Annotated in this window: 44 protein-coding genes and 1 pseudogene; 15 read left to right on the top strand and 30 right to left on the bottom strand. The window is 38.9% G+C overall.

Going from position 1 to position 49,107, the window contains the following annotated elements:
* Together F777_RS18400 and F777_RS0110105 are read right to left on the bottom strand one after the other, a co-directional pair.
* Window positions 1-317, bottom strand: a pseudogene (locus F777_RS18400) (diacylglyceryl transferase); the annotation flags it as partial.
* Window positions 318-429: 112 nt separating this feature from the next.
* Complete coding sequence (locus tag F777_RS0110105) at window positions 430-846, bottom strand: BrxA/BrxB family bacilliredoxin (RefSeq protein WP_026751933.1); 417 nt, start codon at window positions 844-846, stop codon at window positions 430-432.
* A 210-nt stretch (window positions 847-1,056) separates the two neighbouring features.
* Here F777_RS0110105 and F777_RS0110110 point away from each other — a divergent pair, with 210 nt between their 5' ends.
* The gene (locus F777_RS0110110; RefSeq protein WP_026751934.1) at window positions 1,057-1,476 is read left to right on the top strand and encodes an Hsp20/alpha crystallin family protein; all 420 of its coding nucleotides are present in this window, start codon (window positions 1,057-1,059) and stop codon (window positions 1,474-1,476) included.
* Between the two features lie 78 nt (window positions 1,477-1,554).
* Here F777_RS0110110 and F777_RS0110115 read toward each other — a convergent pair whose 3' ends face one another.
* Entirely contained in the window at window positions 1,555-1,761 is a 207-nt protein-coding gene (locus F777_RS0110115; RefSeq protein WP_026751935.1) for a YgaP family membrane protein, read from the bottom strand.
* A gap of 92 nt (window positions 1,762-1,853) precedes the next feature.
* Between F777_RS0110115 and F777_RS0110120 the strand changes: the two genes are divergently transcribed.
* The 3 genes from F777_RS0110120 to F777_RS0110130 are packed head-to-tail and all read left to right on the top strand — an operon-like array spanning window position 1,854 to window position 3,856.
* Window positions 1,854-2,705: a TraB/GumN family protein gene (locus F777_RS0110120; protein WP_026751936.1), complete on the top strand. Its 852-nt coding sequence runs from the start codon at window positions 1,854-1,856 to the stop codon at window positions 2,703-2,705.
* A gap of 4 nt (window positions 2,706-2,709) precedes the next feature.
* Entirely contained in the window at window positions 2,710-3,213 is a 504-nt protein-coding gene (locus F777_RS0110125; protein ID WP_026751937.1) for an RNA polymerase sigma factor, read from the top strand.
* Between the two features lie 10 nt (window positions 3,214-3,223).
* Window positions 3,224-3,856, top strand: coding sequence for a hypothetical protein (locus F777_RS0110130; RefSeq protein WP_026751938.1), 633 nt, complete (start codon window positions 3,224-3,226; stop codon window positions 3,854-3,856).
* 6 nt (window positions 3,857-3,862) lie between these two features.
* On the opposite strand, the gene F777_RS0110135 is transcribed toward F777_RS0110130, so the two are convergent.
* From F777_RS0110135 to thrS, 6 genes are all read right to left on the bottom strand, one after another.
* On the bottom strand, window positions 3,863-4,318 hold the full coding sequence (locus tag F777_RS0110135) for a hypothetical protein (protein WP_026751939.1): 456 nt from the start codon (window positions 4,316-4,318) through the stop codon (window positions 3,863-3,865).
* A gap of 41 nt (window positions 4,319-4,359) precedes the next feature.
* Window positions 4,360-5,793: a type III PLP-dependent enzyme domain-containing protein gene (locus tag F777_RS0110140; protein ID WP_026751940.1), complete on the bottom strand. Its 1,434-nt coding sequence runs from the start codon at window positions 5,791-5,793 to the stop codon at window positions 4,360-4,362.
* 111 nt (window positions 5,794-5,904) lie between these two features.
* Window positions 5,905-6,249 (bottom strand): 50S ribosomal protein L20, encoded by a 345-nt coding sequence (rplT, locus tag F777_RS0110145; RefSeq protein ID WP_026751941.1) that lies wholly within the window; start codon window positions 6,247-6,249, stop codon window positions 5,905-5,907.
* A gap of 62 nt (window positions 6,250-6,311) precedes the next feature.
* Complete coding sequence (rpmI, locus tag F777_RS0110150; protein WP_026751942.1) at window positions 6,312-6,512, bottom strand: 50S ribosomal protein L35; 201 nt, start codon at window positions 6,510-6,512, stop codon at window positions 6,312-6,314.
* 121 nt (window positions 6,513-6,633) lie between these two features.
* On the bottom strand, window positions 6,634-7,200 hold the full coding sequence (gene infC / locus F777_RS0110155) for a translation initiation factor IF-3 (protein ID WP_026751943.1): 567 nt from the start codon (window positions 7,198-7,200) through the stop codon (window positions 6,634-6,636).
* Between the two features lie 50 nt (window positions 7,201-7,250).
* Window positions 7,251-9,188, bottom strand: a complete 1,938-nt coding sequence (gene thrS / locus F777_RS0110160) for a threonine--tRNA ligase (RefSeq protein ID WP_026751944.1) — start codon at window positions 9,186-9,188, stop codon at window positions 7,251-7,253.
* Window positions 9,189-9,295: 107 nt separating this feature from the next.
* On the opposite strand from thrS, the gene F777_RS0110165 reads away from it, so the two are divergent.
* Window positions 9,296-10,531: a hypothetical protein gene (locus F777_RS0110165; RefSeq protein WP_026751945.1), complete on the top strand. Its 1,236-nt coding sequence runs from the start codon at window positions 9,296-9,298 to the stop codon at window positions 10,529-10,531.
* On the opposite strand, the gene F777_RS0110170 is transcribed toward F777_RS0110165, so the two are convergent.
* The gene (locus tag F777_RS0110170) at window positions 10,528-12,795 is read right to left on the bottom strand and encodes a TonB-dependent receptor (RefSeq protein WP_026751946.1); all 2,268 of its coding nucleotides are present in this window, start codon (window positions 12,793-12,795) and stop codon (window positions 10,528-10,530) included. The genes F777_RS0110165 and F777_RS0110170 overlap by 4 nt on opposite strands.
* 70 nt (window positions 12,796-12,865) lie before the next feature.
* The gene (locus tag F777_RS17325; RefSeq protein ID WP_026751947.1) at window positions 12,866-13,438 is read right to left on the bottom strand and encodes a DUF3347 domain-containing protein; all 573 of its coding nucleotides are present in this window, start codon (window positions 13,436-13,438) and stop codon (window positions 12,866-12,868) included.
* Between the two features lie 82 nt (window positions 13,439-13,520).
* Here F777_RS17325 and abc-f point away from each other — a divergent pair, with 82 nt between their 5' ends.
* The gene (gene abc-f / locus F777_RS0110180) at window positions 13,521-15,461 is read left to right on the top strand and encodes a ribosomal protection-like ABC-F family protein (RefSeq protein WP_026751948.1); all 1,941 of its coding nucleotides are present in this window, start codon (window positions 13,521-13,523) and stop codon (window positions 15,459-15,461) included.
* 91 nt (window positions 15,462-15,552) lie between these two features.
* On the opposite strand, the gene F777_RS17330 is transcribed toward abc-f, so the two are convergent.
* The 6 genes from F777_RS17330 to rpsO all read right to left on the bottom strand — a co-directional run bounded on the left by F777_RS17330 (window position 15,553) and on the right by rpsO (window position 21,311).
* Window positions 15,553-16,215 carry a YdeI/OmpD-associated family protein gene (locus tag F777_RS17330; RefSeq protein ID WP_051408550.1) on the bottom strand — a complete coding sequence of 221 codons (663 nt, stop codon included), beginning with the start codon at window positions 16,213-16,215 and terminating at the stop codon, window positions 15,553-15,555.
* A gap of 47 nt (window positions 16,216-16,262) precedes the next feature.
* Window positions 16,263-17,072 (bottom strand): M48 family metallopeptidase, encoded by an 810-nt coding sequence (locus tag F777_RS0110190; RefSeq protein ID WP_026751949.1) that lies wholly within the window; start codon window positions 17,070-17,072, stop codon window positions 16,263-16,265.
* Between the two features lie 22 nt (window positions 17,073-17,094).
* On the bottom strand, window positions 17,095-17,739 hold the full coding sequence (gene plsY / locus F777_RS0110195; protein WP_026751950.1) for a glycerol-3-phosphate 1-O-acyltransferase PlsY: 645 nt from the start codon (window positions 17,737-17,739) through the stop codon (window positions 17,095-17,097).
* Window positions 17,740-17,812: 73 nt separating this feature from the next.
* Window positions 17,813-18,640, bottom strand: coding sequence for a 50S ribosomal protein L11 methyltransferase (gene prmA / locus F777_RS0110200; RefSeq protein ID WP_026751951.1), 828 nt, complete (start codon window positions 18,638-18,640; stop codon window positions 17,813-17,815).
* 99 nt (window positions 18,641-18,739) lie between these two features.
* Window positions 18,740-20,896 (bottom strand): polyribonucleotide nucleotidyltransferase, encoded by a 2,157-nt coding sequence (gene pnp, locus F777_RS0110205; RefSeq protein WP_026751952.1) that lies wholly within the window; start codon window positions 20,894-20,896, stop codon window positions 18,740-18,742.
* Between the two features lie 142 nt (window positions 20,897-21,038).
* On the bottom strand, window positions 21,039-21,311 hold the full coding sequence (gene rpsO, locus F777_RS0110210; protein WP_026751953.1) for a 30S ribosomal protein S15: 273 nt from the start codon (window positions 21,309-21,311) through the stop codon (window positions 21,039-21,041).
* A gap of 330 nt (window positions 21,312-21,641) precedes the next feature.
* Here rpsO and F777_RS16455 point away from each other — a divergent pair, with 330 nt between their 5' ends.
* The 4 genes from F777_RS16455 to F777_RS16460 are packed head-to-tail and all read left to right on the top strand — an operon-like array spanning window position 21,642 to window position 25,381.
* On the top strand, window positions 21,642-22,445 hold the full coding sequence (locus tag F777_RS16455; protein ID WP_235785933.1) for a ribonuclease Z: 804 nt from the start codon (window positions 21,642-21,644) through the stop codon (window positions 22,443-22,445).
* Window positions 22,442-23,812 (top strand): tetratricopeptide repeat protein, encoded by a 1,371-nt coding sequence (locus F777_RS0110220; RefSeq protein ID WP_026751954.1) that lies wholly within the window; start codon window positions 22,442-22,444, stop codon window positions 23,810-23,812. Before F777_RS16455 ends, F777_RS0110220 begins: the two co-directional genes overlap by 4 nt.
* Window positions 23,813-23,829: 17 nt before the next feature.
* The gene (locus tag F777_RS0110225; protein ID WP_026751955.1) at window positions 23,830-24,753 is read left to right on the top strand and encodes a sensor histidine kinase; all 924 of its coding nucleotides are present in this window, start codon (window positions 23,830-23,832) and stop codon (window positions 24,751-24,753) included.
* A complete protein-coding gene (locus F777_RS16460) occupies window positions 24,746-25,381 on the top strand; it encodes a response regulator transcription factor (RefSeq protein ID WP_051408551.1) in 636 nt (211 codons plus the stop codon). Before F777_RS0110225 ends, F777_RS16460 begins: the two co-directional genes overlap by 8 nt.
* Here the strand turns inward: F777_RS16460 and F777_RS0110235 are convergent.
* From F777_RS0110235 to F777_RS0110270, 8 genes are all read right to left on the bottom strand, one after another.
* Window positions 25,378-26,712 (bottom strand): alpha-L-fucosidase, encoded by a 1,335-nt coding sequence (locus F777_RS0110235; protein WP_026751956.1) that lies wholly within the window; start codon window positions 26,710-26,712, stop codon window positions 25,378-25,380. The two genes, F777_RS16460 and F777_RS0110235, sit on opposite strands and share 4 nt — an antisense overlap.
* Complete coding sequence (locus tag F777_RS16465) at window positions 26,709-27,845, bottom strand: alpha/beta hydrolase (RefSeq protein WP_051408552.1); 1,137 nt, start codon at window positions 27,843-27,845, stop codon at window positions 26,709-26,711. The genes F777_RS0110235 and F777_RS16465 overlap by 4 nt, the downstream gene beginning before the upstream one ends.
* A 106-nt stretch (window positions 27,846-27,951) precedes the next feature.
* The gene (locus F777_RS0110245) at window positions 27,952-28,581 is read right to left on the bottom strand and encodes an outer membrane lipoprotein periplasmic chaperone LolA1 (protein ID WP_026751957.1); all 630 of its coding nucleotides are present in this window, start codon (window positions 28,579-28,581) and stop codon (window positions 27,952-27,954) included.
* A 96-nt stretch (window positions 28,582-28,677) separates the two neighbouring features.
* Complete coding sequence (locus F777_RS0110250) at window positions 28,678-31,311, bottom strand: FtsK/SpoIIIE family DNA translocase (protein WP_026751958.1); 2,634 nt, start codon at window positions 31,309-31,311, stop codon at window positions 28,678-28,680.
* Between the two features lie 84 nt (window positions 31,312-31,395).
* Window positions 31,396-31,788: a DUF423 domain-containing protein gene (locus F777_RS0110255; protein WP_026751959.1), complete on the bottom strand. Its 393-nt coding sequence runs from the start codon at window positions 31,786-31,788 to the stop codon at window positions 31,396-31,398.
* Window positions 31,781-32,287 carry a shikimate kinase gene (locus F777_RS0110260; protein WP_026751960.1) on the bottom strand — a complete coding sequence of 169 codons (507 nt, stop codon included), beginning with the start codon at window positions 32,285-32,287 and terminating at the stop codon, window positions 31,781-31,783. Before F777_RS0110260 ends, F777_RS0110255 begins: the two co-directional genes overlap by 8 nt.
* Window positions 32,287-33,471 carry an acyl-CoA dehydrogenase family protein gene (locus F777_RS0110265; protein ID WP_026751961.1) on the bottom strand — a complete coding sequence of 395 codons (1,185 nt, stop codon included), beginning with the start codon at window positions 33,469-33,471 and terminating at the stop codon, window positions 32,287-32,289. The genes F777_RS0110260 and F777_RS0110265 overlap by 1 nt, the downstream gene beginning before the upstream one ends.
* A gap of 155 nt (window positions 33,472-33,626) precedes the next feature.
* Window positions 33,627-36,125 (bottom strand): S9 family peptidase, encoded by a 2,499-nt coding sequence (locus F777_RS0110270; RefSeq protein ID WP_026751962.1) that lies wholly within the window; start codon window positions 36,123-36,125, stop codon window positions 33,627-33,629.
* Between the two features lie 107 nt (window positions 36,126-36,232).
* Between F777_RS0110270 and kynU the strand changes: the two genes are divergently transcribed.
* Together kynU and F777_RS0110280 are read left to right on the top strand one after the other, a co-directional pair.
* Window positions 36,233-37,498: a kynureninase gene (gene kynU / locus F777_RS0110275; RefSeq protein WP_026751963.1), complete on the top strand. Its 1,266-nt coding sequence runs from the start codon at window positions 36,233-36,235 to the stop codon at window positions 37,496-37,498.
* Window positions 37,498-38,112: an SGNH/GDSL hydrolase family protein gene (locus F777_RS0110280; protein ID WP_026751964.1), complete on the top strand. Its 615-nt coding sequence runs from the start codon at window positions 37,498-37,500 to the stop codon at window positions 38,110-38,112. The genes kynU and F777_RS0110280 overlap by 1 nt, the downstream gene beginning before the upstream one ends.
* Here the strand turns inward: F777_RS0110280 and pyrF are convergent.
* Window positions 38,109-38,969 carry an orotidine-5'-phosphate decarboxylase gene (pyrF, locus tag F777_RS0110285; RefSeq protein WP_026751965.1) on the bottom strand — a complete coding sequence of 287 codons (861 nt, stop codon included), beginning with the start codon at window positions 38,967-38,969 and terminating at the stop codon, window positions 38,109-38,111. The two genes, F777_RS0110280 and pyrF, sit on opposite strands and share 4 nt — an antisense overlap.
* 67 nt (window positions 38,970-39,036) lie before the next feature.
* Between pyrF and F777_RS0110290 the strand changes: the two genes are divergently transcribed.
* The gene (locus F777_RS0110290) at window positions 39,037-40,113 is read left to right on the top strand and encodes a tryptophan 2,3-dioxygenase family protein (protein WP_026751966.1); all 1,077 of its coding nucleotides are present in this window, start codon (window positions 39,037-39,039) and stop codon (window positions 40,111-40,113) included.
* 4 nt (window positions 40,114-40,117) lie between these two features.
* Here the strand turns inward: F777_RS0110290 and F777_RS0110295 are convergent, their stop codons facing one another.
* Window positions 40,118-40,864 (bottom strand): class I SAM-dependent methyltransferase, encoded by a 747-nt coding sequence (locus F777_RS0110295; protein WP_026751967.1) that lies wholly within the window; start codon window positions 40,862-40,864, stop codon window positions 40,118-40,120.
* A gap of 83 nt (window positions 40,865-40,947) precedes the next feature.
* Between F777_RS0110295 and glmM the strand changes: the two genes are divergently transcribed.
* Both glmM and F777_RS0110305 read left to right on the top strand, forming a co-directional pair.
* Window positions 40,948-42,336: a phosphoglucosamine mutase gene (glmM, locus tag F777_RS0110300; protein ID WP_026751968.1), complete on the top strand. Its 1,389-nt coding sequence runs from the start codon at window positions 40,948-40,950 to the stop codon at window positions 42,334-42,336.
* A gap of 11 nt (window positions 42,337-42,347) precedes the next feature.
* The gene (locus F777_RS0110305) at window positions 42,348-43,475 is read left to right on the top strand and encodes a cysteine desulfurase family protein (protein WP_026751969.1); all 1,128 of its coding nucleotides are present in this window, start codon (window positions 42,348-42,350) and stop codon (window positions 43,473-43,475) included.
* Here F777_RS0110305 and F777_RS0110310 read toward each other — a convergent pair.
* From F777_RS0110310 to F777_RS18215, 3 genes are all read right to left on the bottom strand, one after another.
* Complete coding sequence (locus tag F777_RS0110310; RefSeq protein ID WP_026751970.1) at window positions 43,472-45,019, bottom strand: sigma 54-interacting transcriptional regulator; 1,548 nt, start codon at window positions 45,017-45,019, stop codon at window positions 43,472-43,474. The genes F777_RS0110305 and F777_RS0110310 overlap by 4 nt on opposite strands.
* A complete protein-coding gene (locus F777_RS0110315; RefSeq protein ID WP_026751971.1) occupies window positions 45,020-46,117 on the bottom strand; it encodes a vWA domain-containing protein in 1,098 nt (365 codons plus the stop codon).
* A gap of 90 nt (window positions 46,118-46,207) precedes the next feature.
* The coding region (locus F777_RS18215) for a glycosyltransferase family 117 protein (protein WP_081720506.1) at window positions 46,208-49,107 on the bottom strand (2,900 nt) is incomplete at its 5' end.

A 49,107-nucleotide genomic window follows, 5' to 3' on the forward strand; every position in this document is an offset into this window, starting at 1 on the left:
CCCCGATAAATAAAAGCCTGAGGATCGAGCAAAGCATCTTTAATAGTGAAAGCACCAATGATTTTATACCCGAATAAAAAACCCATGATACCATTGGTAATTAATTCAGTTAGGCTGACCGGTTCTCCAATTTTTATTTTCTCTTCTGTAAACTGGAATAATCCCTGTTGTTGTTTTCTCCTCAACTCCATGGATAGAATCCAGGCTGAGAAAATAAACGAAAGCGCAACAAAAAAACCGAAACTATTGATGAGTTTAAGACCATTGATTTCAATACCAAATAAATCCTTGAATGCGTAGTATAAATTGGGATACATAGTGCAGTGCTATAAGATGTAGTGCAATGTTAATCAGAAATTAGCAAAAAAAGCAAGGCCTCACAAAAGTGAGGCCCATACTTACTAACCCATCTAAAAACAAATTACGAAATTAATTGCAATGTGCATCAAATGCAGCAATTAAATGTTGAGCAATGGCTTGCGCTGGTCTTCCTTCAATCTGGTGTCTTTCAACCATGGTCACCAACTCTCCATTCTTAAATAAGGCGATAGCTGGTGAAGAAGGAGGATGTGGCAATAAATGCTCACGAATTTTATTTACGGCTTCCACATCAAAACCTGCGAAGCTGGTCATTAAACGATCCGGGCGTTTGGTTGCATTTTGAACAGCCATTAAAACACCTGGTCTGCAAGCACCTGCTGCACAACCACAAACAGAATTAATTACTACCAAAGTAGTCCCTTCCTGTTGTAAGGTTTGGTCTACTTCTGATGCAGTTAGTAATTCACCAAACCCTTCATCTGTTAATTCTGCCTTCATTGGCAATACTATTTCTGCTGGATACATAATTTCAATTTTGGATGTCAAATCTACGACAAAGCATTAAATATACCAATGAGAAATCAAAATTACAGCCATAATGTCATGTTAAAATTATATTTACGTCTTTATGGCATTTAACGTATCTTAATTGGTGCCAAATTGTTGGATTTTCCGGGGTGGAATAAGCTTTGATGGTATAACAGAAAATTCGTAAACCATTAAAAAATTATAATTATGGCAATTTTAAAACAAACCAACACCCGTTTATTTGATGAATTATTCAATTCCTTTCCTTCTGGTTTCGCAAATCCGGTAAACAACGGATATCCGGTTGCGGCAGTAAATATTCATGAAACCGACGATGCATTTCACCTGGAATTAAATGCGCCCGGTAGAAACAAGGAAGACTTTTCCATCCAGGTGGATAAAGGATTATTAACCATTACTTACGAAAAGAAAGATGAGTTGGAAGAAAAAAACTACAAAACCATTCGCAGAGAGTTCATTTACAAGAGCTTTAAAAGAAGTTTTTCAGTAGATGATAAAATAAATACGGAAGCCATTCAGGCCAGTTATGAAAATGGTGTTTTAAAACTATTACTTCCAAAAAAAGAAGAAGTAAAAAATTCTCCACGCTTAATTTCAATTAATTAAGCTTAGATAATATCCAATATCGAAAAGGCTCCGAAACAACAATCGGAGCCTTTTTTATTACATAACAATATTCTACAACTAAGATTCCTTAGGACAGGTATTGATGCCAAACAAAGTGTAAAGCGGACAGAAACTAATCAGACTGGTCAATACAAATACACCTGCCAGCACCAATAAAACAATTCCCAGTGTGCCTGAAATAATATCTTTATAATACAATCCTGCAACTATTGCCGCAATAAGGATGCGAATTGTTTTATCAGCAGAACCCATATTCTTTTTCATATACTATGTTTTTATTGAATTTACATATAATTTTAAATTTAGCACTGTAATATTTGTAAGTTTTTGCTGTCTCATATTTAAATTTTTGCTCAATGAAATGGATGATTGGGATTTTGATTGGATTGTTCAGCATGAATGCTGCCGCACAGTCTTCGGGCAGCAGTTTATTATGGGAAATCAGCGGGAATGGACTTGCAAGACCCTCTTATCTATACGGCACATTTCATATGCTTTGTGCCAATGACTATACCATAAGTGAAGTCATCAAACAAAAACTGCTCGGCACCAGGAAATTGTATCTTGAAGTAGATATTACAAAGCCAGGAATACAACAGGAACTCATGATGCAAATGAAGCTAACTGAAACTACACTGGACAAGGAACTGGGAGCTGATTTTCAACAGGTAGATCAGGCATTTCAGAAAATTACCGGCATTTCGTTGAATATGTTTAAGCAATTCAAACCATTTGTAAGCACCAGCATGCTTACTTTGCAAACCCTGGATTGTCCGGACAAGATTCAAACGGAAACTATTTTATCCGGAATAGCTAAAAATGCAAAAATAGGTATTGAGGGATTGGAAACTGTTGCGGATCAGGTAGCCGCTATTAACGCACAGCCCTTAGACAGTCAACTCCATGCGTTTAAAAAAATGGTACTGGAGTTTGATTTTTCAAAAAAAGAAATGAGAGAACTCGTTAGGGTTTACCAATTGAATCATACCGACAGCATTTATGCTTACATGAAAAATCAATCCATGTCGAATGATTTTGAGCAACATATGCTTATCAGGAGAAACAGGAACTGGATTCCAAAAATGATAGCTGCCATTCATGACGCCCCTGCTTTTTTTGCTGTAGGAGCCGGACATCTGGGTGGGCAAGAAGGCGTATTGTCCTTGCTTAGAGACAAAGGATACCAACTTAAACCACTAGCACTTTGATCTCATGAGCGAATCAGAAAAGGAATTCCTGCATCAATTAAATGAACATCAGAAAATCATACACAAAGTGTGCAATTTATACATGCAGTTCCCGGAAGATAAGGAAGACTTGTTTCAGGAAGTAACCTTACAAGCATGGAAAGCATATCATAAATTCAGAGGGGATTCAAAATTCTCAACCTGGTTGTATCGTGTGGCCTTAAATACAGCTATCACTTTTTTCAGAAAAGAAAAGCAGCAATCATTTATTGATTCCGTTTCAGAAATACCCGATAAACAGGTTTATTCTGATAAAGAACATATTGAGGAACAAACAAGGGCCATGTACCTGGCCATTGGAGAACTATCCAAAATTGACAAAGCCATTGTGATGCTCTACCTGGAAGATTACAGTTACGCAGAAATAAGCGATATTATTGGAATCACTGCAAACAATATTGCTGTTAAGATGAATAGAATCAAAGGCAAACTAAGAGAAGCTACATTAAAAAAAATTGAAACCGCTTAAATGAAAAATCATGGAACTAGATGAACTGAAAGGACAATTGAATCAGCAGCTGCTCAGTGGTTTCTCAAATAAACCTGAAAACAAACTGGCAGAATTGTTGAAGGGCAAAGCCTGTTCCTTATTGTGTAAAATAAAGAAAAGTATCCTCTTTGAAATAGCCTGTTGCATTATTGGCATTATTGCTTTTGCATCTATTTCAATTATTTACCACGAAACAGCCATTCGTGTATATTTTGGTGTTTTTGGAGTAATTTTTATTCCTTTCATATGGGTGCTATGGTATTTATTTAAAAAAATTGTTGCTTTTGAAAATCTGGTGCTGCCAGTTAAAAACAATCTGAAAGAGCTAATTGACTTGCTTAGTCTTTTTGCCAAGCGCTATTTCCAATTCAATATGGCATTACTTCCTGTTTGTTTTTTTCTGGCAATGGCACTTGGATACCAACAAAAAGAGCCCATTGAAGGATTGGAGCAAATGTTCCTGAAGTTAAAGGGATTAACACATTTCTATTCGGGTATCATCATTGCTTATATAGCTGTTACCCTGATTGCATTGGTTTATTTTACCAAATGGTATATTAAAAAGCTATACGGCAATTATATAAATCAACTGCAACAGCTGTTGGCGGAATTAAAAGAGTAAAGGAAACTATTCTACACAGCCAGTTTTTCTGCGTGTATCAATAATGTACTGGATTCTCCATTTGTCAGTAGTGCGCACCAGTTGAAATGAGTTTACCCCGCAATGACTAAAATCTGCTCTTCGGTAAAATTTATAAGGCGTCCATACCGTTGCAAGAGGGCCATCAATTTTTACCATTTCAAAAACAATTCTTTCATCTGCTAATCCTTTTGGCATATTAGCGACCTGCTTAATGAATCCAGTTACTGAATCTGTTCTTACGATCAGCTTGCCTTCTTTATTGGTAGTAATGGTTTGCATAATTGCATTATCGGTAAAACAGTCCTGCAACATAGCACCGTCTGACTCAATCATGGCAAAAAACATTTTGCGGATCGTAGCCTTAACGGAATCCTCAGCAGATTGCGCATTGGTATTTAATGACGCTGCTGCCATCACGATAAATAAGAAGTATTTTTTCATATCACTGTTTTAAAGCCAAAAAAGAATAGAATAAATGCTTTCTAAAGGTACCCAAGAATTTTTAACATGCTTTGCGCTGTCTGTTCTTTTGCATACACCCAATCAATCAGCTTTCCATTTTTGTCATATTCCACAATTACATGCTTAGGAGATGGAATAAGGCAATGCTTGATTCCACCATAGCCACTAATTTGATCCTGATAAGCCCCAGTATGGAAAAATCCTACATATAAAGGTTCTTTGTTGGATTCTTCTTCTTTCTTGTCTGTAGTGGTCAGCTTTGGAAGAAACACTTCATTAATATGTTCTTCTGAATCGTAATAGTCATGACTGTCACAAGTGATACCTCCTAATACAACACGATGATATTCATTGTCCCATTTATTTACAGGCAACATGAGGAATTTCTCTCCAATTCCCCACGTATCGGGCAAAGTAGTAATAAAGGACGAGTCGATCATGTACCAGCATTCCCGGTCGTTCTGAATTTTCTGACCAATTACACTATAAATATGAGCCATGCTCTCTCCTACTGTATAACTACCAAACTCTGTATATAAATTTGGCATTGGCACTTTGGCCTTTTTGCAGGCTTTTTTAATATTGCCAACAATCTCATTGATCATGAATTGATAATCGTATTCAAACCCAAGTGAGTGTTTAATTGGGAAACCTCCACCAATATTAATTGAATCCAACTCAGGACAAATCTTTTTTAACTGACAATAAAGATTGATGATTTTATTCAACTCACTCCAGTAATAGATATCATCCTTAATGCCCTTATTTAAAAAGATATGAAGCATTTTCAACTGAAACTTGTCTTCGTATCCTTCAATTTCATCTACATAAAATTCAAGAATATCTTTTGCCCTGATTCCCAGGCGGGATGTATAAAAAGGAAAATTGGGCTCCTCTTCAGCAGCTACTCTGATTCCTAAAGAAAATGGTGTACTGCTTTTGACACTTCGTTTATAAGCCTGTAGCTCCTCTTTATTATCCAATATTGGAACTACATTTTTAAAACCGGAATTAATTAGTTTAGCAATCCGGGAAGTATATTGTTTTTGCTTATACCCATTGCAAATAATAAAGGTTTCCTTATTAATCTTTCTGCGCTGATATAAGCGGTTGATAATTTCAATATCGTAAGCATAGGAAGTTTCCAGGTGAATATTATGCTTAAGTGCTTCTTCTACAATAAAGGAAAAATGCGAACTCTTGGTACAGTAACAATAAAAATATTGCCCCTCATATTTGTGCTTTTTAAAAGCATTGGCAAACATATTTTTTGCCTTATTAATTTGCATACCTATTTTAGGCAAATACGTTAGTTTCAACGGTGTTCCGTGTTTATCAATCAATTTCTTGATATCTACTCCATTGAATTCTAAATAACCATTGTCACTTACTTCAAAGCCATCTTGGGGGAAGTGGAATGTCTGGTTAACCAGAGACGTATAGGTATTGTTCATCAGCCGTAATTTCCTTTAAATGAGAATGTAAAAATAGTCCTTGTTGCGGAGATTGAAAATAAAAAAAGCCGGATGCAGTTGCAACCGGCTTTAATCTTTTTATTTGCTCTATTATTTAACTGAAGCAATCAAAGCTTTAAAAGAAGCTGGTTCGTTCATAGCTAAATCAGCCAATACTTTACGGTTCAAATCGATGCCCTTAACAGACAACTTATTGATGAACTGACTGTAAGTCATTCCTTCTTCTCTTACAGCCGCATTGATACGTGCAATCCACAACTGGCGGTATTCACGCTTTTTCAACTTACGACCTACATAGCTGTAAGTAAGACCTTTTTCTACAATATTTTTGGCAACGGTATAAACGTTTTTACGTTTACCGTAATATCCTTTGGCTTGGTCAAGAATTTTCTTTCTCCTTGCTCTTGATGCAACTGCATTTTTTGAACGTGGCATACTAAATGTTTTGAAGTTAGCGGAGCTAACGGTTAATAATCGGTTTTGTTAAGCGGGGCTGATTAGCCTTTCAAGCGTAATAAACGTAAAACGAAATCCTTGTTGGTAGATCCAACAATACCTTTTTGTCTTAATGCGCGCTTACGCTTTTTAGACTTTTTGGTTAGGATGTGACGCTTGAACGCCTTCTGGAAACTGATTTCTCCGGTACCGGTCACTTTAAAACGCTTCTTAGCGCTGGAGTTTGTTTTAACTTTTGGCATATAATAATCTCTAAAAGATTACTCCCTGCTGGCGTTCCACCACCGGGTGGAAACTTGTTTTGGCCTTACGGGAAAATTTTGGATTGCAAAAGTATCATTTTTGCATGAAAACACCAAAATATTACTTCTTTTTACCTGTTTTAGGGGTAAAAATGGCAAACATGCGCTTTCCTTCCAGTTTGGGCATACTTTCCAATGCCCCAACTTCTGCCAGTCTTTCTGCAAATTTCAACAGCAATAACTGGCCACGGTCCTGGAACATAATAGCTCTACCCTTAAACTGTACATAGGCTTTTACTTTATTGCCGTCTTTCAGAAAACCTTCTGCATGTTTGGCTTTAAAGTTGAAATCATGGTCATCCGTACTTGGGGTAAAACGGATTTCTTTGATTTCACTCTGTTTGGAGTTGGCTTTCATTTCCTTCTCCTTTTTCTTCTTCTCGTATAAGAATTTCTTGTAGTCTATAATTTTACAAACGGGAGGATCTGCAGTAGGGGAAATTTCTACCAGATCCAGTTCCTGCTCCTGGGCAATTTTCAATGCTTCCTGAACAGAGTAAATTCCAACGGTAACGTTGTCTCCTACCAATCTGATTTGTTGTGCACGAATTCTTTCGTTGATGCGATGCTCAGGCTCTGGTTGCCTGTTGAACCTAGGATTGAATCTTCCTTTGGGTGGTAATGCCATTAAAACTTGTTTGGTTTAAAATTTTAGGTAAAGATATACGATATTATGAACTATTCGCCCGATTTACGCTGATGTATTTCTTCTTTAATGTTTTCAATGAAAGACTGGAGCGAAACGGTTCCCATGTCTCCCTTCCCCTGTCTTCTTACCGATAACTGCTGCTCATTCATTTCTTTTTCACCAATAACCAGCATATAAGGCACTTTCATCAGCTCAGTATCACGGATCTTTTTACCAATTTTTTCACTTCTGTCGTCTACTTCAACTCTTACACCCGCTTTACGCAGCTCTTGTTTTACCGCAAGTGCGTAATCCATGAATTTGTCACTGATAGGCAACACTTTCACTTGAAGCGGCGCCAACCATACCGGGAACTTCCCTGCATAATGCTCTAATAGGAATCCAATGAAACGTTCATGGGTTCCCAACGGTGCACGGTGAATAATCAATGGAATTTCTGATTCATTGTGCTGGTTGGTATATTCCAACTGGAATTTTCTACCTGAATTAAAGTCTACCTGGTTAGTAGCCAGTGTGAATTCTCTTCCAATTGCACTCCAAATCTGTACATCAATTTTTGGACCGTAAAATGCTGCTTCATCCTGAACTTCTACAAATGGGGTTCCGGTTTCTATCAGCACTTTTCGCACCATATCTTCGGTCTCTTTCCAAAGCTCTGGTTCGTTTACGTACTTCTGACCCAGTTTTGCAGGATCATGAAGACTTAAACGCATTACATATTTGTCAACGCCAAAAATTTTGAAATACTTAAGATACATTTCATTCACTGCCTTGAATTCCTGTGCGAACTGTTCTCTGTTGCAGTAAATATGTGCATCATTCATATGCAAGCATCTTACACGCATTAACCCGAATAGTTCTCCGCTTTGCTCATAACGGTAACAGGTACCATATTCGGCAATTCTGTAGGGCAGATCCTTATAACTTTTGGGTTCAGCACCGAAAATTTTGTGGTGGTGCGGACAGTTCATGGCCTTCAGATAGTACTTGGTACCATCCAATTCCATCGGCGGGAACATACTGTCGGCATAATAAGGAAGGTGACCACTGGTTAAATACATGCTTTCTTTAGCAATATGTGGGGTAACCACACGCTTGTAACCAGCAGCCTCTTCAGTTTCTTTTGCCAATTTTTCAAGCTCTTCAATGATAATAGTCCCATTGGGCATCCACAAAGGAAGTCCCGGGCCTACATCATCATCCATTGTAAAAATACTGAGTTCCCTGCCCAATTTACGGTGATCCCTTTTCTTGGCTTCCTCTAACATAAGCAGGTATTCATCCATCTCTTTTTGAGTAGGAAAAGTTACTCCGTAAATACGGGTAAGCATTTTGTTTTTCTCATCTCCTTTCCAGTAGGCACCCGCAATGCTTGTTAATTTGATTGACTTAATTAAGCCGGTATGCGGAATATGAGGTCCACGACACAAATCGGTGAAAGCACCTTGCGTATAAAAACTAATTTCGCCGTCTACCAGATTAGAAAGTAGATCTAATTTGTATTCATCCCCTTTTTCACTGAAGTAAGCAATGGCATCTGCTTTAGCTTTTTGTTCTCGGATATACTGACTGTTCTTTTTTGCCAGTTCATTCATTTTCTTCTCAATGGCCAATAAATCATCTTCCGAGATTTTTTTATCGCCCAGATCCATATCATAATAAAAACCTTTATCCAAAGCCGGCCCAACCCAGAACTTTACGCCAGGGAAAAGTGCTTCTACTGCTTCTGCCATTAAGTGAGCAGAGGAATGCCAAAAAGTATTCTTTCCATCTGCATCATCCCAGGTTAAAAATTGAATTGTTGCATCTTCCGTTATCGTGGTGGCTGCATCCACTACCTTGTTATTCACCCTGGCCACTAATACTTTTCTGGCCAACCCCTCGCTGATTGATTTAGCCACTTCCATTGCGGTTGTACCTGCTGGGTACTGTCTGCTTGCTCCATCCGGAAAACGAATACTAATCATAATTTTCTCTAATCTTTAAAAAACTGACTGCAAAGGTAGCATTTAGCCAGCCGTATAATGCAAAACCTTAACGGTTTTTTATCAGGGGAGGACTGTATTTTTGCAAAATGCGCCTGGTTTTTACATTTGTCTCCTGTCTATTCTTTTTGCCGAATACATATGGCCAATCCATAACTGGCATCTGGAGAGGATATTTCAGCTCAAGCAACGGCCTTTACAGGGAAGGCATTCAAGAAGAAATGTACAAGTATGAAATACAAATTGATCAACAACCCAATAATGGAATAAAGGGGGTAACCTACTCTTACAAAACCACGGTATTCTATGGGAAAGCAACTTTTCAGGGCATTTACAATATAAAGTCCAAAACAATTATTTTAAAAGAGACTGGATTAGTAGATTTAAAAATCGGAGATAAAAGCGAACCCTGTTTAATGACTTGCTATCTGGATTATTCTAAGATGGGTAAACTGGAAGTTTTGCAGGGGACATTTATTTCTATCAATATAAAAGACAAAGGCGATTGCGGAAACGGTAAAGTGTATCTTGAAAGGGTACCCGATTCTGACTTTGAAAAAGAAGATTTTTTAAAGAAGAGTCCTACTGCCAAATCAAAGAAAGGCAATCAGGAATTGGAAAAGAAAGAAATCCCCAAATTAAACAAACCCAAAGATGCGATTACCGGTAAAAGCAGCGCATCTGGTAACAATCTACCGAAAACAAGCAGCAAGTCCGCTGAAATTTCCGGCAATACCGGATCAGGTAAATCAATTAATTCAGGAAAATTAAATAATCCTGGTAATGCAAATAATTCGCCTTTAAAGAAATCCCCACCGCCGGTAAGTGCATTACCTGTAACTCCTGCAGAACCACCTGCTATGCAAACAATGCCTCAAAGAAGAGCAGAGGAAAGCAACTCATCAACTGTTAAACGGGAGCAAACAGAAACAGAAGCCAGAGAAAAGAAACAGACAATTTTGCCAAAAGTACTGGTAGAAAGAGAAAATAAACTGGTAAAAACCATTCAGGTTGAAGAAGAAAATATTCAAATAGACCTTTTTGACAATGGTACTATCGACAACGATACCATCAGTGTTTTTCATAATAATAAGTTAGTCATTAAACACGGACGTCTTGCTTTTAATCCTATCTCCCTCAAAATTAAATGCAGCCCTGAAGACAAGTTGCACGAGCTGGTGGTAGTAGCTGAAAACCTAGGTGAAATTCCACCCAATACCGCTTTAATGGTTATTACTGCGGGTAAAAAAAGGTACGAGGTTTTCCTAAGCTCCAACGAAAGCCGAAATGCAAAAGTAATTATTGAATTTGTACCCAGAAATTAGAGTTTAATATTCCAGGTAACAGATGGTAAAACAGGAAATAAAGATACCTGTTTACCTGACACTTTTAACGTTCCATCGGCCGCAGAACCCTCCTGATCAAAATACAGGAAATATGGATTAGCCCTGCTGTAAATATTGTATAAACTAAATACCCAGTTGCTGGAATACTTTCTTTGTTTTTTGGGTTTAGGGGTGTAGGTGGCTGCAATGTCCATCCGATGATAGGCATTCATTCTGTATCCATTAATGGTTCCGTATTGCTGCGACAGCACACCTCCAATAAAATAGAACCTCTCTGGAACGGAAACTGCATTTCCTGTACCATAAACAAATACCCCGGATAGTTTCCATTTTTCACTTAAATTATAGTTGGCCACAACCGATAAATCATGTCTTCGGTCGAATCGGCTGGGATATTTCAATCCCTGATTCAAATCCGGAAATTTTCGCCAGGTCCATCCCAATGTATACCCAATCCAACCCGTAAGTCTACCTTTTACTTTATTAATAAACATTTCAGCACCATAGCTCCATCCCTTTCCAAACACAAACTCTTCTTCTGGATCCTTTAAAGATGGTGTATAGCCTTCCCTGTATTCAATTTGGTTTTGCATGGTTTTATAGTACAATTCAAAAGAAGTCTCGAACATTCCGTTGTTGAAATTTTTAAAGTACCCCGCTGCATATTGCCAGCTTAACTGTGGTTTTACCCTTGTTGTACTCGGCACCCATAAATCGGTAGGTAGAGTGGTACCGGCATTTGTTACCAAATGAATATATTGTAGGTTTCTGGTTACCCCCCATTTAATGGAACTGGTTTCATCCAATGTATAACGGAAAGTTGCTCTGGGCTCTATTCCGCTGTACGGTCCGAATGAACTATAACGCAAACCTATATTGAGTTTTAATTGATTACTTAAATCCCAGTCATCCTGAACATATAATGCAGCTTCATTGGCCATTTTAGGAGGTGTGTTGTTGGGAGCAAATACAACACTGTCCTGATTACCTGCCAATAAATTGGGAAGAAATCGATGCCTCGTAAACAGGGCCCCGAATTTTAACTTGTGTGAAGGACTGATATACCAGTCGAAATCTGTTTTAGCAGTCAGGTCCTTGATTCCCGAAGATAGCCTGATATTGAAGTCGTTCTGACTCCCATTTAAATTAAAATGGTAATCATTGTACACCAATGTTGTATTGGAAAACAATTTTTTATTGAATACATGATTCCAGCGTACGGTTGCAGTGGCATTGCCCCAGTCAATTAAGGTTTTAAACGATCGGGCAGCATTGTTAAAAGTAAATTTATCTCTACCAAAGTACCCACTGATATACAAATGGTCTTTCTCTGATAGCTGAAAATTCATTTTGGCATTGATATCATAGAAATAATAACCAGACCCGTAAAAGTCACTTGTACGGGAAATCAGGGGCTTGGTTATAGCGTCTACATAAGTTCTTCTGGCAGAAAATATATACGAGGATTTTTTCTTTTTAATGGGTCCCTGAATAGAAAAACGGGAAGCGATTAACCCAATGCCTGCGTCTATCTGTGTATTGTTCTGGTTTCCCTCTTTCATGGCAATATCCACTACAGAGGAAAGCCTTCCTCCATATTGTGCTGGCATCCCCCCTTTGATTAGGCTTACGTTTTTTATAGCGTCTGAATTAAAAACAGAAAAGAATCCGAATAAATGCCCTGTATTATAAACAACTGCATCGTCCAGTAAAATCAGATTTTGATCGGGTCCTCCTCCTCTTACATAAAACCCCGCATTTCCTTCCCCTGCATTTCGAACACCAGGCATCAGTTGCAAGGTTTTCAGAATATCTACCTCACCCATAAAAGCTGGCAAAGCTTTGGCAGTGGAAACGGATAAATCCAGTTTGCCCATCTGTGCCGTTTTTACATTGTTATCCCTTTTCCTTGCCGTTACGGTAACATCTTGTAAAACCACCCCTGTTCCGGGTTGCAAAACCAGATTTAATTCCCTGTTTTCTGTAAGCCGAACTCTTGTTTCCCGGGTTTGATAACCAATGAAATTGATAACCAGTTGATAACTGCCCTTGGGAAGAGTAATGGAATAAAAACCATAACTATTGGTAGTAACAGATTTACCCAATTCCCGGAAGCTAAGTGTAGCCCCAATCAGGGTTTCTCCGGAAAGACTGTCTTTTACATATCCATTCAGGGTATATTTTTCCTGTGCACGAGCATCTAACCCTAACACCAACAAAATACAGAGCAGGAATTTTCTCATGGCTATAATACAAACTGGTAGAACAATAGTTCAGGCGAACAACTGGCTTCTGTAAGCCCTTTACCTATTATTAACGGGGTTTATTGATGGTATCTTTTACTTCTCCGCACTCCAGCATGGTGGCTGGCAGATATGGATTTCTAATTTCACTGCTGGCACTTAACCAGGCTGCCCCATTATCGTCCATAGCCATAGGGCAAAATTGATAGTATATGATTTCCTTATTGTATTGAACTTTTTTAATCAGTGTAGTCATTTGCTCTGTCAATAACTGAAAAGCTTTTCTTTTCTCTTCCAGTAAAGTCTCGCCTTTTAACCCTATTAATTCCGACTGCAGGGATTCAGATAATATTCCTGCAGCAGCTTTAACACTATCAACAACAATTTCATCAAATGGAATGGCCGCAATGGTTTTAGATAATAAAACAGCAGCCGTATCAACTTTTTTGATATTTTCTTCAATGAACGCATCTTTTAATGCATAATACGCCGTTAATGATGCTTTGAATGAATTATTAAAAGTATCTGAATAAATAGATACAGCATTTGTTTGTTCAGGAGCCGGCTTACTTTCGGAATTCTTCTCAGTTTCTCCGCAGGCAATAAACAAAAGGGAAACCCATAAGGAAAGTAAATATTTCATATTGAGGACTTTAGAAAACAAATCTACAGCAATTTCATTTTGGAGCTCATTCCAATTACCTTTGCACGCAAAATAAGGGTAAATGCTAATTGGATTTCAAAATGTAACATTTGAGTTTGGGGCCAGAACTATTGTTTCTGATGCTACCTGGCATATTCAGCCAGGAGATAGAATTGGATTAGTAGGTTACAATGGAACCGGAAAGTCTACCCTATTGAAAGTATTGGTGGGAGAATACACACCTTCGAAAGGGACTGTTGAAAAGAGTAAGGAAACCACCATTGGTTATTTGCACCAGGATTTATTGAGTTTCGACACCAGCGACTCTATCACTGAAGTAGCATTGGGGGCATTTGAAAGAGTGAGACAATTGGAAAAAGAAATTGAACAGCTGGGGATTGAACTGGAAAAAAATCATGAAGACGAATCATTGCTTTTAAAGTATACAGACTGTTTACACGAAATGGATGTGTTGGATGGATACAATATTCATCACAAAGCAGAAGAAGTATTGCATGGTTTGGGATTCTCTAATGAAGATTTGGGAAAGCCTTATCAACAATTCAGCGGAGGATGGAGAATGCGTGTTTTACTGGCTAAAATGATTCTTCAACAACCAGATGTATTACTGCTGGATGAACCTACCAACCACCTGGATCTTCCTTCTATTGAATGGTTAGAAAAATACCTTATTCATTATAAAGGAAGCGTTGTAATAGTGAGCCACGATAAATTCTTCTTAAACAGGATGGTTAATAAGATTGTTGAATTGTATCAGCAACAACTTCATATATATTCTGGCAATTATGAGTTTTACGAAACAGAGAAAGCCATTAGAATTGAAATGCAGCAAAAGGCTTTTGAGAATCAGCAGGATTACATTCGTCAACAGGAAAGGTTCATAGAACGTTTCAAGGCCAAAGCCAGTAAGGCCGCTCAGGCACAGAGCGTGCAAAAGCGTTTGGACAAGCTAGATAAAATTGAAGACGTGCAATTGGAAAGACCCAATATGCGCATCAATTTTCAATTGGAAAAAGTGCCCGGTAAAATACTGGTTACGCTGAAAGATGTTACCAAAAAATTTGGAGACCTCACCATCGTAGAACATGGTGTAGCAGAAATTGAAAGAGGTGACAAGATAGCCCTTATTGGAGCGAACGGAAAAGGTAAATCAACCCTACTACGAATGATTGCTGGCACAGAAACGTTTAGCGGCGAAAGAATCTGGGGGCATAATGTGGAAGAAAGTTTTTATGCGCAGCACCAGTTAGAAGCTTTAACCTTATCGAATACCATTCTTGAGGAACTTCAACAATGTGGAAGTAAAAAAACAGATGTTGAACTAAGAAGTTTACTAGGCTCTTTCTTATTTAGCGGAGACGATGTTGATAAAAAAATCAGGGTATTGAGCGGAGGCGAAAAAGCAAGGGTTGCATTGGCAAAAACCATTGTTAGCAGAGGTAACTTCTTAATTCTGGATGAGCCCACCAACCACCTGGACATGCATTCAGTTGAATTACTGGCTGAAGCATTGAACAAGTACGAAGGCTCTTATATTCTGGTAAGCCACGACCGTTTTTTTATTTCGATGACTGCGAATAAAATCTGGGAAATTGTTGATCATCAGATAAAGGAATTCAAAGGAACTTACCAGGAATGGGTAGATTGGAACGAAAGAATGGAGAAACAGAAAAAAGCACAATCCACTCCTGTAAAAGAAGCTCCTAAGCAAGTTGTGGAAGTACCGATGAGTAAACCCACCCAGCCGATTAACAAGGAAATACAAAAAGAATTACAAAAGAATCAGCGAAAGCTGGCTCAGGTTGAATCTGATTTAAACAAAGCACAGGAAGAACAGAAACAAATTGAATTAGACCTTGCCAATCCGGACACTTATACCAATGCCGCAAAGTTTGCAGAACTGGAAGTAGCATACAAGTCTGTTAAGAACAGAATTGCTGAACTTAATCAGAACTACGAAACTTTGTTCGAGACGGTTATGGAGCTGGAAAACAAAGTTTAGTTTGTAATGAGAAATGCACATAAAAAACTGAAAGCCCTTCCAATGGAAAGGCTTTCAGTTTAAAATCGTTTTATAAATAAGTGGGGCTTACTTATTTTTCTGTTGGGTTTCTTTTACCGGCCAGTAATTTTTCTAAAGCTGTTTCCAGTCTTCTTTTACGGGTTTCTTCTTTCTTTGCCCCCTCAATCCAGGTAACATATTCCTTTTGATTGGTGAAAGAAAGAGAAGTGAAGAACTCTTTGGCTTCTTCATGGGTAGTGAACAAACGGTCTAATTCTACTGGCGCTTTTACCAGTCTTTTTTCAAAATCAACTCCGTTTACCGCTAATTTGGCTTCTGAAAAATTCCTGTCTTTATTAGGTATCTGATCGGTCTTTTTAAAACGCATGGCACTCCATACATGGTCCATTGCAACCTGACGAACACACTCATAGTTTTGCTTGGTTAAGCAATCCCAACTGCAGTCTCTGTTTAAATCAGAAGCTATTTTACTGGTTTTTTTGGGATAAGCTACCCATAATTTACTATCATTATGCAAGGCAGGTAAAACTTCTTTTAGTACATTTTTCAATTGTTGTTCGCTTAAAGCAAAAACCAATGCAAAATCTACTTTCTTGCTTTTTAATAAGGGAGTAACATTCTTGGCATAAGTGAGCTTCGCAAACTGCTTTTCGATAGAAGAAGGCAAACCTTGGATTAAGAGATTCTTCTCGTCTTTAAGCTGAAGTTTTTCGAGTAGCGTTTGATTCGACATGCTTTGAAGAATTTTGTTACAATAAAGATTGCAAAGTTAAAAAAATGTTACGACTTTTTATAGTAATTCTGAACAGTACTTGCCATGATTTTCTCAAGCGCAGCAATCCTTTCAGCGTCACTAGGGTGCGTACTTAACAAGGATGGTGTACTTCCACCACCCGTGGCAGCGGACATTCTATTCCAAAAAGCTATAGCTTCTCTGGGGTCATATCCCGCAAGGGCTGAAAACATCAGACCAAAACGATCAGCTTCCAGCTCATTGCTTCTACTAAATGCAGGCATGATGGTTCCTGAAGCAATACCATATGAGGTATTGAAGATTTCCTGTGTTAGTTGGGGTTTACTGGACAAAGCAATTGACAAACCTGCCCCCAAACCCTGCTGTAATAATCCCTGGCTCATCCTTTCACTCCCGTGTCTAGCCAAAGCATGGGCAATTTCATGACCCATTACTACTGCTAAACCCGCTTCATTCTTGGTTACCGGTAATATTCCCGAATACACTACGATTCTGCCACCAGGCATACACCAGGCATTCATTTGCTTATCATTCACCAGATTAATTTCCCAGCTATATCCCGCTAGTTCTTTACTAAGCCCTTTTTGTTCGTAATAGTTTTTGATAGCCTTAACGATATTCTCCCCCACACGCTTTACCATCAACGCATCCGGTGTTCCGGTTACCAGTTTATTGGTTTGCAAAAAGGATTTGTATTGGGTTGCTGCCAAAGACTGAGCTTCAGATTCAGGCACCAGACTCAATTGCTTTCTTCCGGTTATCGCATTTCGCTGACAACCTGTTATGCTAGTCAATAACATTGTTATTGCTGCAATGCTCCAAACATATTTTTTCATGAATTCCTCCTTAAGTACTCAATTACTTTCCTCCGCGATGCTTATCCCTAGATTTGAATAAGGGAATTTTACTCTCGGTACCTTTTAATATTCTACCTATATTTTTCTGGTGGGTTAGTATGACCATTAATGCTACCAGTACAGCAAAAATTCTATATAAAGTCTCTTTCTCATTGAAAATGAATAAGATAAATACCATGAAAGAAACCCCTGCCAAAATAGAACTAAGGGATACAAATCTGGTTAAATACAAAACAATCAAAAATACCACAACACAGCACAAAGCTACCAATGGTTGAATGGCAACAGCCATCCCTAGCAATGTAGCCACCCCCTTTCCGCCTCTGAAACCAGCCCAGATGGGGAAAATATGTCCAAGAACTGCAGCCAGCCCCAATCCAATCATAAAATTAGTTCTATCCCATTCGTCCGTTAAATAATAAGGCAGTAAAATATAAAGTGAAGTAGCAATGATTCCTTTCAAAACATCCACTGCCATTACAATAGTCCCCCATTTGGAACCTAAAACCCTAAAAGTATTGGTGGCACCTGCATTACCGCTGCCATAGTCCCTGATATCTATTTTGAAAAAATACTTACTAATCCAAATGGCTGTTGGCACAGAACCAATTAAATAAGCCAACAAAATCAATAAAACTTCGTTCATGTACGTATAATTGGGGAAACAAAGATAATCTAATTTTCTAAGTTAATGATTTCTTAACACATAAACGAACTAATCAGGCTAAAAATTGTATGGCCACCCAACCGTCTTTTTGTTCAGTTTTCTGATATTGAAACCCTTTTTCATTAAATAATTTAACCATATCTTCTTCATCTGAACATAATAATCCACTGATGAGTAAGGTTCCTCCCCTCATTGTAATAGACTTTAATGCTACTACATTCTGTTCTAAAATATGCCGGTTAATATTAGCAATAACAATATCATACAGTAAATCAGTTTTTAACTGATCGGCCAATTCAACCTTAATACGTTTACATTGATTCACCTGAATATTCTCCTCTGTATTTTCTATGCACCATGGATCATTGTCAATTGCCATTATTTCAGTTGCTCCTAGTTTTTCAGCAAGTATGGCCAGAATACCCGTTCCTGTTCCAAAATCAAAAACAGATTTATTAGTAAAGTCAATCGACTGCATCAGCTTCATAACAGAGTAAGTGGTTCCATGATGGCCCGTTCCAAAACTCATTTTAGGCGTTATTACCAATTCGTATTCCACTCCAATAAACGGCGGATGAAATCCAGCCCTGACCCCTACAAAATTCTCTACCTGCATAGGGCTAAAATTAGATTCCCATAGTATATTCCAGTTTTGCTTTTCAATGATGGAGATGGAAAAAACAAATGAATGCAATTCCCCCAATTTTTTCAGTGCTTCTTCATCAAAATTGTCCGCAGATATATACGCTTTTAGTGAATCCGACTCCTCCAGAAATCCATCATAACCCATCCCTGCCAGTTCTGCAATGTAAAGATCTGATTGATTTTCCTGCAACCCTTGTAGTAAAATTACCACTTCAATGTACTTGCTGTCTGTCATAAATTCCTTGTTATTCCTTTAAATCTTATTATCAGTAAATATGAACGAATTAAAACAACAATGGCCCTTACGGGCCATTGCATTATAACAATTAATCGATTAAGCTTCCTTATTCGGATTGTTTTCTTTTGGTTTCTGTTCTGGGCGAGGCATTAGGGCCTTACGGCTTAACTTGAACTTACCGGTCTTTGGATCCAGACCTACCAGCTTAACTTTTACCATATCACCTTCCTTGAACAATCCATCCATTGACTCCAATCTGCTCCAGCTGATTTCGCTGATATGCAACAATCCTTGCTTGCCTGGCATGAATTCAACAAATGCACCAAACTCTTTAATTCCTTTCACAGGTCCTTCGTACACATCACCTACTTCAGGAATAGCAGTGATACCTTTGATCCATCTTACTGCATGATCCAGGCTATCTTTAGAAGCAGAGAAAATACTTACTTCACCCATATTGCCTACTTCTTCAATATTTACGGTCGCACCGGTTTCACGCTGGATTTCCTGAATTACCTTACCACCTGGTCCAATTACCGCACCTATGAATTCCTTATCAATGATTAACTTGACCATTCTTGGAGCATGAGGCTTCACTTCTGGTCTGTGTGCAGGAATACATTCATACATGGCATCTAGAATATGCAGACGACCTTTCTTGGCTTGGGCCAATGCTTCACGCATTACTTCCATGCTTAATCCATCAACTTTAATATCCATCTGAACACCACAGATGCCATCACGGGTTCCGGTTACTTTGAAGTCCATATCTCCTAAATGATCTTCATCACCCAGAATATCGGTTAGAATGGCATACTTGCCATCTTCACGGGTAATCAATCCCATTGCCACACCACTTACGTGCTTAGGCATAGGAACTCCCGCATCCATCAATGCCAGTGAACCTGCACATACTGTTGCCATTGAAGAAGAACCGTTACTTTCAAGGATATCACTTACGATACGAACAGTATAAGGGAAATCCAATGAAGACGGCATCATTTGCTTTAAAGAACGTTGTGCCAGGTTACCGTGTCCTACTTCTCTTCTGCCCACACCACGCATCATTTTCACTTCACCAGTAGAGAATGGAGGGAAATTATAGTGTAGGAAAAACTTGGAGTATTCAGACTTGGCAGCGGTTTCAGCCAACAACTCATCTAATTTGGTACCGAAGGTAACGGTAGTCAATGATTGAGTTTCACCTCTGGTAAACAAGGCAGATCCATGTGGAGTGGGTAGTGGTTCTACTTCCATTGCCAATGGTCTTACCTGATCCAGTTGACGACCGTCCAAACGGATACGATCTTCAAGAATCATATTTCTTACCACTTCCCACTTAAGGTCTTCGTAGTATTTCTTAGCTAATTTCTTTTGTAAATCAGTTGCATCTTCAGGTAAAGAAGCCATTACTTCATCCTTCAATGCGGCATAAGCATCTGTACGTTCATGTTTAGCTGATCCGTTTCTGGAGATTTGATACACACGCTCTTTGGCAAAGCTGTAAACAAGGTCTTTAATTTGCTCATCCTGCTCTGGCTTTTTATAATCGCGTTTACCGGTAACGCCTTTTTTAGCTCTTAAATCGGCCTGAGCCTTGATTTGTACACGAATGGCTTCATGAGCAATTTCAAGCACTTTTACCAATTCTTCTTCAGAACATTCCTTGGCTTCTCCTTCTACCATCATCAGATTCTTCTCTGTTGCAGCAATCACAAATTCATAATCCGCATTGGTTAGTTCTGAACGGGTTGGATTTACTTCAATTACACCGTTTACTTTTGCAATTCTTACCTCAGAAATGATTTCCTTAACAGGAATATCGGAAACAGCCAAGGCTGCTGATGCAGCTAAACAAGCCAGAGAATCAGGCATGATTTCCGCATCACTTGAAATTAAAGTAACCAAGACCTGCACATCACAGAAATAATCTTCAGGAAATAAAGGTCTTAATGCTCTGTCTATTAAACGGCTCGTTAATATTTCATAATCGTTTAAACGGGCTTCTCTTTTGAAAAAAGATCCTGGAACACGACCTGCAGAAGCAAATTTTTCCTGATAATCAACACTCAATGGAAAAAAGTCCTGTCCCTCTTTGGGGTCTTTATTGGCAACAACGGTTGCCATTATAATGCAGTCTCCCTGCTGAACAGTTACTGCTCCGTCTGCCTGACGTGCCAGCTTACCTGTTCCAATGGTTACCTGACGCTTCTCGTCCAGGTTAAATTGAACACTTATTGGTTGTGATAACATACGCTTTAAAATGTAGTTGATAGGGCATTCATTAGTGCCCATCATCTCTTTGATTGGTAAAATGTAAGATACAGGATAAAACAACTATTCCCAACTACAAAAAATTGTGAGTTGGGAATGGCTTTATAACATGTCTGCAGAATTATTTTCTCAGACCTAATTTTTCGATTAATTCACGGTATCCTGTAAGGTTATGCTTCTGCATGTAAGACAATAAACGCTTACGCTGACCTACCATCATCATCAGACCACGCTGAGTTGAATGATCGTTCTTATTAGCTTGCAAGTGCTTTGAAATATGCGAAATACGCTCTGTTAACAAAGCAATCTGCGCTTCAATAGAACCTGTGTTAGTAGCTTTTCCACCAAATTCAGCAAAAATGCTGGCTTTCTTTTCTGTAGTTAAATAAGGCATCTCTAAATTTTTAAATAGACTCCGGAATTAGACTCTTTCTTTTTTTTCGCTGCAAAAGTACCATTTTTCCTGAAAACAGACAAATTATATGATTTTTTTTAAAACCCTTCGGGAGATGGGGACTGGTGCGGGAGCTTTTGCGCCAAACAGTCATAAATTAATGCAGTTATGCAGGGTAAAAAATAATAATTTGTGTATCTTCCCACTTTATTACCTCTACTAACCCGTTTATGTTCGCAGTAACTATTTTAGGAAACAATTCTGCCTTACCCGCCTATGACAGGCATCCGAGTGCTCAAATTGTTACCATTTACGACCAATTATTGTTAATTGACTGCGGAGAGGGAACCCAAATGCAGCTATCAAGATATAAGATCAGGAGGGGAAAAACTCAATCATATTTTTATCTCTCATTTACACGGAGATCATTATTTTGGATTGATTGGATTAATCAGCAGCATGGCTCTTTTAAATAGAGAGCAACCCCTTCATTTATTTGCACCGGCTGGCTTAGAAGAAATTATTCAGCTCCAACTTAAAGTGGCTTCCACAACCCTGCCCTTTCCATTAATTTTCCACCCACTTGAAAAGGAAGGATTGATTCTGGAGGATTCAAAATTCACCGTAGAAACTTTTCATACCCAGCATCGAATACCTTGCTGGGGATTTCTTATCAGAGAAAAAAAGGATCCCAGAAAAGTGGATAAGGAAAAAGCAGTACAACATCATATTCCTTCTGCGTATTATCAATCATTAAAAGCAGGATATGATTATACATCGAAAGATGGATCGGTCATTTACAATGACCAGGTTACAATTCCGAATAGTCCTGCCAGAAGTTATGCCTATTGCGCCGATACGCTATATGATGAGCGTTTGGCAACCATTGCAAAGGATGTTACGATGATTTACCATGAAGCTACTTATCTGAATGGTATGGAAGAAAGAGCAACGGCCAGATTTCACAGTACAACTTCTCAGGCCGCTACCATCGCCCTAAAAGCAAATGCAGGTGGATTGTTGTTGGGGCATTTCAGTAGTAAGTTTGAAGAATTGCACGATTATTTAAAGGAAGCACTGGAAGTATTTCCCAACACCCAACTTGCCATAGAAGGAGTAACTTTTAAAATATGAAAAAGCAACTAACCCCTGTTTGTTTTTTTATAGTCTGTACCCTATTTTCATTTGATTCAAATGCCCAATATCAAAAAGAAATCGATAGTTTAAAAGCAGTTATTCCATCTGTTATAAAAGACACGGGGCAATTAACAAAGCTTGCACAACTTTCATTTTACCAATCCTTTACTGATTCAGCCGGTACTTTTAAAAACACACAGCAGTTACAGCAATTATCCGCTAAATGGAATTATAAACCTGGTTTGGCTGCAGCACTAAGAGCCAATGCCAATTATTTTATAGTTAAGCGAGTGCCTCAAAAAGCTTTGCCGTATTTAATACAGGAGTATCAGATCTGGCAACAGATCAAGAGACCCGTTGAAGTGGCTGCAAATCATGCTATGTTGGGTCAGGCTTATACTTTGTCTGCTGATTATTCCTTGGCAACAGAACATTATAATAAAGCAGAACTGCTTTACAAACAATTAAATGACCAAAAATCCCTGAGTGCTTTGTACCATAATGCCGGAGCTATGCTAACGGAGAAAACCGAACCAAAGCTGGCTTTGATATACCTGATTAAATCACTTGAAATTCAGGAGCAGCTGAATGATACAAAAACAATTGGTTTAACGCAGAATAATATTGGCAGACTTTTTTATCAAACCAAGAATTACCCTAAAGCCATTGAATACTTCCAGAAAGCTATTGTTTCGAACAACTTGTCTAAGGATTGGAGGAATCTAGGTATTGCACATGTTAATCTGGCGAATGTTTATGTGGATATGAACGACTACTCTACCGCTATGAGTGAATTAAACAAAAGCATTGAAAATTTTATAAAAGTAGATTTTAAACGAGGACTTCAGGTGGTATATAATAATCTGGGGGCCATGAATATTCGCCAGAAAAACTATGAAGCGGCAATTCCTCTATTGCAAAAAGGACTAGAACTAGCAAAAATAAATCAAACCACTGCAGGGGTGGCATTAATTGAACAGAATATTGCGTATTCTCATTTTTTATCGGATCAATATGAGAAAGCTTTGGAATGGTTTATAAAAGCTGAGAAAACAGCCATTGATTCAAAGTCTGATGAGTACACGTTTGGTGAAATCTATAATCACCGTGCTTCTTTGGATTCAGCGATGGGAAATTATAAGTCAGGACTGGAATATAGAACAAAGTTCCTTGCCATTAACGAAAAATTTATGGGCAATAAAGTCATAAAAGAAGTAAACGAATTACAAACCAAATATGAAACTCAGAAAAAAGAATATACCATTTCGCTGTTGAACAAATCAGATTCTATTAAATCATTAACAATTACCAATCAACAGCTTGCCATTAACCGGAATCTATATAAAATTGCGGATCAAAATTAAAACTTTCAGAAGCTCAATTGCAAATTATTTCTGATAGTTTATTACTAAGTGAGCAAAATAAAAAAATCTTACAGGCTCAGCTCGACTCAAGTATTAGTGAAGAGAAAATAAATCGTTTAAGTGAGCAAAACAAAATTAAAGCGCTTGAAGTAAACAGGAAAAACAATCAGATCATCATTGTTGTTATCAGCATGGGATTAATTTCACTATTTGTTTATTACCTGTATAAAAGAAAACAAAATATACAGAGAAGTACTCATCAGAAAGAATTATTGATTCAGCAAAAAAACGCAACGATAGAAATAATTAATGCTGAAGAAAAAGAAAGAAAAAGAATTGCAAGCGATTTGCATGATGGAGTTGGGCAGATGATGTCTGCCGCTTATATGAACCTGCAGGCTTTGAAAGACCAATTGAAAACCATATCCCCTGACGACGCTGAATTATTCAGCAAATCTTTGAGTTTGGTTAAAGAAAGCTGTGATGAAGTAAGACAGGTAAGTCACAATATGATGCCCAATGCATTGCTGGTGAAAGGGCTGGCAAAAGCTGTACAGGAATTCATTGGTCAGATTAATCAGCGAAACTTAAAAATTAATTTATCAACTGAAGGGATTTTTCAATCCCTGCCTACTCATGTGGAAGGGGTTCTTTACAGGGTAATTCAGGAAAGTGTAAACAATGTAATAAAACATGCCGGAGCTTCCCTTTTGGATATTTCCATTAATCAATCTGAAGATGGTATTGATGTGATGATTGAAGACAATGGAAAAGGCTTTGAAATAGGACGAATTCACAAAGAAGGAATCGGATTATCCAATATTAAATCAAGGATTCATTATCTCGGAGGTACTGTTGAATGGAATACCAGTCCGGGAAATGGCACACTTGTAGCCATTTATATACCATTAACACAAAAAGTGAATAAAAGCAATGATTAAGATTGGAATTGTTGACGACCATCAGATTGTTATTGACGGGCTTATAGCATTGTTGAAAAACGAAGACAGTATTGAAATTTCATTAACTGCCAATACGGGAAAAGAAATGCTGGATTTATTGTGTACTCAAAAGGTAGATGTATTATTAACTGATGTAATGATGCCGGAAATGAATGGGCTTGAATTTGCAGAGATGGTTAGTATACTTTATCCGGGTATAAAGATTCTTGCATTAAGCATGAACGGAGAAGGAACTGTAATTGACCAACTGGTTCAGAAAGCCTCTATAAGTGGTTATCTTTTAAAGCAAACAAATGCCAGAGAACTGGTACATGCCATTCAGAAAATTGCCAGTGGAGGACAATACTTTCCGGAAGAAATTCTGGATGCCCTGGATGCTGTGGCACAAAGCAAAGGTGAAGTAAAAGCCGCTCACTTAACGCAACGTGAAATTGAAGTCATCTGTTTAATGGAAAAAGATATGTCTAACAAACAGATAGCAGACCAAATGCATATTGCCGTTAGAACAGTTGAAACCCATCGCAAAAATATTTTTCGCAAAACCGGAACTAACAATATTCTGTCTCTGGTCAAGTGGGCTTATGAGCACAAATTAATTCCTTCTTAAAATGCTTTTGCTTTTTTTAGCAGAGGCATTCCCTTAGATTCATTTACCACAATGGTTACTTCCGTTACTTGCATAGGCTTTGGTAACTTAATAATACGTTGACTGCCCACCGTAGTAATTTTTTCCTGATGCACAAGCTCTCCATGTAATGAAAAACTAATAGTAGCAGCAGCAATTTTCTGACCGTATTTCAGTTGCTCATTTAAAATAATGCCATTAAAACTAACCGGGGATTTCAGCAAATAAAACCAGGTATATTTTTTCTGTGAATTATTTTTATCTGGTCCAGCTTCATTTAAAATCGCAGGCTTTAACAAATCAGTCTGGTACAAGGCATCTATTTTTTGTTTCATTCCAGACAATGCTTTCTGATCATTTTCATGGATAAGCCCCCTTGTATCAGGAGGAACATTCAATAATAAGTTAGCTCCTCTCCCAACGGATTTCATATAAATTTCAAATAACTGATCAGCTGACTTTACCTTATCATTTTCTGTATCTCTGTAAAACCAACCTGGTCTGATACTCACGTCTACTTCTGCTGGAATGTATTGAGCGCCTTTGTAATTACCGGACTCCAATGTATCCTGACTGGGTGCACCGTGCCCTCTTTTGAATCCGGCAGTATCCAGTAAATTCCAATTGGTAACCCCTGCATACCCACTTTCATTTCCAACCCATCTGATATCTGGTCCGATATCACTGAATATTACTGTCTGGGGCGAAATCTTCCTTACAAAATTCTCATATCGCCTCCAGTCGTATTGTTGTACTTTACCATTGGGTCCCTCTCCATTAGCACCATCCCACCAAAGTTCCCAGATAGGTCCGTAATTCTGAAAAATTTCTTGCAGCATATTTACAAATACATCATTGTATTTCTCGGTTCCATAGTCAGGATGATTTCGGTCCCAGGGTGACAAATAAACACCAAAGAGCAATCCTGCTTTTTTGCAGGAAGCCGACAACATTGACAGAATATCCTTTTTAAAAGCACTTTCTCGAACCGTATGTGTGGAGTATTTACTAGGCCACAAACAAAATCCATCATGATGTTTGGCAGTAATGATTATCCCTTTTGCTCCGGATTCTTTGGCAATTTTACACCATTGATCTGTATCTAGTTGTGATGGGTTGAAAATAGAAGTTTTTTCCTTACCGTCACCCCATTCTTTTCCCGTAAATGTATTAGGGCCAAAATGCATAAAGAAATAATAATTATTCTCATGCCATTTTAACTGTGCATTACTGGGTAGCGGATTTCTACTCTGCGTGCTGGCGGTACTTAACCAAACAAAAAAACATACAACAAAACCTATAAACTGCTTCATTCTTTCCAATTATTACTCATCCAAATATAGAAAGAAGCAAATTCCTGTCGCCAGTATTTTTCATTATGTTGAGCCAGAGGATTAACAACTGTTCTGATTTGTGCATTTTTCTTTTTTTGCATGATACCGGCAATCTTGTTTAAATCGTTAACCGCATTAGCCTCTTCTTTCCCCCCAGTATAAAAATACATTCTTAGCATATCCATTCCATCCCATTGCTGTGCATCAACAGCAATCTGAGGAGAAATCCAGAAAGAAGGAGAAAATATAGCACCTCCGCCAAATACAGAAGCATACTTCAGCTGGCCATACCAACTGATTAATCCACCCATGCTGCTGCCTGCTATATAGGTATAATCACGCCCTTTCAGTGTTCTATACTTACTGTCTATGTATGGCTTAAGTGTTTCTGCTATAAACTGAAGATATTCATTCCCCATTCCCTTTCCATATTGAAAATGATCATAAGGATTATATTCATTGATTCTTTTTGTGCCACCATGATCAATTCCTACTACAATACATTCTTTAAACCCTTTACCCTGTAAGCTATCCAGACATTCATCTACTCCCCACTCTTCTGCAAATGCTGTTTTTTCATTGAAGAGATTCTGTCCGTCCTGCATATACAATACCGGATATTTTTTATCGCTGCCCGCATAGGATTTAGGCAGATAAATCCAGATTCTTCTTTTAGCATTCAACTGTGGCATGGCAAAAGCTGTATCCATTAGTTTTACCTGAGGACTGGCAGTAAATGCTTTTGGCTTTTCAGGATAATCATCCTTCCATCCCTCAATGACGAATTCGTTGGAAACATCCCCGTTTATTTCAATTATTCGCTCAGCTATATCTCTACCATCAGCAGTTGATTCTTGTTTATTCTGACCTCTCGAGAATTTAAATGCATAAGTGCCCGGAGCCATATTAATCAATACAATACTTTTTCTTCCCCCGCTAAAGGGCTTTAGTTTATACTGAGGGTCCTGTGGATTCCAGTTATTAAAAGTACCGGAGAGATAAATATCTTCATTCCCGCGGGTAGCCACATTGGTCACCACAAATCTTGCACTATACTGTGCCATTAGTGAAGAACTGCATGCAATCATCAGAAACAATAAAAACTTTCTCATGTATTAAAATTAATAAAAATTAAAGCCCCATGGTTAACAGGGGGCTTTAAAAAATGTGATAATTAAGATTGGTTTTTACCCAATTAGAAAGAAAATATTGTTTTAATTAATCAAGAATTTCAGCATCTTTTGGGTAATTAGAACGGTTAAATACAAAAATCGCATCAGCCAGCTTTGCATTCAGGTTTATATTGTTTACACCTAACTCAGTTACGTTATTGCTTTTATCCACGATGCTGGCTTTAGCAAGCAGGCTGTTTTTTTTATTAAAATACAGCGTGACTTTCTGGAAATTCTTACGCTTATCCAATGGCACCATTTCTATTTCATTAAAGTTACCATTGCTGTTTACCAACTTATAAGAAAAATCTTTATCATAAGATCCTGCCAACAACTTTTGAGGACTAAGGGTCTGGCTACTTTCTTCTACTGCAGATTTAGTAATGGTTTTGGCTCCATCGAAATTGTATACATTCTTCCCGTCACAGATGATTTCGGTTTTGCCTTGTTTCAAAACATATTTTTCACCACGCATCGAAAGTGAAAGCGCTTTGGTTCCATTGGCCTTACCCTTACTGGTGAAAGATTTCAGGGAAAAACTAGCCGTAATTCCTTTGGAAGCTTTTACTTTCGATCCAAAAGCATCAATAACTTTTTTTGCATTCGGATCATTTTGGGCCTGGGTAAAGAAAAATGTACAGAAACTGAATAAGGTAGCTATGTATAATTTATGCATGTAAATCAATTAGGCTGCAAATATACAGTTTCGACCGGTTTAGGTGGATTTGAGGTATTAAAGTTTCGGTAAAATGGCTCCAATTTTAGATAAACCCTAACTCATTGTATCAAGAAAAGACTGTAATTCTGAATCTGTTTTAAACAATACTTCTCTTGCTTTACTGCCTTGATTGGGTCCAACTATACCAGCAGCTTCCAATTGGTCCATTAATCTTCCTGCACGGTTGTATCCCAGTTTCATTCTTCTTTGAATCAGTGAAGTTGACCCCATCTGACTGCTCACAATCAATCTGGCTGCGTCTTCAAAGAGCGGATCACGATCATTTGCATCAAAATCCCGGCCTTCCATATCTTTCTCATCTGTATACTCCGGCAATAAAAATGCCTGAGGATATCCTTTTTGGTTGCCAATAAAATCACAAACAGCATCTACTTCGGGGGTATCTACAAAGGCACACTGCAAACGGGTTATTTCTCCATTATAACTAACAAGCATATCCCCTTTCCCGATTAATTGTTCTGCCCCGCCAGCATCCAGAATAGTACGGCTATCAATTTTACTGGAAACCTTGAATGCAATTCTTGCAGGGAAATTGGCTTTAATGGTACCCGTAATTATATTTACAGAAGGACGCTGTGTAGCAATAATTAAATGTATTCCTATTGCTCTGGCCAGCTGTGCCAGTCGCGCAATAGGCATTTCTACTTCCTTTCCTGCTGTCATAATCAAATCGGCAAACTCATCTACCACCAGTACAATAAACGGCAGATACTGGTGCCCTTTTTCCGGGTTCAGTTTTCTGGCTGTGAATTTTTCGTTGTATTCCTTGATATTTCTACAACCTGCTTCTTTTAGCAAATCGTAACGGTTATCCATTTCAATACAAAGCGCATTTAACGTATACACCACTTTTTTGGTATCCGTTATTATAGACTCTTCTTCGCCGGGCAATTTGGCTAAAAAATGTTTTTCAATAACACGATATAAGCTCAACTCCACTTTCTTTGGATCTACCAGTACAAACTTTAACTGTGATGGATGCTTTTTATAGAGTAATGAAACCAGAATGGCATTAAGCCCAACTGACTTACCCTGACCTGTGGCACCAGCCATCAGTAAGTGTGGCATGGTAGCCAGATCAACAATGAAATTATCGTTGTCGATTTTTTTACCAATTGCAATAGGCAAAGAAAAATTGCTGTTCTGAAATTTCTCACTGGCAAGCAAGGTTTTCATACTTACCACTGTTTTTCTAACATTGGGAACTTCTATTCCAATGGTTCCTTTTCCAGGTATAGGAGCAATAATTCGTATTCCCAATGCCGCCAGACTCAGAGCAATATCATCTTCGAGATTTTTAATACGGCTTATTCGTACTCCCGGAGCAGGAACAATTTCATATAATGTAACGGTAGGGCCTACTGTTGCAGCAATTCGCTGAATAGCGATATCATAGTTTTTAAGGGTGGCTATGATTTGATTTTTATTGGTCTCCAACTCGGCAGGATCATGTACGATTTTTTCACTGCCATGTGTTTCCAGTAAATCCAGTCCCGGATATTTATAATTTTTTAAATCGAGGGTAACGTCGTATTTAGTAGACAGGCTTCCGACGGTGGCTGCTATACTTTCTGCTTCAGCTTCTGTTACAAGTTCCGGCTGATCCTTTATTTCCAGTTCCAGATTGTCAGACTCTTCTTCCTCTTCTTCTTCCTCTTCCTCATCATCCAACCACTCTTCCTGTTCTTCAGTTAATTCATCGTTTACTTCTGCTGCGTTTTCCTCTTCGCTTAAATCAGTTGGCTCCAGGCTCAGATTCATTGAATCGTCATCAGAATCTGGCTCTTTTTCAACCATATCAAACCGATGCATTGGATTACCTGGTTGCTCGGCCGCAGGCATTATTACCGAAATAGTACTGGCTTCATTTTTCAGTTTATTCTTACTGACTAATGCATCCTCTTCATCCGGATTATTATCATGAGATTCATTGGTAAATGACGAATCATTTTCTTCCGTATGATCTAAAGCAACTTCAGGCAATTCATCATCAGCCGCTAAATTCCTTACCATCGTATCATCCGGAGCAGCATGGCTGTTCCATTTCCATTCTGGCAATGAAAATACCGGATTAAATCTCCAGATAAAATAACTGAACACGGTAAGTAACAACAAAGCTCCTGTACCCATCCTGCCAATCCATTTCTCCATCCACTCATTCAGGTATTCTCCTACCGCACCACCCCAGGAAAATTCAGCCCCTTTTGTAATAAACGCGCTGGCCATACTAAAAACAACAAGACCCACCAATACATATTTCCCATTTCGCAAAAGCCTGAACACCTTTTTTCCAAAAAGCAAATTCACCCCAATTACAAAAAATACGGTGCAGAATAAATAAGAGGCTAATCCAAATCCATTGTACCATAATGAATGTGAAATATATGCACCCAATACCCCCAATAAATTATTAACTCTTACATCATCTGTTGAAAATATCTGAACCCCGAATTGCTGTACTTTATCCTGATCTTCCTGCCAGGTAAACAAATAAGAGGTGAATGCTATAAATAAGAATCCCGCCAATAATAAGCAGGCAGAACCGATTATTTTCTCGGTCCTTTCGTCCTTCACCACTTCTGCAACCGATACAGTGGCGTCTTTATCCGGATTTAATTCCTCCGGGTCTGGTGGCGGTGGCGTCTTTTTTCTTAGGGTATTTGCCATGTATCAAATATACTGTTTGCCTACCCTATTCTTGTTAGTTGAAGTACAATGTGCAAAAAAGCCTGAAGACTCCTCAGTTTTCCACTATCCTTTAAAACGATATACTGAAAGGGCCAGCCAGATCCAGGCAAAAACCAATAACAATCCCCCGACAGGGGTAATGGCACCCAACCAATTAAATTGGGTATAGCCTGCTATCTGGAGAAAAGTCAGCAAATAGAGAGACCCTGAAAAAATAGCCATGCCTGCAATAAACATTTTGCCACTTAAAACCACCCCGCTTACAGGAAAGTAAGCATACAATAAGGAAGTCATTAATAAAGCAAATACGTGATAAAACTGATACTTCACTGCCGTTTCATAGGTATTGAGCTGGGCGGGAGTTGCCAGATTTTTTAACCCATGTGCCCCAAAAGCACCCAGACCAACTGCGATGGCACCAAGGATGGCTGCGGTAATAATAAACCCCTTATGCATATGCTTTGATTTTTAATAACAGGGTTTTCAGGTTTATTTCATTCCCTATCAACCTGATATTTGCCTGACTATAATAGGGTGTTCTTTCAACTAAAAGCTTTTCTAGATATTGTTGCAGACCATTTTCATCAAGATGATTTAGTAAGGGCCTGTTGTTCGTTTCGTTTTTCAATCGACCTACTAAAACGGAAACGGGTTCATCCAGCCAAATGGTAATTCCCTGCTGATTCATCCACTTTATATTTTCATGAAAACAAGGAGTTCCCCCACCAGTTGCCAAAACAAAGGACTTCTTCTCGCCAAACCATCTTAACAATTTTGCTTCTGCTTTTCTGAAATAGGTTTCACCTGAAGTTTCAAATATTTCGGCAATACTTGCTTCTTCTACTGCTTCGATTAATAAGTCAAGATCATAAGCTGCTAACTTAAGTTTGGCAGCCAGTTCTTTTTTCCAGAACGATTTACCGCTACCCATCAACCCAAGTAAAAAAACTTTCATTATTTAAAGGCATTATACCCTGTAACATCCATACCAGTAATCAGCAAATGGATATCATGAGTACCTTCATAAGTAATAACACTTTCCAGGTTCATCATATGACGCATAATGCTGTATTCGCCGGTAATCCCCATTCCACCCAGCATTTGACGTGCATCTCTGGCAATATTGGTAGCAATTTCACAACTGTTTCTTTTTGCCATACTTACCTGCTGTGGAGTTGCTTTACCCTCATTCATCAATACTCCCAATCTCCAAACCAATAATTGTGCCTTGGTAATTTCTGTAATCATTTCGGCCAGCTTCTTTTGTTGTAGCTGGAATCCGCCAATGGGTCTGTCAAACTGCTGACGCTCCATGCTGTAACGCAATGCAGTATCATAACAATCCATGGCAGCTCCCAATGCGCCCCAGGCAATTCCATAACGGGCTTTAGTTAAACAACCTAAAGGCCCTTTTAATCCTTTTACATTCGGCAAAATATTCTCTTTGGGAACTTTTACATTGTCAAATACCAGTTCGCCCGTTGCACTAGCTCTTAAACTCCATTTACCATGAGTGGTTGGAGTTGAAAATCCTTCCATTCCTCTTTCAACAATTACACCCTGGATTTCATTTTGCTCGTTTCTTGCCCAAACTACTGCTACCGTTGCATAAGGTGCATTACTGATCCACATTTTTGCACCATTTAGAATTACATGGTCCCCCGCGTCTTTAATATTGGTTGTCATGCCAGCTGGATTACTACCATGATCAGGTTCCGTTAAACCAAAACAACCCAGCCATTCCCCGGAAGCTAACTTAGGCAGGTATTTATTTCTTTGTGCTTCATTTCCATACGCATAAATAGGATACATTACCAGACTTCCCTGAACAGATGCTGTACTTCTTACACCACTGTCTCCTCTTTCCAATTCCTGCATCATCAAACCATAGCTGATATAATCCAACCCTCCGCCTCCATACTGAGTAGGAACCGTAGGTCCAAAACAACCCAATTCACCCAGTTGAGCTACAATCTGCTCAGGAAACTCCGCACGCTGTGCATACTCTTCGATAATAGGCGAAATGTCTTTTTTCACATACGATCTAACAGTGTCTCTGATTAATTTGTGTTCTTCACTTAACAATTCATCTAACTGATAATAATCAGGAGACTGAAACAAATCGGTTCTGGCAGCCATGGTTGAAGTTTAAATCAAAAAATAATTGTACAAAAATACTACTAATTAACTGCCCAAAAAAGTTTTGCATAAGGGTAGATTACACATATACAAATTGTCATCAACAAAAATCCCCGACTGAATTCAGTCGGGGATTTTTTATAAATACCTGGAAATTATTGTTGTCTTCCTCCACCTGAGGCTTTATTATTTTGTGGAATATCTCGGTTCATTTCTTCCAAATCAACCGGACGTTCGGTCTGATCACCAATCAGGTACTTGGCAAAATAGTCGCTCATACCCCAGAAGAAATACTCTGTCATATCGCCAAAACCATGTCTTTGCGTTGGCAATAATTTCATATCGAAACGTTTGTTGGCTTTTATTAATGCATTGGCAACACGCATGGTATTTGCCGGATGCACATTGTTGTCAATTTCACCATGGAATAACATCAATTTACCTTTCAGGTTTTTGGCCAGTTCCGGATTTTTATCAATGTTGTACTGGAAAGTAGTATCTCCTTTTTCACTTATGATTTCTTTGACGCCATGGTGCTTCTCACTCCACCATCTGTTATATATGGCATTGTCGTGATTACCTGCTGATGAAACAGCAACTTTAAAGAAATCTGGATATACCAGAATGGCAGCCGTACTCATGAAACCACCACCGGAATGTCCATGAATTCCAACACGATTAATATCAAGGAATTTATGTTTGTCTGCCAGTTGTTCAGCTACCGCTTTCTTGTCGGCTAAGCCATAATCTCTTAGATTGCCATAGCCATAATTGTGATACCACTTGCTTCTGCTGGGGTGTCCTCCTCTGTTTCCTAAAGTGATTACAACCACTCCAATCTGAGCCAGTCTATCGGTTCTGTCGAAGCCTCTGCTAAAGCTGGTATTAACCGCTTCAGTCTGTGGACCTGGATACACATATTCTACAATCGGGTATTTTTTTGTGCTGTCAAAATCGAATGGCTTGTACATTACTCCGTATAAATCGGTAATTCCATCATCAGCCTTGGCCTTGAAAATTTCAGGAAACTTGTACCCTGCGGCAAAAAGACTGCTTAGGTCTGCAGTTTCCAGATCCATGATTTTTCTTCCGTCGGCAGCAAGCAATACCGATTTTGGAACTGTGTTTACTCTTGAAAAATTATTCACCAGGTAACGCTTATTGTCGTCCATGGAAGCATTGTGATCAAAATCTCCCGGATTCAATAGTTTAAGTCCGGTACCATCAAAGTTTACACGATAAGCATGCAGGTAATATGGATTCTCCCCAGCTTCTTTTCCATTGGCTGAAAAATACAACACGCGAGCTTTTTCATCAATTGCCAAAATATCTTCTGCGTGCCATGGGCCGGAAGTAATTTGATTCTTCAACTTTCCGTTTTCGTCATATAAATAAAAATGCCCCCATCCATCGTCTTCGCTCCACTGAATCAATTCCTTTCCTTCGTTTACCAATCCGATTCTTCTGATTTCAACATAAGTGTTCATTTGTTCCTGAATCAGGGTTTTAGCTGTAGCTGATTTTACATCTACAACCCCAATATCTATTCTCTTCAAATCACGGCTGGTTCTGCTGAAATAAAATTTATCAGCTGTACCCAACCAGGTATTGGGTCTGCCTTCATCATCACGGCTGCTGACTTTAGCAGGTGAACTCCAGGCATTTACCGTTTGATCCTTGTACATGCCCGTATTGATTTCCTTCATTGACTTAGTTGCCACTTCGAACAAACGCATGTATTCAACCGGAGACTCTTTCTCTCCTGGCATCCAGTATTTATAGGTTTCCAATGTTGGTCTTGGATCAGCAATACTGTTGATAACCCATAAATCCTTTACACGTCTGCTATCGGTTATGTTTACCACAAAATACTTGGAATCCGGAGACCATAAAATGAAGGCAGGTCTTCTAATCCCTTTGTTCTTCTCTTTTTCTACATTGGTTTCTCCGTTACCATTGTTATGATAACCAAAATTTTCAACTCCATCTTTGGTAAGCTGTGTTTCTACAATGGTAGAATCCTTGTCGTTCACCAGGGCTTTTTTATAACTGGCCCAGTCCATTGACCATAAATTGTTATTGCGTCCGAAAATAACGATGGAACTATCAGGAGCAATACTAGCCCACATTGGTTTGCGCTTGGTTTTTACCGGATCGGTAATTTGTACCAGTTCGCCGCTGTTAATATTGTATTCAAAGTAGAATACTTTTTTCTCCATTACAGGTGGAGTTCCTTTTTTAGCAGCAGTATCTTTTTTAACTACATCTTTTGTTGTCTTTACTTCAAAGCTGATCCAGTTTTCATCACGAATGAATTTCATACTATCGATGTTCAGGTGCTGAGCATCCATTGGATCGTCGGTAATGCGGGTTAATTTTGCCGCCATTACTGCATTGTCAAACAATAATTTCTTCTCACCCTTTGCAGCATCAACGATATACCATTTCTTTCCCTCTGTGGTTTCATACATATACCAGAAACGGTCTGATTTTTTAAGCCAGTGTGGATCTACATTCAGGCTAAATACCATTTTCTGAACCTTGTTGGGAGAAAACCTGGCAGCCAATTCATAATTGGCCTTGGTTACAGGCGTTTGTTGTGCCAATAGGGTACCGCTGAAAAGCAATACCACTAAGAATTGAAATAGTCTCATATTCGTATAATTGGTTTTGGGTACCCAAATTAACTCTTTAACCGATTAATACTAAACCATTTATCAAATAATCGGTGGATAGCTTTACTTTGCGGTAAAAAAGGACAATGCAACATCCCTTTCAGGCAACCCTTGCTTATGCTACAGAATTGGATCAGAAAGATACACTGAATAAATTCCGTAATGAGTTTCACTTTCCACAACATCAGGGTAAAGAAGTTATTTATTTCTGCGGAAATTCACTGGGACTGCAGCCCAAAAATGTGGCCAAGGCATTTGAAACTGAATTGAATACCTGGAAAGAAATTGCTGTGGGTGGATATTTTAATGGCCCCAATCCATGGCTCTATTTTCAGGAGTATTTAAAACCAGCATTGTCCAGACTGGTTGGTGCAAAAGAAAAAGAAGTAAGTGCTATGAATGCCCTTACAGTTAATCTTCACTTATTGATGCTTAGTTTTTATAAGCCTACAGCCAATCGCTTTAAAATTATCATGGAAGCAGGGGCATTCCCTTCTGATCAATATGCGGTTGAAACCCTGGTTCGCCATTTTGGCTTGAATCCGGATGAAGCCATCATTGAAATTCATCCATTGGATGGAGCAAAAACACTAACCACACAACAGATTACTGATACCATCAAAGCCACCGGGAACGAGCTGGCCATGGTTTTGTTTGGTGGCATCAATTATTACACAGGACAGTTTTTTGATATAGCTTCCATTACAAAAGCTACGCATGATGTAGGAGCCATTGCCGGATTTGACCTTGCACACGTAACAGGCAATATTCCATTGGAACTTCACGACTGGAATGTTGATTTTGCAGCCTGGTGCAGTTACAAATACCTGAATGCAGGTCCTGGTGCTACCGGCGGATATTTTATTCATGAAACACACCTTGACAACCCATCAATAAACCGATTGGCAGGCTGGTGGGGCAATGATGAATCAAGCCGTTTTAAAATGGAAAAGGGATTCATTCCAAAAAAAGATGCGAGTAGTTGGAATATCAGTACGGCACAGGTATTCAACATGACTGCCTTAAAAGCTTCCCTTGAAGTAATAGACAAAGCGGGCATTAAGGCTTTGAGAGAGAAAAGCATTGCACTAACTAATTATTTAGCTTTTCTGTTGCAGCAGCTATCCAATATTAATTTTGAAATCATCACACCTTCAGAACCTGCACAACGGGGCGCTCAATTATCTCTTTACTTTAAAGAGAGGGGCAAAGAAATACATGCCAAAATGATAGAGAGCGGAATCATTGTAGATTATCGGGAACCGGGTGTAATTAGGGTTGCTCCTGCCCCATTATATTGTGGATTTGCAGATGTATATCGTTTTTATGAAATATTAAAATCTAACTTTTAATGCAACATATTCATAGTTATCTGGCATTAGGCGACTCTTACACCATTGGTGAAGCAGTCCCAATTCATGAATCATTTCCATATATAACTACCCAACTGTTGAGACAGGAAAAAATTTCCATGCACGCCCCGGAAATGGTAGCTAAGACTGGATGGACAAGCACTGAATTGGCTGAACATCTGCTGCATACACACTTAAACCAACACTATGATTTTGTAACACTATTAATTGGTGTAAATAATCAATATAGAAACCTATCCGTTGATAACTTTAAAAACGATTTTGAATTCCTGGTAAAAAAAGCCATTCATTTCGCTGCAGGTAAAAATGAAAGAGTATTTATTCTATCTATTCCCGACTGGGGATACACCCCATTTGCGGCTGACAAAAACAAGGAACAAATTACCAAAGAAATTGATGCATTCAATTTGGTGTGTAAACAAATTGCAAAACAATTTCATACACCATTCATTGATATTACCACCGAAACAAGGGCTTTTTCATCAGACCCACGGGCTATTGCCACAGATGGGCTTCATTTCTCTTATGAAACACATATGATCTGGGCTAAAAAACTGTCGGAATCTATACAACAATCACTAAAACAAAATTAACGTTGGCCTAAGTATAGAGCCATTTCTTCCTGATATGCTTTTGCAGCCAATTGGGCTTTGATAGCATAGTCTTCCCCTTCAGATGCATAAATAACCGCTCTGCTTGCATTAACCAGCAACCCTGCATTTTTATTTAATCCGAATTTACTTACAGCTTCCAGGCTTCCTCCCTGGGCTCCCACACCCGGAACCAATAGAAAATGATCAGGCACAATGTCTCTTATATTCTCGAATTCAGTAGCCTGAGTGGCACCTACTACAAACATAAGATTATCGGGAGTACCCCAGGTTGCCACCCTCCCTATCACATGCTCATACAGTCTTTTGCTGACCGCCCCTTGTGTAATATGGGGAACCATGGTAAGTGATTCATCATATTCTTCCAGAATCAGTTGCTGAAAATCATTGCTGCCTGCATTAGAGGTTAACCCAAGTACAATAGTTACTTTGTTTTCGTATTCCAAAAAGGGGCGAATACTATCTTCACCCATATAGGGAGCAACCGTTATAGCATCAAAATCCATTGCTTCAAAAAAAGCTTTGGCGTATTGGGTTGAAGTATTTCCGATATCTCCACGTTTGGCATCAGCAATGGTGAAATGAGACTTTGGAATATAAGAGAGTGTCTCATTCATAATCTCCCATCCTTTCAATCCCATAGCTTCATAAAAAGCAGTGTTGATTTTGTAACTCACACAATATGGCAATGTAGCATCAATAATGGCTTTATTAAACTTTAACATTGCATCGGGATGCTCTTTTAAATGAGCCGGAATTTTTTGTAAATCCGTATCCAATCCTACGCAGAGATAAGATTGTTTTTCCTGAATATGCTGTACAAGGGATGTAATGGTCATACAACGAAATTAATGGTTCTTTTTGAATTGACTGAATGAAGCTATATTTGAAACCTAACGATTGAATATGGAAAAAGAACCCATGTATTACGGCAGCTATCTGCAACTGGATAAAATTATTGAAAGTCAGCATCCGGTAAGTTTTGAAGCTAACAATGAACCCGCTCATGATGAAATGTTATTCATCATTATTCATCAGGCATATGAGCTATGGTTCAAGCAAATCCTGTTCGAGTTGGACTATTGCATGGGGGTTTTCAAGAAAGACAAAATCAATGACAATTCAGAAGACTTAAACCTTGTCAGACATCGTTTTAAGCGAATCATTAAAATCCTTGAATTACTAAATCAGCAGGTAAGTATTCTGGATACCATGACTCCAATGGATTTTCTGGCATTCAGAAATTTATTGACCCCTTCTTCCGGCTTTCAGAGCAAACAGTTCCGTTTGATTGAAGCCAGACTGGGATTGGTGTTGGAGAAAAGACATCAGAAGGATTATTATAAAAGAACCAATGAAGGGGGATTCACTCAAAAGGATTTTCAGGACATCAATCAAACAGAAGAAAATAAAAATCTGCTCCAACTAGTGAATGACTGGCTGGAAAGGATGCCATTTTTTAACCCGGCTTATTGGGAAGAGACCAGTGAAACGCTTCCCGAAAATCATCCTTTCTGGAAAGAATACCGAACCATTTATGTCAATGGCCTTTCAGAAAGAGAGAAAAATAAAACTGTAGATTTTGACGCTATATTCTTTCAATTGTATCCTTCTGATCTTAGCATTGAACAAAAAGAAATGCTCAGTACCAGTTTCAGTGCTGCAGCCATGCGTTCTGCCTTGTTCATCATGCTTTACAGAGACTTCCCGGTTTTTCAGACCTCCTATCAGATACTGGACTCACTGATAGAGATTGATCACCTGATGAGCAATTGGAGACACAAGCACTTAATTATGGTAAGAAGAATGATTGGTATGCGGGTTGGAACGGGCAATACTTCCGGAGCCGGATACCTTGAGGGTGCTTTGAACAAACACTATGTTTATAGAGACTTATCCGGTTTATCTACTTATCTGATTGAAAGAAGAAAACTTCCGAAACTACCGGATAGCCTGATTCAGTATCTGGGATTCAATCTCTAGAAACTCATTTTAATTTCCGGGCAACCATCACCATTCTGGGGGAATGCTTCACATCATAATTTCCTAGCTGGTAGTCTCCGAAAACTTCGGTAACCTGCATATGATGATAACTCAGCATATCGGTAAAATCGCCTAAGGTAAATTTGGCTACTTTTTCCGTGTAGAGATGCATGGGCTGTAAGTGATCCTTATCGGTAATCTGAATCTGTTTTAGAAAATGGGTCTCAGTCTGCCATTTGGTTATATGAAACCTTACATCGTTTACTTCTACCTGTGAACTGGGAATCAGCTGTTGTTCAACATAGTGAACATTCATATAATCGATCACCAGTTTCCCTGACACTTTTACACTATCTGCCATCATACGTATGGCATTGTCGTGTTCCCTCCTGTTTTTGAAATATCCAAAGCTGGTGAAAAAATTAAAGGCATAATCAAAGTAATTAATGCGAAATAATTTTCGCATATCGTGTTGATAAAAATGAAGCTGCTCTGATTCTGCTGCCTTTGCTTCCTGAATGGAAACTTCGGACAAATCTATGCCGGTAACATCAAATCCCAGATTAGCCAGTACCATACTATGTCTCCCCTTGCCACAAGCTATATCCAACACCCTTGCACCCTGATGAGGGTTTAAATGTGAAACTAAGGTTCTGATAAACTGCTCAGCTTCTGCCTCATCTCTGTGCTGATATAACATATGATAGTATGGCGAATTGAACCAATCTTTAAACCATGCTTTGTCTGCCATATTGATGTTTAAACGGCAAAGTTAGTGTACGAAGCCATACAAAAAATTTGAATTATATTCGCGGCCGTTTTAAGAGATATATTATGGCATTATTAAAGAGCATTTCTGGCATTAGAGGAACAATTGGAGGTCAACCGGGAGATACCCTTAGCCCACTTGATATTGTAAAATTTACGTCGGCCTATGGCACTATGTTAAAAAATGCAAATCCAGAGAATAAAAAGATAGTAATTGGCAGGGATGGCAGAATTAGTGGATCTATGGTTCAGGGCCTGGTTTCCAATACACTGATTGCCTTAGGGTTTGATGTGGTTGATCTTGGTTTAAGTACCACTCCTACCGTTGAAATGGCAGTAGTGATGGAAAAAGCTGTCGGTGGAATTATATTAACAGCCAGTCATAATCCCAAAGAATGGAATGCCTTAAAACTACTAAACGATAAGGGCGAATTTATTAGTGGGGCAGAAGGAAAAGAATTGTTGGAAGTTGCACAGAATGAAGCATTCTGCTACGCTAAAGTAGATGAATTGGGAACGATAACATCGGGTACCGATTTACTTCAAAAGCATATAGACGCATGTGTTAATTACCCTTTGGTAAATAAGGAGGCCATTGAGGCCGCCAATTTCTCTATTGTAATTGATGCCATCAATAGCTCTGGCGCAATAGCTGTTCCTGCATTACTGGAAGCCCTGGGTGTAAAGAAATATACGGTGCTGAATGCGGAAGTAAACGGCCAGTTTGCCCATAACCCGGAACCCCTTCCTGAACATTTAAGAGATCTTTGCAACGAAGTAACCAAACAAAAAGCATCTATGGGGATTGCAGTAGATCCGGACGTAGACAGGCTTTGTTTTGTTTGCGAAGACGGTAGTTTATTTGGAGAAGAATACACACTGGTGGCGGTTGCAGACTATATTTTAAAGCATAGAAAAGGAAATACTGTAAGCAACATGAGCAGTACACGTGCACTGAAAGATATTACCATCAAGCATGGTGGAGAATATACCGCAAGTGCAGTAGGCGAAGTAAATGTGGTTACCAAAATGAAAGCAGTGAATGCGGTTATTGGCGGAGAAGGAAACGGAGGCATTATTGTTCCTGACTTGCATTACGGAAGAGATGCTTTAATTGGAATTGCTTTGTTTCTGACGCATCTGGCTTTAGAGAAAAAAACAGTGAAGCAGTTAAGAAATAGTTATCCGGACTATTTTATGAGTAAAAATAAAATTGAACTGACTGCCGGTGTAAATTTGAGTTCTATTTTTAATACAATTAAAGAAAAGTATAGCAAACATCCTATTAATGAGGAAGATGGGCTTAAAATAGAGTTTGATAATGATTGGGTACACTTAAGAAGCAGTAATACTGAACCCATTATCCGCATTTATGCGGAAAGCAACAGTGAAACCGTTGCCAATAATATTGCCAAGCAACTGATGAAAGACATTAAAGAAGCTGCAGGAAAATAAAATCAACAACAATGGAAAGAATTTATCTGGACAATGCCGCCACCACCGCTTTGGATCCCGAAGTTTTAGAGGCCATGATGCCCTATCTAACAAAGTATTTTGGTAATCCTTCTTCCATTTACTCTTATGGAAGAGAGTCCAGAATGGCCATTGAGAATGCCAGAAAATCCGTTGCAAAAATTTTAAATGCACATCCTGCTGAAATCTTTTTTACCAGTGGAGGCACCGAAAGCAGCAATACAGCCATCACTGCTTCTGTCAGAGACCTGGGTTGCAAACATATCATCAGCTCCCCCATTGAACACCATGCCACCAGCCACACGGTTGAATATTTATACCACAATGGAGAAGCTGCTTTAAGCTATGTAAAATTGCTGCCGAACGGCCATATTGATCTGGAAGACCTTGAAAATTTATTGGCAGAAAGCGAAGAAAAATGCCTCGTAACGCTGATGCACGCCAACAATGAAATTGGCAATATGATTGACCTGCATGCAGTTGGTAATCTTTGCAAAAAATACCTGGCAATCTTTCACAGTGATACAGTACAAACAGTAGGTCACTTTCCATTTGATTTAAGAAATACTCCGGTTCATTTTATTACGGGTGCAGGTCATAAATTTCACGGCCCAAAAGGCGTGGGAATGCTCTATATTAATGAGAATGTAAAAATAAAACCCTTTGTTCACGGAGGTAGCCAGGAAAGAAATATGAGAGCCGGCACTGAAAACTTATATGGGATTATCGGTTTTGCCAAAGCCCTGGAACTGGCTACAACACATTATGAAAACGATAGTCAGTACATTACCGATTTAAAAATGTACATGATGGAGCAACTGCAAAAGCAGATTGCTGGTGTATCATTTAACGGTGACCCGACGGGAAAATCCTTGTATGCAGTGTTAAGTGTTAGCTTCCCTAAAACAGAAAAAAGTGAAATGATTCTGTTTAACCTGGACATCAATAATATCTGTGCCAGCGGAGGAAGTGCCTGTACAAGCGGTGCTGATCAGGGTTCACATGTAATAAGAGCCATTAACAATAATCCCAATCAGGTAACTGTTCGTTTCAGCTTTAGCAAACACAACACTAAGGCAGAAATTGATCAGGTAATTGCCAAACTGAAGGAACTGATTTAAAAATCATCTTCCTCGTCTGATTCCATCTGACCAAAGTTCATCATACTGCCCATTAAATCATTGAAACTGATTTTGCCATCAATCGATTTTTTGCTGATCAGGGAGTAAGCGGCTAATCCATGCAAAACAAATTCCATGAGTAAGGCATTTTCCTGCATATTGGCCAATGGATAATGTTTTTTCACCAATGCATATAATCCTTCCACCTGATACAGGGTTTCTATTTTTTGCTGATCGTTCAGGTCGTTTAATAGTTCCAGATGGTTTCCATTGTTAAACCATCTGGTAATGGACTGATAAGGATTTTCTGCAACCGGTGATTCCTCTGTAGACTTTTTTCCTGTTGGCTTTCTTTTTTTGCTGGTTTCAGGATTGGGGAAATACTGAATAAACAACTGGCGCATCGATTTTTCTATCAGGTTAACCGCAACCTGATAGGGCCCCTCCTGCTCTCCTTCATATACCAGTTCTATCTTCCCAGTGATAGCGGGAATAATTCCCACCAGGTCACTGATCCATACCTGCGTTTTATCTTCCTGGTTAATCAACAATCTTCTTTCTGCTGCACTTACGGCATTTTCATAAGCTGCAATAGTGAGTCTTGCGCTGACACCACTCTTTCTGTCTACGTATTCATTGGATCGGGCTTCAAATGCTACCTGCTCAATAATTCTTTTTACCAAATCACTGATGGAGATTTTGTCTTTCTGTATAGGTAGGATATTGGCTTCCTGTTCTGTAATAGCAAGCGAATCCTCGATTTGTTTGGGATAATGGGTAAGAATCTGGCTCTCAATCCTGTCTTTTAAAGGAGTTACAATACTTCCCCGATTGGTATAATCTTCCGGGTTTGCAGTGAAAATAAAAACAATATCCAGCGGCATTCGCAATTTGAAACCACGAATCTGAATATCACCCTCCTGTAAAATATTGAATAATGCTACCTGAATTCGAGCCTGTAAATCGGGCAATTCATTGATGACGAAAATCCCTCTGTTACTTCTGGGTATAATGCCGTAATGGATTACTTTCTCATCGGAAAAACTCAGTTTTAAATTAGCGGCCTTGATGGGATCAATATCCCCGATTAAATCTGCCACACTCACATCCGGCGTGGCAAGTTTTTCTCCATAACGTTTACTGCGGTGGACCCATTCAATGGGTGTTTCATCTCCGCGCTCGGCAATGATGTCCAAAGCATACCTGCTCATGGGCTGTAAAGGATCATCATTAATTTCAGAACCGGCAATCACCGGAATATATTCATCAAGCAAAGAAGTCATCTGACGGGCCATTCTGGTTTTCGCCTGCCCTCTTAACCCCAGAAACAAGATATTGTGCTGACTTAGGATGGCTCTTTCTGTATCTGGTATTACCGTGTCTTCGTAACCGATGATACCTTCAAAAGGATTCTCTTTATCACGTATTTTCTGAATCAGGTTGTCCCTGATTTCCTGCTTTACCGATTTAGACTGGTAACCACTGGCTTTTAATTGCCCCAGTGTAAAAATATCAGTATACTTTACCACTTTGTTTTTTTTCATCTAGAATACATTTTTTCTTTTGCCACTTTCAAAATCCTTGAATATAAACGATCCCAGTTTATCTAAGGAAGCAAAATAGGCTTTACCATTATTCATTTCTGTAAATTCTTCTACAAACTGCTGTAAATAGGGATCGGAAGCAATCATAAAAGTAGTGATGGGAATCTTAAGCTTCTTGCATTGTGCAGCCAGATTAATACAACGGTTTACTACTTTTCTGTCCAGGCCAAAACTGTTTTTATAATATTGATTCCCAATTTTCAGACAGGTAGGTTTACCATCGGTAATCATAAAGATTTGCTTGTTCGGATTCTTTCTTCTGCGCAGCAAATCCATGGCCAGTTCCAGGCCGGCAACCGTATTGGTATGATAAGGTCCTACTGTTAAATAAGGCAGGTCTTTAATTTCAATACTCCAGGCATCATTCCCGAAAACAACAATATCAATGGTGTCTTTGGGATAGCGGGTGGTTATCAGTTCACAGAGCGCCATAGCCACTTTCTTAGCTGGTGTAATCCTGTCCTCCCCATATAAAATCATGGAATGGGAAATATCAATCATCAGCACAGTGGAAGTCTGGGTTTTGAAATCTGATTCCCGAATTTGTAAATCGTCTTCCTGCATGGAAAAGGATTCTACTCCCCTGTTGATCTGGGCGTTTCGAATGCTTTCTGTAAAATCAATCTGTTCCAGCATATCCCCAAACTGAAACGGACGGGTATCTGCGCTGGCTTCATCCCCCTGCCCTGTCTTAAAGGTTGAGTGATTGCCCTTATCTGCCTTCTTTAATTTTCCGAAAATTTCTTCCAGGCTTTTCTTGCGAATGGTTTGCTCAGACTTGGCGGTTATCTGAAAACTGCCATCGGCTTCGTTCTCTTTGAGGTATCCATTCTTTTTTAAATCTTCAATGAAATCACCCATACCATATTCGTTATCTGTAAAATGGTATTGTTTGTCAAGTTCATTCATCCAGCTAAGCGATTCTTCTGCACTTCCATTAGTATAAACCAACAGTTGAGAAAAAATATGCAACAACTGATCGAATTTGGATTGTTCGTTCTGTGCAGGATTAAAGGAAAAAAACTGATACCCAATCATATTTTAATTAACAGTTTTCGGCCTGTTAAGTTCAAGCATTTACATCATAAAAATAAAACGTCCCGAAAATTCGGGACGTTTTATAGTATTTTATTTACTACTATCTCGCGGAGCCATTAATTTACCGGGAATCTGAATGGCAGGATTGTATACGGACTTCATTCGTTCCATTCCCTCCATATATCCTTCTGCAATACGCTTTTCATCTTCCATCATTTCACCTTTTCTGCCGGTTAATGAATTGTAGTATTTAATCTGCTGCTGCAAATCCTTTCCAACGGATTTAGATACTTTTTCAATCAGCGCCTTGTCTTCGGCCATATAACAAGCTTCCAGGAACATTAAAGAATTCCTGTTGTGCATATTGCCTCTGCTAACCATTCCGTAAGGGAAGTTCTCCTCATCCATCAACTGATCTACTTTCTGCAAAGCTTTTCTGGCATCTTCCTTTCTGCCTTTTGAAGCTAAATCAATGGCAAGCTCTGTATAGGCAGTACGAATACTGTTTAAATGTCTTCTGTTTTCTTCATCAAAGTAAACTCCTTTCACATTGGCATTTCCTGCAACAAATACATTCATGGCTTTAGACATCATCCAGTCAGTATTTACTTTAGAACCCTGAACCGGAACCAGGCGATGGCTTAATCCATCTCTTCTCAGATATTCATCAAAGCCAAGATCCACCTGTGGATTGGTAAAGTAAATAGGACGCTTCCATTTGTTGGCTGCAATGATATTCAGAACCGCCATATCGTTCTTCATCATAGAACCTTTTGGCAATTCGAATCTTAGCTCAGCAACTACACTGTCGTTTGCGTTTACTGTTTTGTTAGCCACCACTTCAGCCGCATTCACTGGTACAGAGAATTTACGAACCGGGAAAGTACTCAGCGCCTCTCCATTACCGCGGTCTTCCATATTCACCGGATCATCACTCCCTACATAATTTTTCATTAAATCATAAAGGTCATAATAACGGTCTTCCGGAATATTGGGCTTGGGTCTGTACAACGCATAATCTCTTTTTCCGCCTTCAATTTGTTCTGCCGACCAGATTACATCAATCGGATCACTCTGGTTTACTTTATAGCGAAGCTGATTAATATACCAGTCAATTCCCAATAAGCTATAATTAATCACACGAATATCAGGACGAATACCTTCTACTTCCTGCGCATACCATAATGGATAGGTATCATTGTCTCCGAAAGTGAAGAGAATGGCATTGGGAGCACAACTTTCCAAATAGTCTTTTGCCAAGTCTCTGGCCAATACTTTTTTACTTCTGTCGTGGTCATCCCATTCCTGTTGTGCCATCAATGCCGGCACTGCCAACAGACAAATAAGGGTTGCCAGACTGGCGGCCATGGCAGGCTTTACTATTTTTTTTAAATAGGAAGCCACAGCCAGTACCCCTATGCCAATCCAAACGGCAAAAGCATAGAAGCTACCTACATAAGCATAGTCTCGTTCACGGGGTTGGTTACCCGCCTGATTCAGGTATAATACAATCGCTAAACCCGTAAAGAAGAACATTAATAAATTGGAAAAAGCATCGTCTCCCCTTTTGTTTCTATGATAAACAAATCCTAAAAGGCCTAAAATAAAAGGCAGTGCAAATAATTTGTTATTGGCCTTATTGTTCTTTAAAGAATCAGGCAATTGTGACTGATCTCCATAAATTAAATTGTCTACCAATGGAATTCCGGTAATCCAGTTACCGTCCCTAACATTACCAGTGTAAACGCCCTGAATATCATTTTGCTTACCAGAAAAATTCCACATAAAGTAACGGAAATACATCCAGTATACCTGATAGCCAACAAAGAACTTCACATTGTCTACCTGATTTGGGGCTCTTTCATAAGTTCCGTCTTTCAGTTTGGGAATATTTAAAAAAGCAGAATAATAATAGGCATGATACTGATCATCACTGGCATCCCAAACCCTGGGGAATACCATTTTGTCCTCTGCATTGTAAACATATTTTTTATCCTGACCTACTTCAATGTACTTATCACGTGCTTTCTGATAACGCATACCCGTATTTCTCAAGTCTACCGGTTGAGCGGTAAACTTCTGACCATATAACAATGGAAAATCACCATACTGTTCTCTTCCCAGGTAACCCACCAAACTCATTGGATTGTCTACATTGTACATATCAACTGAAGGATTGGCGCTACTGCGAATCATAGTGGTTAAGTAAGTACTGTAACCAATAAACATGAAACTAATACACCAGATGGCCAGTGTTAGATACGGCCATGCTCTTCTCGCGGCCACTTTTAATCCCTGCCATAAAAGTGCAGCAACGATAACAAAGAATAGGGTAAATCCTGTAAAGAAAGGCATACCCGCTCCATTTACCATCCAGCGATCAAAAGATCCTGCCAGTTTAATAGAATATTGAATAACACCCACCTGAACAACACCTGTTATAACACAGCCAATAACAAAGAAAATATAAACACCCCCGAAATAGGCTTTTTGCTCAGGCTTCCATTTTTCAATAAGGTAAAGGAATCCAACTCCCAATAATGTTGCTAAAATCATTAATCCTGCCACTGTTCCATCCATGCCCACATTATCAGTGGCTTCTGCTGCTGCACTAACCAATGCGCCAAAGAAAGCCAATACCCCACCAATAATAACCAGTTTAATAAACCAGGAACGAATTAAGGCATAATTGAAATTTTCACGCTTTCTAAAGTAATAAACCATAACAATGGCAGGAATGGTTAACAGATTGAGTAAGTGAACCCCAATGGACAATCCCATCATGAAGAAAATAAAGACAATCCAGCGGTCCGCACCAGGCTCATCTGCATGATTTTCCCATTTTAGAATGGCCCAGAATACGATGGCAGTAAAGAAAGAGGAAAGGGCATACACTTCCCCTTCAACGGCACTATACCAGAATGAATCACTGAAAGTATAAGCCAGGGCACCTACAACACCGGCACCCATGATACTCCAGATTTGATAGC

It is taken from the genome of Sediminibacterium sp. C3 (assembly GCF_000508085.1).
Lineage (GTDB): Bacteria > Bacteroidota > Bacteroidia > Chitinophagales > Chitinophagaceae > Sediminibacterium.

Coding starts and splice junctions, on each gene's coding strand:
- F777_RS17330 (WP_051408550.1), bottom strand. CDS start 16,215: ATGTCGAATCAAACGCTACTCGAAAAACTTCAGCTTAAAGACGAGAAG.
- F777_RS0110105 (WP_026751933.1), bottom strand. CDS start 846: ATGTATCCAGCAGAAATAGTATTGCCAATGAAGGCAGAATTAACAGAT.
- F777_RS0110280 (WP_026751964.1), top strand. CDS start 37,498: ATGCAACATATTCATAGTTATCTGGCATTAGGCGACTCTTACACCATT.
- F777_RS0110130 (WP_026751938.1), top strand. CDS start 3,224: ATGGAACTAGATGAACTGAAAGGACAATTGAATCAGCAGCTGCTCAGT.
- F777_RS0110290 (WP_026751966.1), top strand. CDS start 39,037: ATGGAAAAAGAACCCATGTATTACGGCAGCTATCTGCAACTGGATAAA.
- glmM (WP_026751968.1), top strand. CDS start 40,948: ATGGCATTATTAAAGAGCATTTCTGGCATTAGAGGAACAATTGGAGGT.
- F777_RS0110255 (WP_026751959.1), bottom strand. CDS start 31,788: ATGCATAAGGGGTTTATTATTACCGCAGCCATCCTTGGTGCCATCGCA.
- F777_RS0110270 (WP_026751962.1), bottom strand. CDS start 36,125: ATGAGACTATTTCAATTCTTAGTGGTATTGCTTTTCAGCGGTACCCTA.
- kynU (WP_026751963.1), top strand. CDS start 36,233: ATGCAACATCCCTTTCAGGCAACCCTTGCTTATGCTACAGAATTGGAT.
- F777_RS0110295 (WP_026751967.1), bottom strand. CDS start 40,864: ATGGCAGACAAAGCATGGTTTAAAGATTGGTTCAATTCGCCATACTAT.
- F777_RS0110250 (WP_026751958.1), bottom strand. CDS start 31,311: ATGGCAAATACCCTAAGAAAAAAGACGCCACCGCCACCAGACCCGGAG.
- F777_RS16465 (WP_051408552.1), bottom strand. CDS start 27,845: ATGAGAAAGTTTTTATTGTTTCTGATGATTGCATGCAGTTCTTCACTA.
- F777_RS0110165 (WP_026751945.1), top strand. CDS start 9,296: ATGCGCCTGGTTTTTACATTTGTCTCCTGTCTATTCTTTTTGCCGAAT.
- F777_RS0110260 (WP_026751960.1), bottom strand. CDS start 32,287: ATGAAAGTTTTTTTACTTGGGTTGATGGGTAGCGGTAAATCGTTCTGG.
- F777_RS0110115 (WP_026751935.1), bottom strand. CDS start 1,761: ATGAAAAAGAATATGGGTTCTGCTGATAAAACAATTCGCATCCTTATT.
- prmA (WP_026751951.1), bottom strand. CDS start 18,640: ATGACAGACAGCAAGTACATTGAAGTGGTAATTTTACTACAAGGGTTG.
- pyrF (WP_026751965.1), bottom strand. CDS start 38,969: ATGACCATTACATCCCTTGTACAGCATATTCAGGAAAAACAATCTTAT.
- F777_RS0110235 (WP_026751956.1), bottom strand. CDS start 26,712: ATGAAGCAGTTTATAGGTTTTGTTGTATGTTTTTTTGTTTGGTTAAGT.
- infC (WP_026751943.1), bottom strand. CDS start 7,200: ATGGCATTACCACCCAAAGGAAGATTCAATCCTAGGTTCAACAGGCAA.
- F777_RS0110135 (WP_026751939.1), bottom strand. CDS start 4,318: ATGAAAAAATACTTCTTATTTATCGTGATGGCAGCAGCGTCATTAAAT.
- F777_RS16460 (WP_051408551.1), top strand. CDS start 24,746: ATGATTAAGATTGGAATTGTTGACGACCATCAGATTGTTATTGACGGG.
- abc-f (WP_026751948.1), top strand. CDS start 13,521: ATGCTAATTGGATTTCAAAATGTAACATTTGAGTTTGGGGCCAGAACT.
- plsY (WP_026751950.1), bottom strand. CDS start 17,739: ATGAACGAAGTTTTATTGATTTTGTTGGCTTATTTAATTGGTTCTGTG.
- F777_RS0110125 (WP_026751937.1), top strand. CDS start 2,710: ATGAGCGAATCAGAAAAGGAATTCCTGCATCAATTAAATGAACATCAG.
- pnp (WP_026751952.1), bottom strand. CDS start 20,896: ATGTTATCACAACCAATAAGTGTTCAATTTAACCTGGACGAGAAGCGT.
- F777_RS0110170 (WP_026751946.1), bottom strand. CDS start 12,795: ATGAGAAAATTCCTGCTCTGTATTTTGTTGGTGTTAGGGTTAGATGCT.
- rpmI (WP_026751942.1), bottom strand. CDS start 6,512: ATGCCAAAAGTTAAAACAAACTCCAGCGCTAAGAAGCGTTTTAAAGTG.
- F777_RS0110310 (WP_026751970.1), bottom strand. CDS start 45,019: ATGAAAAAAAACAAAGTGGTAAAGTATACTGATATTTTTACACTGGGG.
- F777_RS0110190 (WP_026751949.1), bottom strand. CDS start 17,072: ATGAAAAAATATGTTTGGAGCATTGCAGCAATAACAATGTTATTGACT.
- F777_RS0110110 (WP_026751934.1), top strand. CDS start 1,057: ATGGCAATTTTAAAACAAACCAACACCCGTTTATTTGATGAATTATTC.
- F777_RS0110220 (WP_026751954.1), top strand. CDS start 22,442: ATGAAAAAGCAACTAACCCCTGTTTGTTTTTTTATAGTCTGTACCCTA.
- F777_RS0110305 (WP_026751969.1), top strand. CDS start 42,348: ATGGAAAGAATTTATCTGGACAATGCCGCCACCACCGCTTTGGATCCC.
- F777_RS0110315 (WP_026751971.1), bottom strand. CDS start 46,117: ATGATTGGGTATCAGTTTTTTTCCTTTAATCCTGCACAGAACGAACAA.
- F777_RS0110265 (WP_026751961.1), bottom strand. CDS start 33,471: ATGGCTGCCAGAACCGATTTGTTTCAGTCTCCTGATTATTATCAGTTA.
- F777_RS0110140 (WP_026751940.1), bottom strand. CDS start 5,793: ATGAACAATACCTATACGTCTCTGGTTAACCAGACATTCCACTTCCCC.
- F777_RS17325 (WP_026751947.1), bottom strand. CDS start 13,438: ATGAAATATTTACTTTCCTTATGGGTTTCCCTTTTGTTTATTGCCTGC.
- thrS (WP_026751944.1), bottom strand. CDS start 9,188: ATGATTAGTATTCGTTTTCCGGATGGAGCAAGCAGACAGTACCCAGCA.
- F777_RS0110245 (WP_026751957.1), bottom strand. CDS start 28,581: ATGCATAAATTATACATAGCTACCTTATTCAGTTTCTGTACATTTTTC.
- rpsO (WP_026751953.1), bottom strand. CDS start 21,311: ATGCCTTATTTAACTACAGAAAAGAAAGCCAGCATTTTTGCTGAATTT.
- rplT (WP_026751941.1), bottom strand. CDS start 6,249: ATGCCACGTTCAAAAAATGCAGTTGCATCAAGAGCAAGGAGAAAGAAA.
- F777_RS0110120 (WP_026751936.1), top strand. CDS start 1,854: ATGAAATGGATGATTGGGATTTTGATTGGATTGTTCAGCATGAATGCT.